Consider the following 57,671-nt stretch of genomic DNA (forward strand, 5'->3'; position numbering starts at 1 on the left):
CACGCGTTCTACCTGGACTACAAGAACGTCAAGCCCGACTACGTCAAGGCGTGGTGGAACGTGGTGAACTGGGCCGACGCCCAGGCCCGCTTCGACCGCGCCCGCACGCAGACCGTCGGGCTCATCGTCCCGTGATGCGCACCGCCTCCTGACGGGGGCACGACGAAGGGGTGGGGCCCGCGACGGGTCCCACCCCTTCGCGCGTTCAGTACAGCAGGTCGTGGTCGGAGGGCTTCCAGGCCAGGACGGCGAACACCTGCACGACGGCGGCCTGCTCCAGCAGCAGCGTCGTCGTCCCGTGCGAGTCCCCGGCGGGGAACCGGAACAGGCCCGAGGGCTGCCGCTTGGTGTCCCACACCCGCTGCGCGTAGCCGGCCGTGGCGTCGCGGTAGGTGTGCCCGCCGGTCACCGACTCCAGCAGCAGCAGGTTCTTGAACCAGATCGAGTTGAAGTACGGCGGGTGGTCGTCGACCCGTCCGCCCGCCACGAAGAACTCCAGCGACGCCCGCGCGATCCGCTGCGCCTCCCTCAGGTACCTCCGGTCGCGGGTGGCCTGGAACAGCAGCACGTTCACCCCGACGGGGACCCCCTGGTTGTACGACCACACGGTGGGGTCGGGGACGCCCTGGAGGTCCAGGTGGTCGGTGTACAGGCCGTCGTCCTGCTGCAGGTGGGTGTTCGTCCACGTGTAGTACTTGAGCGCCCGGTCCAGGTATCGGCGCTCGCGGGTGAACTGGAACAGCCGCAGCGCGAGTTCGGCGCCGGGCATGTTCGAGACGGTGTTCCGGTCGTCGCTCCACGGGGCCTGCGTCCAGAACACCCCGCCGGGCGCGGCGTGCGTGGGGTCGGTGTCCCACCCGGACTCGACGAGGTCGGAGATCTTCCGGGCCTCGGCCAGGGCCCGCCGGTCGCCGGTCATGGCGAACTGCTGGACGTCGAGCAGACCGACCCACTCGTTGTCGTCGTAGAACAGGTCCCCGCCGTTCAGGTACGGCGGCATCGGGCCGGAGGCGAAACCCGGCAGTCCCGTCGTGGACGTCGGGTTCCAGTAGTACTGTTGCGCCGCAGCTAGATCGATCAGGTCGTCGCGGTACCTGCGGCCCGCCCCGGGGATCCCGGTGAGGTCGAGGGCGGCGACGTGGGCCTGCGAGAAGGGCCACTCGTAGGAGTACTTCGGATCCCCGGCGGCGACGGGGAACTGCTCGTGCAGCAGTCCCGAACCGTCGCCGACGGCGAAGTGGTCGAGCAGGGCCTGCCAGGACAGCGCGGCGCGGCCGGCCCAGTCGTGGTGCCGGCCCGGGGAGCGTTCCCCCGTCTCGGCGTGGGCGGGTGCGGCGGTTCCGGCGACCAGGGCCGAGGCGGTCAGGCCGGTCAGGACGGTGCGGCGGGACGAGGTTCTCACGGGATCTCCAGACGTCGGCGTCATGGGTTCCTGAGAACGTTCCCACCCGAACTCACGACGGTCAACCACCTCGCCGGCGGGACCGCAGGACCCCGCGGCCGGTCCCGCTCCGCCGGCGGCGTCGGCAGCGCGCCGCCGGACCGCTTGGACACCGCGGCGCGCGGCGGCGGAGGATGGGCCGGTGCTGACCCGACCCCTGCTGCTGCTGATGGCCGTGACGACGGGACTCACCGTCGGCGGCAACTACGTCAACCAGCCGCTCCTGGACACCATCGCGCGCGACTACGGGATCGGCGACGGCCGGGCCGCCGCGCTGGTCACCGTCGCGCAGGTCTCCTACGGCCTGGGCCTGCTGCTCGTCGTCCCGCTGGGGGACCTGCTGGAACGCCGCCGCCTGCTCGTGGTCCTCGCGCTGCTCGCCGCGGCGGGGCACGCGGTGTGCGCGCTCGCCCCGACCTACCCCGTGCTCGTGGTGGGGACCGCGGTCGCGGGGTCGTTCTCCGTCGCCGCCCAGATCCTCGTCCCGTTCGCCGCCGAGCTCGCCGAACCCGGCCGCGAGGGGCGCGCGGTGGGGACCGTCATGAGCGGGCTGCTCATCGGCGCCCTGCTGGCCCGCAGCGTGTCCGGGGCCCTGGCCGCCCTCGCCGGCTGGCACGCGCCGTACGCCGTCGTCGCCGTGGGGTTGCTGCTCGTCTCCGTGGTGCTGGGCCGCCGCCTGCCGCGCAGCGAGCCGACGGCGGCCGGCGGGTACGTGGCGACCCTGCGCTCGGGGGCGAGCCTGGTGCGCGAGCTGCCGAGGCTGCGGACGCGGGCCCTGCTCGGCGGCCTGGGGTTCGCCGGGGTCTCCGTGCTCTTCGCGACCACGACCTTCCTGCTGTCGGGGCCGCGGTTCGGGCTCTCGGAGCTGCAGATCGGCCTCGTCGGGCTCGCGGGGGTGGCCGGGGCGTCGATGGCGAGCGTGGCCGGCCGCATGGCCGACGCGGGCCGGGGTCAGCTGGTCACGGGCCTGGGGGCGGCCGGGCTCGTCCTCACGTGGGGGGTGCTGGGGTTGTCGAGCTCGGTGTGGCTGACCTCGCTGCTGCTGTTCGTCCTCGGGTTCGGCCTGGCCGACATGTTCCTGCAGGCGGTGCACGTGTCGAACCAGAACGTCGTCTACCCGTTGCGGCCCGACGCCCGCTCCCGGCTCAACTCGGTCTACATGACGACGTACTTCGCCGGCGGCGCGGTGGGCTCGGCCGTCGGGTCGGCGGCCTGGGGTGCGGGCGGGTGGCCCCTGGTGACCGTCGCCGGGGCCGGGTTCGGCGTGCTCGTCGTCCTCGTGTGGCTCGTCGACGTCCGTCTCGGGCGGGCCGCGGCGCGGGGCGGCGTCAGCGACGTCGCCGCAGGTAGCCGATGACCCCGCCGATCCCGCCGACGACCACGACGACCGCGATCCCGACGCCGATGAGCGTGCTGTCGCCCTGACCCGCGACGGGGTTGGACGGGTCGACCGTGGCCGGGCTCGTGGCGGCCGAGCTCGTGCTGGACGAGGAGGGGGAGCCGGTGGCCGTGGACGGGGAGGCGCCGGACGCCGCCGCCGAGGCGGTGAAGGAGAACGTCCCCGAGACCGGGTGCCCGTCCGAGGAGGTGATCCGCCACTGCACCTCGTAGGTGCCGGCCGGCAGCGTCCCCGTCAGGGGTTCGGTGACGGTCGCGTCGACGATCTGCGGGTCGCCGGAGGAGACCACGGTCCCGTCGGGCCCCTTCACCTGGACCTGGGTGCCGAGCGCGATCGGGGTGGAGGACATCGTCAGGACGACGGCTGCGGGGGCCACGTCGACGACGGCGCCGTCGCCGGGGTTCGTGGACTCCAGCCGGTCGTGCGCCGCGGCCGGTGCGGCCGAGGCGAGCCCGGCGCCGAGCACGAGCAGGGCCCCCGCCCCGGTCCGCGCCCACCGTCGGCGACGGGTGGCGGTCGGGGTGCGGGAGGACAGCGGGGGAGTCGGCACGCACCGAAGACTACGCAGCGTCGTGGACGTCTTCCCGGACCCGTGCGCGGCGGTTGCCCGCAGCAACCCTTGACGCCACGCCCGTCACCCGATTGGCTGCACCGGGTTGTCACAGGTTCACCGACCGTCACGACCGTCGCAGGGTCAGTCGTTCACCACTCAGCACCAGCAGGAGGCCGCCATGGTCCCCCCCAGGAACCGTCGACGGCTCGCGCGGCCGCTGCTCGCGACGGGGGTGGGCCTCCTGCTCGCCGCCGTCCCGGGCCTGCCCGCCGTCGCCGTCACCCCCCCGACCACCCCCACGACCACTCCCACGGCCCCCGGGTCCGCTCTCACCGTCGTGCCCGCCGCCCAGGGGAGGCACTACGACGCGGGGAACTACGTCGTCACGCTCGCGCAGGACCCCATCGCGAAGTACGACGGGTCGCTGCCCGGCATCCCGCAGCTGAAGTCCGCCACGGGCGGCCTGGACCTGTCGCGGGCCACGACCCGGCGCTACCGCGACCTGCTGCTCGGCGCGCAGCAGAAGATCGCCGACGCGGTCGGCGTCCAGCCCGAGCAGCGGTACACCGTCGCGCTCAACGGCTTCAGCGCGAAGCTGACGTCGGCGCAGGCCGGCAAGCTCGCCGCAACCCCTGGCGTCGTCTCCGTGGTCCCCGACAGCGTGCGCCACCTGACCGGCACGACCACCGACGGCACCGGGACCCCCGGCACGAGCGGTACCGCGGCGGCGGCGACGCAGGCCACCCCGCAGGCCGCCGCGCAGGCCGCCCCCCAGGCCGCCGCGCAGACCGGCGCGGCGCGGACCACCGCCGACTACCTCGGCCTGAGCGGCGAGAACGGCGTCTGGGCCCAGCTCGGCGGCGTCGCGAAGGCCGGCAAGGGGGTCGTCGTCGCCGACCTCGACACCGGCCTGTGGCCCGAGCACCCCTCCGTCGCCGGTGCGAAGCTGCCCACCAGCGCCCCCGCGGACGACCCCTACGGCGCCTACCGCTCCGGGCAGACCATCCGGATGGCCAAGGCCGACGGGGGCACCTTCACCGGCGTCTGCGAGACCGGCCAGGGCTGGACCGCCGCGGACTGCACCACCAAGGTCGTCGGCGCCCGCGCCTTCGGCGAGGGCTTCAAGAGCGCCTACGACCTCGCGGGCACCGAGTTCGACTCCGCCCGCGACAGCGACGGGCACGGCACGCACACCGCGACGACGGCCGTCGGCCTGAACGGGGTCCCGGCCACCATCGGCGGGGTGTCCTACGGCGACGTCACGGGCATCGCCCCCGCGGCGGCCGTCGCCGTCTACAAGGTCTGCTGGACCGGTGACGACGGCGACAACTCCTGCATGACCTCCGACCTCGTCGCCGCGATCGACCAGGCCGTGGCCGACGACGTCGACGTCATCAACTACTCCATCGGCGGCGGCGCCAGCGCCGACCCGGCCGACCCGGTCAGCCTGGCGTTCCTCAGCGCCGCCTCGGCCGGCATCTTCGTGTCCGCCTCGGCGGGCAACTCCGGCCCGGGCGCCTCGACCGTCGAGAACACCTCCCCGTGGATCACCACGGTCGCCGCGGCCACCTCCGTCCTGCGCGAGGGCACCGTCGTCCTGGGCGACGGCACCAAGCTCGTCGGGGCCCGCCTGCAGCAGTCCCCGTTGCCGCGCACGCCCCTCGTCCTCGGCTCGGCCGTCGCCGCCGCCGGGCACAGCGCCGACGACGCGGCCAAGTGCTTCGCCGACTCCCTCGACCCGGCCAGGACCAAGGGCAAGGTCGTCGTCTGCCAGCGGGCCGTGACCGCGCGCGTCGACAAGTCCAAGGAGGTCGCCCGCGCCGGCGGCGCCGGGATGGTCCTCTACAACCCGACCCCGAACTCCCTCGAACCCGACGCGCACTCCGTGCCGACGGTCCACCTGGACACCGCCGCGGGCGAGCAGGTCGTGGCCTACGTCAAGGGCACGCGCAACCCCACGGTGACGTTCCAGCCGGGCAACACCACCGGGAAGGCCACGCCCGCACCGCAGATCGCGGCCTTCTCCGGGCGCGGGCCGGCGCTCGTCGACGGCGGTGACGTCCTCAAGCCCGACCTGGCGGCCCCCGGCTCGGGGGTCGTCGCCGGGTACTCGCCCGTCGCGGCGACGAACGGCGAGGACCTGTTCGCCCCCGAGTCGGGCACGTCCATGTCGGCCCCGCACGTCACGGGCCTGGCGGCCCTCTACACCGCGGCGCACCCGGAGTTCTCGCCGCTGCAGGTCAAGTCGGCGCTCATGACCACCAGCCGCAGCCCCCTGGGCCCCGACGGCAAGCCCCTGGACCACGTCTTCCCCGCCGGCGCGGGCTTCGTGGACCCGACGAAGATGCTCACGCCCGGTCTGGTCTACGACTCCACCCCGGTCGACTGGCTGCGCTTCCTCGAAGGGTCCTCCGTCGGGACGGGGACGGGCCTGACGGCGCTGGACCCGAGCGAGCTGAACCAGGCCTCCCTCGCGGTCGCCGACCTCGCCGGGACCCGCACGCTCACCCGGTCGGTGACGGCCACCACCGGCGGGCTCTACTACGCCAAGGCCTGGGTCCAGGGCTTCGACGTGAAGGTGTCGCCGAGCGTGCTGTCCCTGCAGCCCGGCCAGACCGCCCAGTTCCGGGTCACCTTCACCCGCACGACCGCGCAGCTGGGCAACTGGACGTCCGGGTTCCTGACCTGGACCGGCGGGGCGAACCTGACCGTGCGCTCGCCCATCGCCCTGCGGCCCGTCACGCTGACGGCCCCGGCCGAGCTCGACGCCCCCCTCGGGGCGACGTCGGTCACCGGGACGGTCTCCTCGGGGACCTCCGGTCGCACCGCGGTGCGCGCCACCGGGCTCGTGGCCGGGGACGACTACCAGGGCCGGCTGCCCGCCGGGTACGTCGCCGAGCTGCCCGTCACGATCGGGAAGGGCACGGTGTTCACCCGCTTCGACGTGAAGGGTGAGGCCGGCGCCGACCTCGACCTGTACCTGTTCACCGCGGACGGGGACCTCGTCGCGCAGTCGGCGACGACGTCGGCGGACGAGCGGATCGACGGGTACGTCACGCCCGGCGACTACGTCCTGCAGCTCGACGGGTACGCGGCCGCACCGGGCAAGCAGGACATCGGGTTCGACCTGAGCAGCTACGTCCTGCCGCCCGGGACCGGCGCCGGGGCGTTCACCGTGACGCCGAACCCGCTGCCCCTGACGCAGGGCCGGTCGACGACCTTCACGGCGTCCTGGAAGGGGCTGGCGCCCGGCACGCGCTACCTCGGCACGCTGGGGTACGCCGGCACCTCGGCGCGCACGGTCGTGAGCATCGGCTGACCCTCGACCGGCCGTCGGTCGGCCGTCGGTCGGCCGTCGGTCGGCGAGGCCCCCCGGGGGCGCGTGGCACAGTGGGCGCGTGCAGCAGCAGAAGGCGCAACCCACCAACACCGGCGCCCTCGGGGGGATCGTCGCCTCCGTCGCGGGGCTGGTCGTCTCCGTGGCGCTGGCCCCGTTGTCGATCGTCATGGGGCTCGTCGTCCTCGTCCTGGCCGTGCGGGCCCTGCGGTCGGGGCACCCCGACCGGGGCTGGTGGACGGCGGCCCTGGTCCTGTCGGTGCTGTGCCTGGCCGCCGGGGTCGGCGGGACGGTGCTCCCCCTGCTGTGAACGCCCTCATCGTCGCCGCCGCCTTCGACCCCGCGACGCAGCAGCGGCTGGACGAACTGCGCCGCACGTACTTCCCGCCCGAGCGCAACCGGCTGCCCGCCCACCTCACGCTGTTCCACGCCCTGCCCGGCGACGCCCTCGCGGAGGTCGTCGACGCCGTGCGGCAGGCGTGCTCGACCCCACGGCCCCGGGCCGAGGTGCGCTCCGTGCGCTCCCTCGGCCGCGGGGCCGCTCTCGTCCTCGACAGCCCCGGCCTCGCCGCCGCCCGCGGCCGCGTCGCCGCCGCCTTCCCGGGACGGCTCACGCGGCAGGACGGGCAGGGTTTCCGGCCGCACGTGACGGTGCAGAACTTCGTCGACCCGGCCGTGGCGCGCGCCACCGTCGCCGAGCTCACCGCGGGCTTCGCCCCGTGGGGCTTCGACGTGCAGGGGCTGGACGTGCACCGCTACGCGGGCGGGCCGTGGGAGTTGCTGGAGAGCGTCGCCTTCGAGGCGTGAGCGCCCGGGGCACGGGGTCGGTGGCGACGCCGTGGCAGGCCCGGACCACGGTCGCAGGGCGCGACAGACCCGCTTGATCTCCGCCTCGGCCGAGGCGGGTCAGCCGCGCGCGGCCGCCACGGCGGCCGGGAGCGCCGCCAGCACCGCGTCGACGTCCGCGTCGCCCGAACCGTGGCCCAGCGTGAACCGCACCGCGGTGCGCGCCACGTCGGCGGACAGGCCCGTGGCGAGCAGCACGTGGGAGGCGTCGTCGGAGTCGGCGGCGCACGCCGACCCGCTGGAGCACGTGATCCCCGCCGCCTCGACCTCGGCCAGCACGGTCTCGCCCCCCACGCCCGCGAACGTGAACGAGGCGTGCCCGGGCAGCCGTCGCGTGCGGTGACCCGTCAGCGCGGCTCCCTCCACGGTGGCCAGCACCCCGTCGATCAGCCGGTCGCGCAGCGCCGTCAGCCGGGGGACCTCCTGCGCCCGGGCCTGCGCCGCCAGGTGCAGCGCCACGGCCGTGCCGACGGCCGAGGCCACGTCCGTCGTCCCCGAACGCCGGCCGCGTTCCTGCCCGCCACCGTGCAGGACGGGTTCGAGGGGCACCGCGGAGCGGACCCAGAGGAACCCCGCGCCGCGCAGCCCGCCGAACTTGTGCGCCGAGGCCGACAGCGCGTCCACCCCCAGCGCGGCGACGTCGAGGTCGAGGTGCCCCGCGGCCTGCACGGCGTCGGTGTGGAAGGGCACGCCCAGGGCCCGGCAGCGGGCGGCGATCTCCGCGAGCGGCTGGACCGTGCCGATCTCGTTGTTGGCGTACATGACCGACACGAGGGTCGTGTCGGGGCGCAGGACCGCGTCGAGCGCGTCGAGGTCGAGGAGGCCGTCGGCGTCGACGCCCACGACGTCCACCGTGAAACCGTCGCGCTGCAACGCCTTCGCCGTCTCGAGCACGGCCGGGTGCTCGATCGCCGAGACCACCAGGTGCCGGCCGCGGGGGTCCGCCCGCGCGATGCCGGTGACCGCCAGGTTGTCGGCCTCGGTGCCCCCGGACGTCAGGACGACCTCGCCGGGGCGGGCCCCGAGGACGTCGGCGATGGCGGCGCGGGCCGCGTCGAGCCCGGCGCGGGCGGTGCGGCCCACCTCGTGCGCGCTGGAGGGGTTGCCCGTGACCTGCGTCAGGTACGGCCAGACCGCCTCGAGGACCTCGCGGCGCGGCGGGGACGTGGCCGCGTGGTCGAGGTAGACGCTCACGCCGAGACCGTGGTGTCCAGGCCCAGGTCGAGCGTGCGGGAGTTCTGGGTCAGCGCCCCCACCGAGATCAGGTCGACCCCCGTCCCGGCGATCGCGCGGACCGTCGAGAGGTTCACCCCTCCGCTGGCCTCCACGAGCGCGCGCGAACGTTCCCTGACGACCCGGACCCCTTCGGTGAGGTCGGCCAGGGAGAAGTTGTCGAGCATCACGACGTCCACGCCGGCGGCGAGCACCGCCTCGAGCTGGTCGAGGCGGTCGACCTCCACCTCGATGACGGTGGTGTGCGACACGCTGTCCCGCACCGACTTCAGGGCCGTCGTGACGTCCAGCCCGGCGGCCAGCAGCACGGCGAGGTGGTTGTCCTTGACGAGCACCGCGTCCGAGAGGGACCACCGGTGGTTGTGCCCGCCGCCGGCGCGGACGGCGGCGCGTTCGAGGGCGCGCAGCCCGGGCGTCGTCTTGCGGGTGTCGACGATGCGGGCGTTCGTGCCGGCCACGGCCTCGACGAACGCCGCGGTGTGCGTCGCGACGCCGGACAGGTGCTGCAGCAGGTTCAGCGCGATCCGCTCGGCGCGCAGCACGCCGCGGGCGGTGCCCCGGACGTGACCGAGGACGTCGCCGGCGGCGAACCGGGTCCCGTCCGGGGCCAGCTCGAGGAGTTCCAGCGACCCGGCGGTCAGGTGAGCGGTCTGCGTGAACGCCTCGCGGGCGGCCCCGGTGCCGGCCAGGACCCCGGGTTCGCGGGCCACGAGCTGGGCGTCGGCGACGGCGTCGGCGGGCAGCAGGGCCTCGCTCGTGACGTCGCCCCAGGGGGCGTCCTCGGCGAGGGCGAGGGTGACGACCTCGGCTGCTGGGGCGGCGGTTCTCACGGGGTCCTCCGGAAGCTGCGGCGGGTGGGGCGGTCGGGGGTGCGCGGGTGGTCGCCGCGGAAGTGCGCCCCCAGGCTCTCCTCGCGCCGGGTCGCGGCCGCGACGAGCAGGTGGGCCGCGAGCACGAGGTTGGAGTCCTCCCGCGCGCCGCGGGGCACGCCGAGGTCGTCGGGCCGGATCTCGACCGGGTCCTCCTGCGGGGTCAGGAGCTTGGTCGCGACCGCCAGCCCGGCCTCGTCGCGCACGAGCCCGGCGTGCTCCCACAGCGTCGCCTGGACGTCGCGCCGGCCCACGTGCGCGGCGACGGGCAGGGCGGGTTCGGCGACGTCGACGACCTCGTCCTCGAACCCGGCGGCGGTACCGCCGCGGGCGATGTCGGCGACGACGGCCCCGCCGATGACGAGCGCCTCCAGCAGGGAGTTCGAGGCGAGCCGGTTCGCGCCGTGCACCCCGGAGCAGGCGACCTCGCCGGCGGCCCACAACCCGGGCAGGGAGGTGCGGCCGGCGGCGTCGGTGCGGACGCCGCCCATCCAGTAGTGGGCGGCGGGGGTCACCGGGACGGGCGTGGTCTCGGGGTCGATCCCGGCGCGCGCGCACAGCTGCGCGATGCCGGGGAACCGCTGGGCGAACGTGCGGCCCAGGGCGCCCGACACCCCGGTCGCGTCGAGCAGGACGGGGGCGCCGCCGTGCTCGGCCATCGCCGTCCCGATGGCCCGCGCGACGACGTCGCGGGGGGCCAGTTCGGCGCGCGGGTCGACCGCGGGCATGAACCGGTGCCCGGCGGCGTCGAGCAGCACGGCCCCCTCCCCGCGGACGGCCTCGGAGACGAGGAACGGGTCGGCGACGGCGGCCACGGTCGGGTGGAACTGGAAGAACTCCAGGTCCGCGACGAGGGCCCCGGCGCGGAACGCGGCGGCCAGCCCGTCGGCCGTGGCGACCACCGGGTTCGTGGTGCGGCTGTACAGCTGCCCGGCGCCGCCGGTGGCCAGGACGACGGCGTCGGCGCGGACCCGCAGCAGGTGCGGGTGCTCGACCCCCTCGAGGAACTCGGCGCCGACGACCCGGCCGTGCTCGGTGAGGAGGCCGACGAGGAACGCGTCCTCGTGGACCGCCGCGTCGCTGCGCCGCACGGCCGCGGCCAGGGCCTGCGAGATCGCCGCCCCCGTGCGGTCCCCGCCCGCGTGCAGGATGCGCGAGGTGGTGTGCGCCGCCTCCAGGCCGAGGGCCCAGCCGCCGGAGCGGCCGCGGTCGAAGTCCACGCCGCGTTCGGCCAGCACCCGCACGGCGGCCGGACCGGCCGCGCACAGCGCCCGCACGGCCGCCGGGCTGGACAGGCCCGCCCCCGCGGCGAGGGTGTCGGCGACGTGGACGGGGACGTCGGCGGCGCCCGTCGCCGCCGCGATCCCGCCCTGGGCGTAGTGGGTGCTGCCGTCGCCGAGGGAGGTCTTGGTGGCCAGGACGACCCGCCCGGTCCGGGCGGCCTCCAGGGCCGCCGTCATCCCGGCGACCCCGGCCCCGACGACGAGGACGTCGGTGCGCAGCTCCACCGGCTCCGGGGACCTCACGCCCCGACCGCCAGCATCCGTTCCACCGCCGTGCGCGCGTGCCCGGCGACGACGGGGTCGACGCTGACCTGGTTCACGACGCGGCCCTCGACGAGGGACTCCAGCACCCACGCGAGGTAGGCGGGGTGGATCCGGTACATCGTGGAGCAGGGGCACACGACCGGGTCCAGGCACTCGATCGTCAGGTCCGGGCGGGTGTCGGCCAGGCGCCGGACCATGTTGATCTCGGTGCCGACCGCGAACGCCTCACCGGGCTGCGCCGCGTCGATCGCGAGCTGGATGTAGCGCGTCGAACCGGCCTCGTCGGCGGCGTCGACGACCTCCATCGGGCACTCGGGGTGCACGATGACGCGGACGTCGGGGTTCTTGGCCCGCGCCTGCGCGATCTGGTCGACGGTGAACCGCTGGTGCACCGAGCACCAGCCGCGCCACAGGACGACGCGGGCGTCGCGCAGGGACTCCTCGGAGTTCCCGCCGCGGGGTTTGCGGGGGTCCCACAACGGCATGTCGGCCACGTCGACGCCCATGGCCTTGGCGGTGTTGCGGCCCAGGTGCTGGTCGGGGAAGAACAGGACGCGCTGCCCGCGCTCGAACGCCCACTCCAGGACCTCGCGCGCGTTGGAACTGGTGCAGACGATGCCGCCGTGCTCGCCGCAGAAACCCTTGAGGTTCGCGGCGGAGTTCATGTACGTCACGGGGATGACGGGGACCCTGCCGTCGGCGTCGGGTTCGGTGCCGTAGACCGCCTCGAGCTGTTCCCAGCAGGCCTGCACGGCGTCGATGTCGGCCATGTCGGCCATCGAGCAGCCCGCCGCGAGGTTGGGCAGGATGACGGGCTGGTCGTCGGTGGTGAGCAGGTCCGCCGTCTCGGCCATGAAGTGCACGCCGCAGAACACGACGAACTCGGCCTCGGGGTGCTGCTGCGACTGCTGGGCGAGCTGGAAGGAGTCGCCCACGAAGTCGGCGTACTGGACGATCTCGTCGCGCTGGTAGGCGTGGCCGAGGATCGTGACGCGCGAGCCGAGGGTCTGCCGGGCCGTGCGGATGCGGCGGTCGAGCTCGTCGGCGGGCAGCAACCGGTACTGCGCGGGGATCTGCTGCTGCACCGGCGCGTCGGCCGGGACGGGGTCCTGCCGGGACGCGCCCGCGCCGTACGTGGGCGCCGGCAGGGGCTGCCCCGGGACGGCGTCGAACTGCCACGGCGCGGTCGGCAGGTCGGGGTCGCAGGTGCTGTCGGCTCCGCCCGGCGCGCGGGTGAGCAGGGCGATCTGCGTGGGGACGGACGCCATCGTGCAGCCTTTTCTCGAGGAGTTCCTGTGAACGTTCCCGGACCGCTCAGGCGAGCGGGCCGGCGGACTGCAGCGGGCCGGCGGATCCCTCGGGGACCACGGCTCGGTAGAGCTTGGGGGGACGGTGGCGACCGCCGGTCTGGCGCTCGCCGGTCTCCACGACCGTCCCCGACCCCTCCACCTGCCGGCGGAAGTTCGCCGGGTCGAGGTGGCGCTGGAGGACGGCCTCGTGCACCTCGCGCAGCTGCGCGAGGGAGAACTGCTCGTCGAGGAAGTGCTGGGCCACGTGCGCGTGCTGGACCTTGGTCCGCAACCGCCACAGCGCGTACTGCACGATCTCGTCGTGGTCGAAGGCCAGGCCCGTGCAGTCGTCGGCCGAGGTCCAGCGGACGTTCTCGCCCTCGACGGCGGCGGCCGCCTCGTGGTTGCGCACGAGGGCGGAGTAGACGACGGACACGACGCGCTGGCCGGGGGAGCGGTCCGGGCGGCCGAAGGTGTAGAGCTGCTCCAGGTAGCTCGGCCGCAACCCGGTCGTCTCGGCCAGGGTCCGGCGCCCGGCCCCGCTCAGGCTCTCGGACGTGCGCACCCACCCCCCGGGCAGGGCCCACTGGTCCGCGAACGGGTCCCGCGTGCGGCGCACCAGCGGGAGGTGCACGCGCACGTCGCCGCCCCGGTCGGGCAGCAGGGCGAAGATCACCGTCGAGACCGCGACGAGGATCGCCTGCTGGGAGGTGCTCATGGGAACTCAGGACCCCGGATCAGTAAGGGTGGTTCTGACAACAACTGCGTCGGCGAGCACTGTAGGGCCGAGGGGGCCGGGGCCACAAGCCGTGCCCGGGGTCGGGGGCGGGACGCCCGCCGGGGCTTCGTCGCGATCGGCGCCGAATTCGGGGTGACAAGTCCGCGGGAGCAGTCGTACCGTCGTAGGACACGGGAAGGAGGTGGTCCGAACACATGGTTTCTCATCGGACGCGTGAGGTGGCTGCCAGCTAGCAGCTGCGCGACAGGACGCGGACCGCTCTGGTCGCCCCGCGCAGCGCGGCGAATCCACGGCAGTCACCGGGTCCCCGGGCGCCGGTCTGTCCAACCGGACCGCCCCGACGGTGTGATCACCGGCGGGCGGGAAGCGCCCGGGGACTTTCCTGCGTCCCCGCCGGCCCGCGCGAGCGCCGCCGGGAAGTTCCCCCGGACAACCACCTAGGCTGAGGCCCGTGACCTCACCACCCGTCGCCCGGCGACGGTTCCTCGCCGACACCACGCCGCTGCGCGAGGTCCCCGCCTTCCGGTGGTTGTGGATCGGGCAGTCGCTGGCCGGCATCGGGACCCAGCTGACCGTCGTCACCGTCGGGTTGCAGGTCTACGCCCTGACCTCCTCGACGTTCTCCGTCGGGCTCGTCGGGGTCTTCGCCCTCGTGCCCCTCGTCGGGCTCGGGCTGTACGGCGGGGCGCTCGTCGACGCCCACGACCGCCGCCGCGTCGCCCTGCTCGCCTCCGTCGTCCTGTGGGTCGTCTCCCTGGCCATCGCCGCGCAGGCCTGGTGGCACGTGGACTCCGTCGAACTGCTCTACGGCCTCGTCGCCGTGCAGAGCGCCGCCTTCGCGGTGAACAACCCCGCGCGCTCGGCGATCGTCCCCGGGATCGTCCCCCGCCACCTGCTCCCGGCCGCGAACGCGCTGTCCGGCACGACCAACGCCATCGCCCTGACCGTGGGGCCGCTGCTGGCCGGCTTCCTCGTCGGCGGGTGGGGCTTCCAGGCCGCCTACACCGTGGACGCCGTGACCTTCGTCGCCGCGCTGGCCGGGGTGTGGCGCCTGCCCCCCATGCCGCCCGACGCTGGGGAGGAGGTGCGCCGGCCCGGGCTGCGCTCGGTCCTGGAGGGCATCGCGTTCCTCGGGACGCGGCCCAACATCCGGGCGACGTTCCTGGCCGACCTGTGCGCCATGGTGTTCGCGATGCCGCGCGTGCTGTACCCGGCCCTGGGGGCCGTCGAGCTCGGCGGCGGGGCCCGGACGGTCGGGATCCTCGGCGCGGGGTTCGCCGTGGGCTCGGTGCTGGCGGGGCTGTTCTCCGGCCGGCTGGGGGCGGTGCGCCGCCAGGGGGCCTTCGTCGTCGGGTGCGTGGTCGCCTACGGCGCGGCCGTCGCCGCCTTCGGGCTCGTGCTCGTGCTCGCCCCCGACGGGGCGGACTGGAAGCTGTGGCTGTGCGTCGTCCTGCTCGCCGCCTCGGGCGCGGCGGACGCCGTGAGCTCGATCTTCCGCGGGACCATCCTGCAGGTGGCCACCCCCGACGCCCTGCGCGGCCGGTTGCAGGGCGTGTTCATCGTCGTGGTGGCCGGCGGGCCCCGGCTCGGCGACCTCGTCCTCGGTTCGGCCGCCGACGGGATCGGCGAGGGCTTCGCGGCGCTGGCGGGGGGCGCGGCGTGCGTCGCCGGGGTCCTGGTGCTGGCGAACCGGCAGCGGGGGTTCCTGCGCTACGACGCGCGCCACCCCACGGCCTGAACGGGGGACGGCCCGCGGCGGACGCGGGCGCCGCTGCTGGGACCCGGTCACGGGTCCGCTGTGGGGATCCTGAGCCGTGGGTGAGCGCCGCCCGAGGGGTGGCGCGACCGGTTGCCGCAGTGGGGATCCCGCCCTCGTCGGCCGCGGTCCGGGTGACGTCCGGGATCGATCCCCGAATCCCCTCCGGGATCGCGGCGGAGCAGTACTGTGCGGCGTGAGCGGACGAAGTGGGGGCACGCGTGGACCGCGAGGTGGTGGGTCGTCAGGGACGGGTCACGGTCCGCATCCGCGGGGCCGGCAGGCCGGGTGAGGTGACCGTGCAGGTCCGCGGCGCCACCGAGACCTTCATCGCCTACTGCGACGGCGAGGTGCTGCTCGGCGAGGCCGTGCTGGTGGCGGCCAGCCGGGGGGACCGGGCCGTCGAGGTGTACCCCGTCAACCAGTTGCGGGTGCCGCCGCGCACCCCGCCGGCCGAGGAGGACTGACGTGTTCGGGTACCGCATCCCGCAGCCGGACGAGGCGCTGCTGATCTCCGGTCGTCGATCGCGCGACGGCGGGGAGACCCCCTTCCGCATCGTCACCGGCCACGGCGTGTTCGTCGTGCCGGTCCTGCGCCGCGCCAGCACGCTGACCCTGGCGATGCAGGAGGCCGAGGTCGACGAGGACTGCTACACGACCCAGGGGCTGGCGGTGCACGTCCGCGCGGTCATCGCCTTCAAGGTCGGCGACGACACGGACAGCATCACCAAGGCGGCCCGCAGGTTCCGCCGCGACCAGCGGCAGATGCCGGCCCTCGTGGGCCGCATCTTCTCCGGCCACCTGCGCTCCATCGTCGGCAGCATGACGGTCGAGAGCATCATCCGCGACCAGCAGGCGCTGGCGGAGAACATCGTCGGCGCCTCCAAGCCCGAGCTGGCCCGGATCGGCCTGGTCGTCGACTCCCTGCAGATCAGCCAGATCGACGACAAGGACATCGGGTACATCGCGGCCCTGGCCAAACCCCACCAGGCCGAGGTCGACAAGGCCGCGGCGGTGGCCGCGGCCCGGGCGGCGCAGCAGGCCGCGGCGGCGGAGCAGGAGAGCGCCCGCAACCAGTCCGAGTACGCCCGTCAGACCGCCATCGTCCGGGCGCAGTACCAGGCGGAGGTGGACGCCGAGCAGCGCAAGGCCGCCGCGGCCGGGCCGCTCGCGGACGCCAGGGCGCAGCAGGCCGTCATCGAGGCCCAGCAGGAGGTCGCCCGGCGCAACGCCGAACTGCGGCGCGAGCAGCTGACGGCCGAGGTCGTCCGGCCCGCGGAGGCCGAGGCCGCCCGGGTCCGCATCGCCGCCGAGGCGGAGGCCGACGCGATCCGGCGCCGCGCGGAGGCGGCGGCCAGCAGCGACCGGATCGCCCTGGAGCAGCGCTTGATCGAGCTGCTGCCCGAGATGGTCCGCGCGGCCGGTGCGGGCCTGGGGGGCGCGAACGTGACGGTCCTCAACGGGGCGACGGGGTTGAACGAGGTCGTCGCGCAGCTGGCGGGCCAGGGGTCGGCGGTCCTGCGGGCGGTGCTGGAGAACCTCGGGTCCGACGAACGGTCCGGCCCGGAGCCGGCGCGCGAGGAGGACGCCCGCCCCCGGGCCCAGCTCGAGCCCTGACCGGCGCCGGTCAGGGTTCGCACTGGGCCCGGGGGAGGGGTCAGCCCTTGACGCGGGCGTACTCGTCGAGGGCGACCCGGCGCTCCTCGGCGTGGTCGACGATGCGCTCGGGGTACCCGTGCGCGTAGCCGTCGGCCGCCTCCCAGGGCGTGTGGGCGACCTTGCCGGGCAGGTGCCGCAGCTCGGGGACGTAGCGGCGGACGTAGTCGCCGTCGGGGTCGAACTTCTGCCCCTGGGTCACGGGGTTGAAGACCCGGAAGAACGGCGAGGCGTCGGTCCCCGACCCGGCGACCCACTGCCAGCCGTGCATGTTGCTGGCCAGGTCGCCGTCGCGCAGCCAGTGCATGAACTCGCGCCCGCCGTGCTGCCACTCCACGTGCAGGTCCTTGACGAGGAAGCTGGCCACGATCATCCGGACCCGGTTGTGGACCCACCCGACCGCCCGCAGCTGCCGCATCCCGGCGTCGACGATCGGGTACCCCGTGCGGCCCTCGGCCCAGGCGCGGAACTGCTCACCGGGTTCGGCGTAGCGCAGCCCGGCCAGCTGCGGCTTGTAGTACTCGCGGGCGGTGTCGGGCCGGTTCCACAGGACGTCGGCGTAGAAGTCGCGCCAGCACAGCTCGGTGCGGAACATGTCCGCACCGGCGGACCGCTTGCGCCGCAACCCGGCCAGCAGGGTCCGCGGGTGCAGCTCGCCCCACTTCAGCGCGTGCGAGAGCTGGGAGGTGCCGTCGTGGTCGGGCCGGTTCCGCTCCTCGCCGTAGCCGGCGACGGCGTGCTCGAGGAAGTCCTCCCACCGCTCGTGGGCGGCCCGCTCGCCGGCCTCGGGCAGCTCCAGGTCGCCCAGGTCGGGTTCGGCCGGCCAGTGCGCGCCGTCGACGCCCTCGCCCTCGCCGACCCAGGTGACGCGCCCGGGGTCGTCGGCCGGTGCGGGCCAGCCGTGCTCGTTCCACGCGCGCGAGAAGGGGGTGAAGACCTGGAACGGCTTGCCGGAGCCGTTGAGGATCGTGCCCGGGCCGATGGCGTAGGGGGTGCCGGTGCGCACCAGTTCGCGCTCGTGCCCGGCCAGGGCCTGCTCCACGGCGTCGTCGCGGCGGCGGCCGTACGGACCGGCGTCGGCCGTGACGTGCACGCGGCGCGCGCCGACCCGGGCCGCCGCGCGCGCGACCACGTCGGCGGGGTCACCGCGCTCGACCACGAGCGCACCGCCCAGGTCGGCGTCGAGGGCGCGCAGCGAGCGCAGCAGGTAGGTGCGGCGGACGTCGCCCGAGGGGCCCCACAGGGCGGGGTCGACGACGAACAGGGGGAGGACGTCGCCGTCGGCCGCGGCCGCGAGCAGCGCGGGGTGGTCGCCGAGCCGCAGGTCGCGCCGGAACCACAGGACACTCGTGCTCTTCTCGCGCGCCGCCACGATCGGCGACGCTATCCGCGGTGCGTGCGCACCGCTATCGGGAGCCGTTCGCACCAGCGCGGGGCGGGCGCCCGGCCGGCGGGGTCCCGCGGCGGCGGGTCAGGGGTGCGACCACCGCCCGCGATGTCGGATGATGTGCCCCGTGAGCGATCTCATCGACACCACCGAGATGTACCTCAAGACGGTCTTCGAACTTCAAGAGGAAGGCATCGTGCCGATGCGCGCTCGCATCGCCGAGCGGCTGCACCACTCCGGCCCCACGGTCTCGCAGACCGTGGCGCGCATGGAGCGCGACGGCCTCCTGCACGTGGGGACCGACCGGCGCCTGGAGCTCACCGAGGCGGGGACGACCAAGGCCATGCGCGTCATGCGCAAGCACCGCCTGACCGAGCGTCTGCTGACCGACGTCATCGGGCTGGAGTGGAGCCTCGTGCACGAGGAGGCGTGCCGCTGGGAGCACGTCGTGTCCGAGGAGGTCGAGAAGCGGCTCGTGGCGATCCTGGACCACCCCCACTTCGACCCGTACGGCAACCCGATCCCTGGGCTGACGGAACTGGGGGAGGACGTCGACTCCGAGGCCTTCCGCTCCGGCGTCAAGCCGCTGACCGCCCCCGACGTCGAGGGCCGGCCGGTCGTCGTGCGCCGGCTGGGCGAGCCCCTGCAGACCGACGTCCCGCTGCTGGTCCGGTTCCGCGAGGCCGGTCTGGTCCCGGGCGTCGAGGTCGTGGCGAAGCCGTCGGCGACGGGGGTCGAGGTCTCGATCGGCGACGTCGTGATCGACCTCACGGCGGCCGAGGCCGGGCACATCTTCGTCGCCCCGCGCTGAGCCCGTGGACGGTCCCGGCGTGAGCACGGTGTGACCAGGATCTCCCCAGCACCACCCGCACGGCCCCCGGGCCGGGCCACGACCGGCTGGTCGTGACGCCCGGTGCGGGGGCCGTCGCTCGTCCGGCGCTCACCCAGATCGGCGTTCGGTGCCTGGTCGTCACTGTGCGTATATCACTGTCGACCACCTGTCACACGCCCGGCACCTGTTCGTCACCGGGTCGTGACATCCAGGTCGCGAACGGGTTATGGTCCACCCGCCACCACGTCAACGCACGCGGTAGCCCTCGCACGGACGCCGAGCCCTGCCACCGCGACGAGGTCCCCGAGACAGCTCATGGCAGGGGTGGGGGAACCACGTTTCCCGGGCGAGACCCGACCAGCCGGTCGAGTCGAGTCCTTGGGGTGAAGCCGGTGCGAACCGGCCGGGCGATACTCCCGCCCGAACCCGACAGCTCACCTCGCAGGCGTCGGAGAGGCCACCACCTTGACGACTCGCGTCCAGGCGCGCCACCGCGCCGCCGTCCGTCCCCTCACGCCCCTGACCGATCTGTCGGACAGCGTCGCCCGCACCGCCGGAGGAGCCGCTCGCAGCGGTGCCGTGGCGCTCGCGGCCGGTGGTCTGCTCGTCTCGATCGCCCTGCCCGCCGGCGCCGCCCCCCAGGCCGCGCCCGCCGCGGTCGACACCAGCGTCGGCACGGTCACCACCGCCGTGCCCGCCGCCTTCGGCAGCACCGCCGCCGGTGTCGTCTCCGCCCCGGCCACCGTCGCCGCCCCGGCCACGACCGTGACCTTCGCCAGCGCCCCGGTCGCCGCCGTGGTCGCCGCCCCGGTCCTGGTGCGCTCCACGCGCTCGGCCGACACCGCCCCCGCCGTCGCCTCCAGCGTCGACGAGAGCGCCATCGCCGCCGCGTCCGCTCCGGCTCCCGCCGCGCTCGCCGCCCCCGTGGCCGTGGAGGCCCCGGCTCCGGCGCCCGCCCCGGCCCCGGCGCCCGCTCCCGCCCCCCTCGGCCAGCGGATCCTCGAGGTCGCCGACGACTACGCCGGTGTCCCCTACGTCTACGGCGGCACCACGCCCTCCGGGTTCGACTGCTCCGGCTACACGAGCTACGTCTACCGCCAGATCGGCGTGAACATCCCCCGCACCGCGGCCGCCCAGAAGAACGCCGCCCAGACGATCTCGCGCGGCGCAGCCGTCCCCGGCGACCTCGTCTTCTTCTCCAGCGGGTCCGGCCGGGCCTACCACGTCGGCATCTACGCCGGCGGCAACATGATGTGGGACGCCCCCCGCACCGGCAAGCCCGTCCAGCTGCGCGCCATCTGGACCGACGCCGTCAGCTTCGGGCGCCTCGCGCCCACCGCCTGAGCGCACCCGCACCACCCGACCGCCGGTTCCCGGGGACTCCTCCCCGGGGGCCGGCGGTCGTGCGTTCCGCGGGGGCGTGCCGACTCGTCGACGGGGCCGTGGGCGGAGTCGGCCCCGGGAGGACGCTCCGGGTGCCCGACCGCCCGTGACCGCTCGTGCACGACAGGGCGGTCACGGGAAAGACCCTCGCGGCCGTCCACCGGCGACCGCTCGGACGCCGGGATGACCGTGACGTCGACCCGGTCGATCGAAGGCCGCCTCGTCGAGGTCAGGCAGTGGGTGCTTCCCGGGGGACGACGCGCTCTTGCCGCAAGGAGCTGACACGGGCGATCAGCTCGAAGTCCTTGTCCAGGTGCAGGAGCGTCAGTTCGTGCTCGATGGCCGTGGCTGCGAGCAGGAGGTCCACCGGACCTGGTGCCCGGTGCCACCCCTGGTGGGTGAGACGTTCCTGCAGGTCTTGTGCGCGGACGCTGATCTCAGTGCTGACCTCGATGACGGTCATGGCCTCGGTGACGTCGGCGATGACCTCGCGGTAGTCCTGAGGAGAACGGGCGGAGAACCCGATCTCCAGCACGCTGGGTCGGGCGATGCTCAGCAGGTCCTCGCGCAGGAGATCGTTCAGCCGGGCGGCCACGACCGGTTGGTGCCAGCGGGCGTGGGCGGACTTGTCGAGCAGGAAGCTCACGCAGCGCCTTGCGTTCGACCGTCGGTGCCCGGTGCCTCGGTGTCCTCACCGGTGGCCTCCGGGTGCTCTTGGAGGAGGGGGGCGAAGTAGCCGCTCTCACCGCGGGTGATGAGGCGTTCGGCGGCAGCGCGGCGACGTTCTTGGCGCAGGGTGGTGCGCAGGGCGGCTTCGACGGTGTCGCGCTTGGTGGTCGTCCCGGTGATGGCGGCCACCTGAGCCAGCAGGTCGTCGTCGATGTCGATGTGTGTCTTGCTCATGGCGGACCTCCTCGGTGTGTACATGTCGAGGGTAGCTGATGTACATGTGGGTGGTCGTGACTGCAGCGCTGGCCGTGGGCGTGGGGTGCTGGTGGGCGTGAGACGTGCCCGGCGCACGACCTGACCAGCGCGATGATCGTGCACCCGCGCACCGCGGGATGACCGTGAAGTCGCCAGGTGCTCGTGCCGGCCTCGAGGTCGGTGGTTCCCGGGTCTGCACGCATCGTGTGGCTTCGCCGGGCATCGTCGAGGCTGAGCCGATGACGGTCGAGGCTGTCCTGGTGCTGGTCGGGGTGGTGCTGGTGGTCATCGCGCTCTCCACCCGCGCGGTGCTGCGTCTGCGCCGACGCGCGGTCCCGATGACACCCTGCGCGCAGGCCGGGAGGAAGAGGTCGAGGGCAAGGCCGCGGCGCTGCGGTCGATGGGGCGCAACACGTGGGTGTGCGGGAGCAGCGGCGGGGTCTGAGCCTGCCGGAGATCTTCTGGCACACGCCCCTTCAGCCCGGGATGTCGAAGGCGCGCGTCAGGCGGGTCGACCGGCAGCAGGGTGGCACGACCGTTCGTCCGGACAGTTGGCTCAGGCGACGCCAGGTGATCGACCGCTCCTCGGCGAGACCGCGCCGTCGTCGAGCACACCACCCGCCGGGAGGGCCCTCCCGGCGGGACGTCCACGACCGGGACCTCCCGGAACGGGAGCCGGTGCGTCCCGCCGCCGGGGAACCTCGCCCCCGCCCCGGAGATTCACGGGAAAGTTGCTGACTCACGCACCTCGCGCGACGTACCCTCCCTCCAAGGACGACACCAGCGACCGGACGCACGGAGCGGGAGGGCCGATGACCACGAGTCCGATCGGCGCGACCCCCGGACGGGGGACAGCGATACCCCACGGCCAGTTCGCTGCGCAGGGAGTGGGGCACCACCGCGTGCACCACCACCATGTGACCGTCGTCGCTCTCAGAGGCGCCTCTCCCGTCGGGGAAGGCGCCTCTTGTCGTCTCAGGAGGTGGATGTGCGCACGCTCGTGCTGAACGCCGGCTACGAACCCCTCGCGGTGGTGTCCTTCCGCAGGGCCCTGGTCCTGGTGCTGAACGGGAAGGCGTCGGTGGTCCTGGCCGACGCCGAGGACCCCGTCGTGGGCGCCACGGTGAGCCTGGAACGGCCCTCCGTCATCCTCCTCACCCGCTACGTCCGCGTCCCGCGCGGACAGGTCGTCCCGGTGAGCCGGCGCGGGGTCCTGCGCCGCGACCACCAGCGGTGCGCCTACTGCCGCGGCCACGCCACGACCATCGACCACGTCCTGCCCCGCAGCCGCCGGGGCCCGGACACGTGGGAGAACCTCGTCGCGGCGTGCGTGCGCTGCAACAACGCCAAGGGCGACCGGACGCCGGAGGAGATGGGCTGGCACCTGCCGTTCCGTCCCGCCGCCCCCCGCGGGGCGTCCTGGGCCGTGCGGGGGGCCGAGCAGCCCGACCCGCGCTGGGACGAGTTCCTCGCCACCGCCGCCTGAGCGCGCCCGAAAACCGGGGGCACCGCACCGGTCCGCCTCGCTAGCGTCGACGGGAGCCGCGGCACACCGCCGCGGTTCCCGCCGTCCCAGGAGGACCCGTGACGAGCCCGGCCGTCCGGCCGACCCTGTCCCTGCGCCGTCTCGCCGGCCCCGTCGCGACGGGTGCGCTCGTCCTCGGGGTGCTGGCCGCCGTGGGGGAGACCCTCGGCGCCGTCGTCGTCGGCCGGCTCGCGCAGGCCCCCGGGGCCGGGCTCCTGCTCGTCCTGGCCGTCCTCATCGTGGGGGCCAGCGCCCTCGACACCCTCGGGCGCGTCGCCCTGGCCACCGCCGTCGGCCGCGCCGAGGGTGCGCTGCGCACCGACCTGCTCGCCGCGGCCTTCGCCCAGCCCCTGCCCGTCCTCGGCGAGCAGGCCGTCGGGGAGGTCATCGACCGCGTCGACGACGACCCGCGCCAGCTCGCCACCCTCGTGCGCGACGCCGTGTGGCAGCTGGGCCGCGGCACCCTGCGGTGCCTGCTCGGCTGGGTCGTCGCCGGGCTCGTCTGGTGGCCCGCCTGGATCGCGTTCCCCGTCGTCGCCGCCGTCGTCTGGCTCACCGTGCGCCGCCTCACCGCCGTCCTCGTGCGCCGCAAGGTCGCCGAGGAGGTCGCCTGGACCGACCACGCCGCCCAGCTGGAGGAGGCCGTCGCCGGCCGCGACGACGTCCGCTCCAGCCTCGGCCAGCCGCACGTCGTGCGCCGCTACGCCGCCCTGGCCGCCGAGGTCCTCGACCGCGTGCGCGCCACCACCACCGTCTCCGCGGCCGTCGCCCGGCGCACCATCGTCGTCCTCGCCCTGCTGTGCTCGGCGGTCGTCGTCGGCGGGGTCTGGCTCGTCGGCGAGGGCCGGATGTCCGTCGCGGTCCTGGTCACCGTCTGGCTGCTGTGCTCCGGCTTCGCCGGGGACGTGACCGAGATCAGCGAGCGCCTGCCCGAGGTCCAGGCCGGACTCGGTGCGGTGCAGCGCATCCGCTCGCTGCTGGCGGCCCCGGCCGAACCCGCCGGAGGAGAACCGGTCCCCGACGGACCGCTCGGCGTGCAGTTCCGCGACCTCACCTTCCACCACGGGGACCCCGACGAGGACGGCTTCCGCCTCGACGCCGTCACGTTCACCGTGCCCGCCGGCACGACCTGCGCCCTCGTCGGGCGCAGCGGGTCCGGCAAGTCGACCCTGGCGGCGCTGCTCTCCCGCGCCCTCGAGGTGCCCCGCGGGGCGCTGTTCCTCGGCGGGACCGACGTCACCGACCTCGACCTCGCCGACCTGCGCCGCACCGTCGGCGTCGTCACCCAGCGCACCGAGATCCTCACCGGCACGCTGCGGCAGAACATCACCCTCGACGCCGACGTCCCCGCCGCCCGGGTCGACCTCGCCGTCGCCACGCTCGGCCTGCGCGAGTGGGTCGACGCCCTGCCCGACGGCCTGCAGACCCGCCTCGGGCCCGGCGGCACCACCCTGTCGGCCGGGGAGGAGCAGCTCGTGGCCTTCGCCCGCCTCCTCGTGCGCGACGTGCGCGTCGTCGTCCTCGACGAGGCGACCGCGCGCATGGACCCCGTCACCGAGCACCTCGTCACCACCGCCGCGCAGCGCCTGCTCACCGGGCGCACCGGCCTGCTCATCGCCCACCGCCTCTCGACCACCGCCCGCGCCGACACCGTCGCGGTCCTCGACGGCGGACGGCTCCTGCAGCACGGACCCCGCGCCGAGCTCGCGAGCGCCCCCGGCCCGTTCGCCGACCTGCTGCGCGCCAGCGGTCACGACGACGACGGCCCGGGCCTCGACGTGCCGCACCAGGACGTGCTCGTGGCCCGGCCCCGCCGGCCCCGCGACCCCGACCCGGCCCCGCCCCCGGCCCGGCTCGCCCGCGCCGTGCGCACGGCGCTGACCCGGCACAAGGCCTGGGGGATGCTCGGCGCGGGGCTGTTCGCCCTCGTCTCCGTCATCGGGATCTACGGCGTCGTCGTCGGCTGGCTGTGGGGCCTGGTCGTCCAGACCCTGCGCGACGGCGGCACCCTCACCGACGCGTGGCTGCCCGTCACGGCCCTCGTCGTGGAGCTGCTGGCCATCCCGTACGTCCTGTCCGTCGCCCTGCGCGTCTACCCGCTGTGGTGGAACGCCGTCACCCTCGGCACCCGCCTGGCCGTCCTGCGCGGGCAGACCCGTCAGCACCGCCTCGCCCGCGTCCCCGCCGGGGAGGTCGCCGCCCGCTGCCTGGACTCCGAGCGGTTCGTCCTCTACGCCGACCGCTGCGTCGACGTCGTCATCGGGGTCTTCGTCGCCACCGTCACGGCCCTCGTCGCGCGCGACCTGACCGCCGGTGCCGTCGTGGCCGCCGTCATGGTCGGCTCCGCCGCCGTGTCCGTCGCCGGGGCCCCCGTCTCCGGGCGCCGGGGCCGGACCGCCGGGGACGCGCGCGCCGTGTTCGGCCGCGACCTCGGCTCGGCCGTCGACGCCGCCCGCACCGTCAAGCTCGCCGCCGCCGTCGGTGACGTCCTCACCCACCTGGCCCGCGTCGACGAGCGCCGTGTGCGCGCCTCCGTCGCGGAGTTCCGGGTCCGGGCCCTGCTCGAGGGCGTGCCCGGCGTCCTCGTGCAGACCGGGGTCGTCGCGACCTGGGCCCTGCACCTGGCCGGCTGGTGGACGCTGGCCGACGCCCTGCTCGTGTCCACCGCCGTCGCCGGCGCCTCCTACTACGGCACCGTCGCCGGGGCCGTCATCACCGAGGCCCCCGTCGCCCGCACCTGGCTGTCGGCGGTCACGGCGCTCGCGGGCACCGAGGACGTCGTGCGGGTGCCGGCCGGCGTCGACCTCGTCCGCGGCACCGCGCCCGCCCCGCCGCTGCCGCCCAAGCAGGGGTTGCGCCGCTTCAGTGTCACGGGGTTCAGTGCCGTGCACGACGACGGCACCGTCGGCGTCGAGGACGTCGACCTGGAGGTCGAGGCGGGCGAGCTGGTCCTGCTCACCGGCCGCGTCGGGTCGGGCAAGTCGTCGTTGCTGGCGGCGCTGGCGGGGCTCGTCGACCACGAGGGGACGGTGCGCTGGAACGGGTCCGACGTCGCCGACCCGCAGACGTTCCTGCGCCCGGGCCAGGTCAGCTACGTGGCCCAGGTGCCCCGGGTGCTGTCCGGCTCGTTCGCCGACAACGTCGCCCTCGACCACGCCCACGCCCGGGCGCTGGCCGGGTTCGCGGTGCGCGACGCCCGGCTCGAACGGGACGTCGCCGACGCCGGCGGGCACGACGCGCTCGTCGGGCACCGCGGGGTGCGTTTGTCCGGCGGCCAGGTCCAGCGCCTGGCCCTGGCACGGGCCCTGGCCACCGGGGCGGACCTGCTGGTGGCCGACGACGTGTCCTCCGCGCTCGACGCGCGCACGGAGCTGGAGCTGTGGGAGTCGCTGCGCGACCGCGGGACCACGGTCATCGGGTCCAGCTCGAAGCGCTCGGCACTGCTGGCCGCCGACCGGGTCGTCGTCCTGACCGACGGCCGGGTCGCCGCGGTCGGGCCGTGGAAGGAGCTCGAGGCGGACTGGGGGCACCTGGCGGGGTAGTCCCTCCGGCCCGGCGGGGTGCGACCGGGGGCGGACGCGGCCCGGCGTCGCGGGTGCCAGGCTTGGCCCATGACACAGGGCAGGGACGAGAACAGGTGGCAGGGCGAGTCGGTCGACTCCGTGCTGCGCAAGCTGCTGGCGCAAGGGCGGCTGGACCCGCAGGCCGAGCGGCTCGCCGAGCAGGGCATCGACCGGTTGCGGTCGTTCTTCGGCGCGGCGACGGGACCGGCGCAGGCGCCCGAGGAGGCCGAGGTCGCCGACGTCGAGGTGGCCGACGTCGAGGTGGCCGAGGCGTCGGAGGTCCCGGGGGGACGGAGCATGCTCATGCACACGATCCCGCTGGCCGACGGCACCCGCGTGGAGGTGCTGGTGCCCGAACGGCTGACCCGGGCCGAGGCCGACCGCGTCGCCGGCGTGCTGGGCGCGCTGGCGGTCGAGGAGTGAGCACGGTCGACGTCGAGGTCGACGGTACCGTCCGGCTGGGGCAGTTCCTCAAGCTGGCCGGTGCCGTCGACTCCGGGGGCCAGGCCCGCGAGGTGCTGCAGGCCGGGGAGGTCACGGTCAACTCCGAACCCGAGGACCGCCGGGGGCGTCAGCTCTCCGACGGGGACGTCGTGGCGCTGGGGGAGGGGTCCTGGCGGGTCCTGGTCAACTGACCCTCACGTGAGTACCCGCACGGGATCGCCTGCGGCCCAGGCGGTCACGTCCTCGACGGCGTCGGCGTACATGCGCTCGTAGGACGGTTCGGTGACGTACCCCAGGTGCGGGGTCAGGACGGTGCGCGGGGCGCTGCGCAGCGGGTGGCCGGCGGGCAGCGGCTCGACGTCGAACACGTCGAGGCCCGCGCCGGCGATCGTCCCGGCGTGCAGCGCCGCCACCAGGGCGTCGGTGTCGACGATCGGCCCGCGCGAGGTGTTCAGCAGGAACGCGGTGGGTTTGCACAGGGCCAGTTCGCGCGCGCCGATCAGCCCCCGGGTCCGCTCGGACAGCCGGGTGTGGATCGAGACGACGTCGCTGCGGCGCAGCAGGTCGTCCTTCCCGACGGGGTCGACGCCGAGGTCGCGGGCGTGCGCGGGGTCGAGGTGCTGCGACCACGCCAGCACGCGCATCCCGAACGCCTGCGCGATGCCGGCGACCTTCGCCCCCAGCCGCCCGAGGCCGATCGTGCCGAAGGTCAGGCCCTCCAGCGTCAGCCCCAGCCCGGTCTGCCAGCGCCCGGCGCGCAGGGCCGCGTCCTCGGCCGGGATCCGCCGCACCAGCGCGAGCAGCAGCCCGAAGGTCAGCTCGGCGGTGGGGTTGCCCACCATCCGCGTGCCGCAGACCACGACACCGTGCCCGCGGGCGGCGTCCAGGTCGATCGCGGCGTTCGCCGTCCCCGTCGTCACGAGCAGCCGCAGGTCCGGCAGGCCGGCGAACTCCGCCGCGCCGAACGCCGTCCGCTCGCGCATCGCGACGACCACCTCCACGCCGGACAGCCTGTCCCGCAGCGCCTCCGGTGCCAGGTGCTCGTGGACGAAGTCGACGTCGAGACCGGACCAGTCCGCGCAGCGGTGCGCGACGCGCTGGTAGTCGTCGAGGACGGCGACCCTCACGCGCCGCTCACCGGCCCAGCCCGTCGAGCGCGGACATCTCCTCGGCGGACAGGGCGAAGCCGTCGACGTCGCGGTTGCGCGCCTGCCGGCCCGGGTCGCCGGACTTCGGGATGGCGATCACCCCGTGCTGGACGTGCCAGCGGATGACGACCTGCTCGGCGCTGACGCCGTGCGCCCGGGCGATCCCCGTCAGGACGGGGGCGTCGAGCGGGGTCGCCTTGAACGGCGAGTAGCCCTCCAGCACGACACCGCGCTGCCGGTGGCCCTCCAGGAACGCCGCGTCGAACAGCGCCGGACCCCACCTCACCTGGTTGACGGCGGGGGTGACACCGGTGGCGGCGGTCAGCTCGTCCAGCTGGTCCAGGGAGTAGTTGCTCACCCCGACCGCCCGGACGCGGCCGGCGGCCTGCGCGGCGACGAGCTGCTCCCACACGTCCGGGCGGGCCTGCCCGCCCGGCGGCCAGTGGACGAGCCACAGGTCCAGGACGTCCACGCGCAGCAGCCGCAGGCTCCTGTCGCAGAACTCCTGCTCGCGCCCGGCGTCCTGCTGGCGCAGCTTGGTCGTGATCCGCACGTCGTCGAGCCCGGAGTCGGCGACCGCGCGGCCGACCTCGTCCTCGTTCTCGTACATCGTCGCGGTGTCCAGCAGGCGGTAGCCGGCCTCCAGGGCGCTGCGCAGCGAGCGGTAGCCGGCCTCGCCGCGCAGGCCGTACGTGCCCAGGCCCACCAGGGGCAGGTCGAGGACCCCGTCGCGGGCGCGGACGGGGGTCGTCAGGGTGCTCACCCGCACGACGCTACGGCCGCCCGTCGCGGCCCGCAGCCGCCAGCACCGCCTCACCCACCGCGTCGGCCACCGCCCCGGGGGCCAGCTCGGGGATCCAGTGACCCGTGTCGAGGTCGACGCGCCGGTACGGGCCGCGGACCAGCCCGGCGGTCCGCGCGACGGCGGTGGCCGAGTAGAACGGGTCGCGCAGGCCCCGCAGGTACGTCACGGGGACGGTGACGGGGCCCACGGGACCGGCCAGGGGCAGGGCCCGGTACCAGGCCAGGGCGCCGGTGAGGCTGCCCGGGGCGAGGTGACGCCGGGCGTACCCGTCGGCCAGCGCCGCGGGCAGCCCGCTGCGCCGCAACGCCTGCGACAGCACGGCCCCGCGGCGGGCCAGCAGCACGCGCTCGGGCAGCCGCGGCAGCAGGAAGAACCCCAGGTAGGCCGAGCGCAGCGGCTGCGTCGAGCGGGTCATCGCCGCGCCGAACGCCGCCGGGTGCGCCTGCGAGAGCACCGTCAGGGACACCAGGCGCCCGGGGTGGCGGGCCGCGAACGCCCACGCCACGACCCCGCCCCAGTCGTGGCCCACGAGGTGCGCGCGCCGCACCCCGGCCGCGTCCAGCAGCGCCAGCACGTCGGCGACCAGCTCGCCCAGGGCGTGGTCGCGGCGGTGCGGGGGACGGGCGGTGGGGCAGTAGCCGCGCTGCTCGGGGACCAGCACGCGCAGGCCCCGCGCGGTCAGCAGCGGGGTCACGGCCGCGTACGCCTCCGGTCCCTGCGGGAAGCCGTGCAGGCACACCACCACGTCACCGTCGGGCGGGCCGTCGTCGAGCACGGAGAACGTCAGGCCGTCCCGGGCGAAGCTGCGCACGGACCCAGCCTGCGGCCGGGGAGGGCCGGGGGCGCGCTCGGAGGGATTCGAACCCCCAACCAACCGGGTAGAAGCCGGTCGCTCTATCCGTTGAGCTACGAGCGCAGGGCCGGCCGGAGCCGACGCGGCCCAGCCTAGCGAGCGCGGGGCGTCCGGGCGCGCGCCGCGGGGTGCTCACCGCGGATTGGCGGGGTCCGGGGGCACCTCGACTAGGCTCCCTGCGTGGCGGAATTCATCTACGTGATGTCCAAGGCTCGCAAGGCGCACGGGGACAAGGTCATCCTCGACGACGTCTCCATGTCGTTCTTCCCCGGCGCCAAGATCGGCGTCGTCGGCCCCAACGGCGCGGGCAAGTCCAGCGTCCTGAAGATCATGGCGGGGCTGGACCAGCCCTCCAACGGTGAGGCCCGCCTCTCGCCGGGCTACAGCGTCGGCATCCTCATGCAGGAGCCGGCCCTCGACGAGACCAAGACCGTCCTGCAGAACGTCCAGGACGGCCTCGGTGAGCTCAAGGTCAAGATGGACCGCTACAACGAGATCACCGGCCTGTTCGAGGACCCCGACGCCGACTTCGACGCCCTCATGGCCGAGATGGGCACCCTGCAGGAGGAGCTCGACCACGCCAACGCGTGGGACATGGACTCCCAGCTCGAGCAGGCCATGGACGCCCTGCGCTGCCCGCCCGGCGACGCCGACGTCTCGGTCCTGTCCGGCGGGGAGAAGCGCCGCGTGGCGCTGTGCAAGCTGCTGCTGGAGGCGCCCGACCTGCTGCTGCTGGACGAGCCCACCAACCACCTCGACGCCGAGTCCGTCACGTGGCTGGAGCAGCACCTGGCCAAGTACGCCGGCGCCGTCCTGGCCGTCACCCACGACCGCTACTTCCTCGACAACGTCGCGCAGTGGATCCTCGAGCTCGACCGCGGCCGCGCCTACCCCTACGAGGGCAACTACTCCACCTACCTGGAGAAGAAGGCCGCGCGCCTGTCGGTGCAGGGCAAGAAGGACCAGAAGCTCGAGAAGCGCCTCAAGGAGGAGCTCGAGTGGGTCCGGTCCAACGCCAAGGGCCGCCAGACCAAGTCCAAGGCGCGCCTGGCCCGCTACGAGGAGATGGCCGCCGAGGCCGAGCGCACGCGCAAGCTCGACTTCGAGGAGATCCAGATCCCGGCCGGTCCGCGCCTGGGCTCGGTCGTCATCGAGGCCAAGGACCTCAAGAAGTCCTTCGGCGACCGCACCCTCATCGACGGTCTTTCGTTCTCCCTGCCGCGCAACGGCATCGTCGGCGTCATCGGCCCCAACGGCGTCGGCAAGACGACGCTGTTCAAGACGATCGTCGGCCTGGAGCAGCTCGACGGCGGCGAGCTGAAGATCGGCGAGACGGTCAAGCTGTCCTACGTCGACCAGTCCCGCGGCGGCCTGGACCAGGGCAAGACGCTGTGGGAGACCGTCTCCGACGGCCTGGACTACATCCAGGTCGGCAACCAGGAGATGCCCTCGCGCGCCTACGTCTCGGCGTTCGGGTTCAAGGGCCCGGACCAGCAGAAGCCCGCGGGCGTGCTGTCCGGTGGTGAGCGCAACCGCCTCAACCTGGCGCTGACGCTCAAGGAGGGCGGCAACGTCCTGCTCCTGGACGAGCCCACGAACGACCTCGACGTCGAGACCCTCGGGTCGCTGGAGAACGCCCTGCTGGAGTTCCCCGGCTGCGCCGTCGTCGTCAGCCACGACCGGTGGTTCCTCGACCGCGTCGCGACCCACATCCTGGCCTACGAGGGCACCGAGGAGAACCCGGCGAACTGGTACTGGTTCGAGGGCAACTTCGCCGGCTACGAGGAGAACAAGGTCGCCCGCCTCGGCCCGGACGCCGCCCGTCCGCACCGCGTGACGTACCGCAAGCTCACCCGCGACTGAGCCGTTGCGGCACGTTGTCCAGCGCTGCGCGCTGGCTCCATCCCCGGTCCCGTTCAAAGGGACCGGGGAGTCAACGTGCCGAAACCGGTCCCCTCAGCCGGCAGGCAGGTAGCGCCGGGTCGTCGTCCCGTTGAGCTCGAAGTCGCCGATCGCGCGGCGGCGGTGGATCGCCGGGTTGTGGGTGGCGATGGTGCGGGCGTTGCGCCAGTGCCGGTCCAGGCCGAGGTCCACGTCGACGGCCGAGGCGCCGCCCACCTCGAACAACCGGGCCGTCGCGTCGACGACCAGGGGCAGCACGACCTGCTGGGCCCGGTACACCTCCAGCTGCGCGCCCGCCAGCAGCGAGGAGTCCCCGCGCAGGTGCGCGTGCAGCGCCGCGTCGAGGGTCCGCGCGGCCTGCAGCACGATCGCCCGGGCCGCCGAGGCCGCGCTCGAGAGGGCACCCACCTCGGCCTGGACCAGGTGGTGCTCGCGCGGTAGCGCCTCCCCGGCGTACCCGAAGATCCGCCGCCGGCCGCGCACGTACTCGACGGTGTCGTCCAGGGCCGCGAACCCGATGCCGGCCACCACGGCCAGCAGCACGTTCTGGAAGAACCCCAGCGCGTACGTCTGCAGGTCGTCGTCGGGGTCGATGGTCCGCACGTGGCCGGGCTCGACCGCGACGTCGGTGAACGTCGTGGTGCCGCTGCCGGTCAGCCGCTGACCGAACCCCTTCCAGTCGTCGACGACCTCGACCCCGGGCGCCCTGGTCGGGACGAACACCTGCACGCTGACGTCGCCGAAGGCGGCGGAGGTGTCGATCCAGTCCGCGTAGATCGACCCGGTCGTGTAGAACTTGCGGCCGTCCAGCCGCAGCCCGGCGTCGGTCTCGCGCAGGACGGTCGACAGGTCCGAGGTGGCCGAGGCCTCCGAGACGGCGTTGCCGACGAGGTCGCCGGCCAGCACCCGGGCCCACCACGCCTCGCGCACCGCCGGGTCGGGCTCGAAGTACTGCTTCTCCACGAACGCCAGGTGCCCGCGGAAGACGTGCGCGACGTTCGCGTCCGCGCGCGCGAGCCGGATCAACCGGTCGAACAGCGTCTCCAGGTCGGCGCCCTCACCGCCGGCCGAGGCCGGGACGTGGGCGTTGGGGAAACCCGCCGCGGCCAGTTCCCGGACCAGCGCCGTGGGCAGCTCCCGGTCCCGTTCGCGCTGCGCGGCCCCGGCCCGCACCCGCGCGAGGAGGTCCTCGAAGGTCTTCTCGTCCATCGTCGGGTCGTTCGTGGTCGCAGGCACCGGGACACGGTGCCACACGGGCGCGGCGGGCCCGTCAGCTCCGGGGGACGCGGACCATGCCCTCCTGCGCCACGGTCGCGACGAGCCGGCGGTCCCGGTCGTACATCCGGCCCGTCGCCAGCCCCCGCGCCCCCGAGGCGTTCGGGCTCTCGGTGACGTACAGGACCCAGTCGTCGGCGCGGGCCGGGCGGTGCCACCACATCGCGTGGTCCAGGCTCGCCACGCTCATCCCCGGCGTCGCCCACGCCAGCCCGCCGCGGCGCAGGACCGGTTCGAGGATGCTCAGGTCACTGGCGTAGGCCAGCGCCGCGCGGTGCAGCAGGTCCGGTCCCGGCAGCGCACCCTCCAGGCGCACCCAGACCGACTGCCGCGCAGGGCGTCCAGGGTCGGGGTCGGTGTACACGGTCGGCTCGACGTGGCGCACCTCGACGTGCCGGCCCCGGCCCATCTGACGGGCCATCGGGTGCTCGGAGGCGTCCAGCACCTCCAGGTCGCTGCGCAGCTCCTCGGGGTCGGGGACGTCGGGGGCCGGTTCGGCGTGGTCCAGGCCGTCGGCGGGGGTCTGGAAGGAGACGATGCCGGACAGGATGGGCACGCCGTTCTGGGTGGCCTGCACGCGGCGGGCCGAGAACGAGCGGCCGTCGCGCAACCGCTCGACGGCGAACGCGACGGGCACCTGCGGGTCGCCCGGGCGCAGGAAGTAGGCGTGCAGGGAGTGCAGGGCGCGGTCCTCGGCGACGGTGCGCCCGGCGGCGACCGCGACCTGCCCCAGCACCTGGCCCCCGAACAGCCGGGCCCGCCAGTGGGGCAGGTTCGGCCCGGTGAACACGTCGAGCGCGTCGGCGGCCGGTTGCACGTCCAGGACGTCGAGCAGGGGCGAGACCATCACGTCCGCACCGTACCGAGCGAGGGACGCGCCGAGCGCTGGCCCCGGGGCGCCGGTAGCGTCGGCGCGTGCTCGCCGCCCGCGCCGTCCGCGCCCGTCCCGACGACCCGCTGTCCGCGCTGGAGGTCGCCGACGCCCCGGCCGCCGAGCCGCCGCCGGGGTGGGTGCGGGTCACGGTGGGCGCCGCGGCCCTGAACCGCCACGACCTGTGGAGCCTGCGCGGGGTGGGGCTGCCCGCCGAGCGGCTGCCGATGGTCCTCGGCTGCGACGCCGCGGGGACGACCGACGACGGCACCGAGGTCGTGGTCCACGCGGTCGTCTCCGACGAGGACTTCCGCGGTGACGAGACGCTGGACCCGCGCCGGACCCTGCTGTCCGAGCTGCACCCCGGCACCCTGGCCGAGCACGTGTGGGTCCCGCGCCGCAACCTCCTGCCCCGCCCCGCCGGGTGGAGCGTGGAGCGGGCGGCCTCGCTGGGCACGGCGTGGCTGACGGCGTACCGGATGCTGTTCACGCAGGCGCGCGCCGTGCCCGGGCAGACGGTGCTCGTGCAGGGCGCGGCCGGGGGCGTGGCGAACGCGCTGATCGCGCTGGGGTCGGCGGCGGGTCTGCGGGTCTGGGTCACCGGACGGTCGCCGGAGCGCCTGGAGAAGGCCCGGGCGTGGGGCGCGACGGCGACGTTCGCGACCGGTGAGCGGTTGCCCGCCCGCGTCGACGCCGTGTTCGAGACGGTCGGCAAGGCGACGTGGAAGCACTCGGTGCAGGCGCTGAAACCGGGCGGGTGCGTCGTCGTGTCGGGGGCGACCACGGGGGGCGACGCGCCGGCCATGCTGGAGAACGTGTTCTTCAAGCAGTTGCGCGTGCTGGGCTCGACGATGGGCACGCGCGAGGAGTTCGAGCGGCTGCTGCAGTTCTGCGAGACGGCCGACCTCGCCCCCGAGGTCGACTCGGTGCACGCCCTCGCCGACGCGCGGGACGCGTTCGCCCGGCTGGAGTCCGGCGAGGCCGTGGGCAAGGTGCTGGTCCGCCCCTGACCGGCTCCCGAGGGGCTCTCGCCCGTCTCGCGAGCCGTGGAGACGGGCGCCGGGCCCCCGGGAACCGGGGCGGTGCACCGCCGCCACGTCCTCCCGGCGAGCCCGGTGCCCGGAGGGACGTGACGGCGGTGGTCGGTGGGGACGGGTCAGTCGACCCGCCAGTCGAGCCAGCGCTGCGCGGTCCAGCGCTGCTCGCGCAGCCCGGCGCGGACGCGCTCGACGTCGCGGCCGATCTGCGCGGGCAGCTTGTCGCCGAACCGCGCGAAGTACGTCTCGAGCCGGTCCAGCTCGGCCGACCACGCGGCGGGGTCGACGCGGAACAGTTCCTCGAGGTCGGCGGCGGGCACGTCGAGACCGTCGAGGGTGAGCCCGTCGGCGGTCGGGACGAGGCCCAGGGGGGTCTCGTGGGCCCCGGCGGTGCCCTCGACGCGGCGGCAGATCCACTCCAGCACCCGGGAGTTCTCCCCGAACCCCGGCCACAGGAACCGGCCGTCGTCCCCGCGACGGAACCAGTTCACCCCGAACACGAGGGGCAGTTCCTCCAGGCGGTCCTGCATCGAGAGCCAGTGCCCGAAGTAGTCGGCCATGTCGTAGCCCGCGAACGGAAGCATCGCGAAGGGGTCGTGCCGCAGTTCCCCGACGGTGCCCTCGGCCGCCGCGGTCTGCTCGCTGGAGATCGAGGCGCCGAGGAACACCCCCGCCGACCAGTCGGCCGCCTGCGTCACGAGCGGGACGTTCGAGCGGCGGCGGCCGCCGAACAGGATCGCGTCGACCGGCACCCCGGCGGGGTCGTCGATGTCGTCGGCGATGCTCGGGCACTGCGAGGCGGCCACCGTGAACCGGGCGTTGGGGTGGGCCGCGGGCCGGCCGCTGTCCGGGGTCCAGTCCCGGCCCTGCCAGTCGATCAGGTGCTGCGGGGCCTGCTCGGTCATCCCCTCCCACCACACGTCACCGTCGTCGGTCAGGGCGACGTTGGTGAAGATGACGTTCTCGGACAGCATCTCCATGGCCGTCGGGTTCGTGGCCCACCCCGTCCCCGGCGCGACGCCGAAGAACCCCGCCTCGGGGTTGATGGCCCGCAGCCGGCCCTCGGGGTCCGGGCGCATCCACGCGATGTCGTCGCCGATCGTCTCGACCTGCCAGCCGGGGATCGTGGGCCGCAGCATCGCCAGGTTCGTCTTGCCGCACGCCGAGGGGAACGCCGCGGCCAGGTGGAACACCCGCTGCTCGGGGGAGGTGACCTTCAGCAGCAGCATGTGCTCGGCCAGCCACCCCTCCTGGCGGCCCATCGCCGAGGCGATCCGCAGCGCGAAGCACTTCTTGCCCAGCAACGCGTTGCCGCCGTACCCGGACCCGAAGGACCAGATCTCGCGGGACTCGGGGAAGTGGGCGATGTACTTCAGGTCGTTGCACGGCCACGGCACGTCGGGGCGCACCCGCCCGATCGCGTCGACCAGCGGGAACCCCACCGAGTGCACCGCCGGGACCCACGGCGCCCCGGCCTCGATCGCGGCCAGCGCCTGCGCCCCCATCCGCGTCATGACGCCCATGGACACCACGGCGTACGGGGAGTCGGTGACCTGGACCCCCAGCTGGGAGATCGGCCCGCCGACCGGGCCCATCGAGAACGGCACCACGTACATCGTCCGCCCGCGCATGGACCCGGCGAACACCCCGTGCAGCTCCTCGCGCAGGGCGCCCGGTTCGCGCCAGTTGTTCGTCGGGCCCGCGTCCTCGCGGCGGTGCGAGGCGATGAACGTGCGCGACTCCACCCGCGCCACGTCGGTGGGCGCCGAGCGGGCCAGGAACGAGTTCGGCCGCAGGACGGGGTCCAGCCGGATCAGCGTCCCGGTCGCCACCATCAGGTCGGTCAGCCGCTCGAACTCCGCCGGCGACCCGTCGCACCAGACCACCTCGTCGGGCTGGGTCAGCTCCGCGGTGCCCCGGACCCAGGCCAGCAGCGCGGCGTCCGTCGTCGGGGCGGCGGTCAGGCTCAGGGTGTCCGTGGCGGGACCGGTGACGTCCCGGGTCAGTTCGATGGTCACGTCGCGTGCCTCCTCTGGAGCGGCGTTCGGCTGGTTTCACCACCTTGTGCCCGCCCCAGCCCCTCCGCAACGACTCAGGAGGGTGAAGATCGGACGTTCTTCACGTACGGTGAAGCGCATGGCTCCGCTGCGCGTCGCTGCGCTCGAACCGCTGACCGACCCCGCCTCGGCCCCGCCCGCCCCCGAGACCGGCCTGGACGCGCTCATGGTGGGCCGGCGCATCCGCCACCACCGGCAGGCGAAGGGGTGGACGCTGGCCCGGCTGGGGGAGGAGGTCGGCGCGGCGCAGAGCCAGCTGTCCCAGGTCGAGAACGGCAAGCGCGAACCCCGCCTGTCGCTGATCACCGCCGTCGCCCGGGCGCTGGGCGTCCCCCCGTCCGACCTGCTCGACCCGGCCCCGCCGCCGAGCCGGCGCGCCGCCCTCGAGATCGAGCTCGACCACGCGCAGCGTTCCCCGCTGGCCCGCACGCTCGGGCTGACCGAGGTGCGCTCGAGCCGGAAACTGCCCACCGACGCCCTCGAGGCCCTCGTCGGGCTGCACCGCGAACTCGCCCGCCGGCACGACGCGTCGAACGCGACGCCGGAGGAGGCGCGCCGGGCCAACACCGAGATCCGCCACCTCATGCGCGCCTCGGACAACCACCTGCCCGAGATCGAGGAACTAGCCGAGGACCTCGTCCGCTCGGCCGGGTACACCGTGGGGGCCCTGACCCACCGGCAGGTCGCGCGGATGGCCGCCGACCTGGGGTTCAACATCATCCACGTCGACGACCTGCCGCACTCCGCGCGCACCGTCACCGACCTCGCCAACGGCCGGATCTACCTGCCGCCGGCCTCCATCCCCGGCGGTCACGGCCTGCGGTCGCTGGCGCTGCAGGCCATCGCGCACCGGGTCCTGGAGCACGAGCGTCCCGCGAGCTACACGCAGTTCCTGCGCCAGCGCCTGGAGATCAACTACTTCGCCGCGTGCTGCCTGCTGCCGCGCAGCGCCGCCGTGGAGTTCCTGTCCGCGGCCAAGGCCGACAAGGACCTCGCGGTGGAGGACTTCCGCGACGCGTTCGGCGTGACCCACGAGGCCGCCGCGCACCGCCTGACGAACCTGCTGACCTCGCACCTGGGCATCCCCGTGCACTTCCTGCGCGTCGGCGACGACGGGGCGCTGTACCGCGGGTACGAGAACGACGGCGTCCCGTTCCCCGAGGACTCCTCCGGCGCCATCGAGGGCCAGCCGGTGTGCCGGAAGTGGACCGCGCGCACGGTGTTCGACGTGCGCAACCGCACCACCGAGAACTACCAGTACACCGACACCCCGGCCGGGACGTTCTGGTGCTCCTCGCAGACGGGCACCAGCGACGACGGGGGTTTCTCCATCACCGTCGGCGTGCCCTACGCGCACGCGAAGTGGTTCCGCGGCAGGGACACCCGTGTCCGCACCGTCAGCACGTGCCCGGAGGCGGCGTGCTGCCGGCGGCCGCCGGTGGAGATGGTGGAGCGCTGGGCGGACGCGGCCTGGCCGAGCGCGCGCCTGCACGCCCAGACCCTCGCCCCGCTGCCGTCGGGACGCTTCCCCGGCGTGGACGACCTGGAGGTCTACTCGTTCCTGTCCTCGCACGCCCCGCGGGACGTCTGAGCGGCCGGACAGGGTGGTCCGGGCAGGGTGAGGGGGCGCCGTTGCGGGCCCCGCACCCGCGTGCGAGGGTGACGCCGAAGCCAGCGCGCTGGCTCCACGCCGACCCGCGGTCCCCCCAGGACCGGTCCGGACCAGGAAGGGGCCCGCACGCCGTGTCGACCACCGTGCCCACCGCTGTTCCCGCCGTCGAGACCACCGACGGACCCGTGACGCTCGACGCCGTCCGCGAGCACGTCGCCGCCCGGGCGCTGACCCCCTCGGGCACCGGTACGGTCGGCCTGGAGCTCGAACGCCACGTGGCCGACGTGCGCGCACCGGGCCGCCGCGTGCCGTGGGACCGGCTGACGTCCGTGCTCGCCGGGTTCAGCCCACCGGCCGGCTCCCGGATCACCCTCGAACCCGGCGGCCAGGTGGAGCTGTCCACCCCGCCGGGCGACCTCGCGGGCGCCGTCGCCGGGCTCGAGCGCGACGCGGCCGCCGTCGCCGACGTGCTGGCCGCCGACGGGCTCGTCCTGAACTCCACGGGCCTGGACCCGCTGCGCCCGCCGCAGCGGGTGAACCCCGCCTCGCGGTACCGGGCGATGGCCGGCCACTTCGACGCCGCCGGCCACCACGACGACGGCGCGACCATGATGTGCTCCACCGCCTCCCTGCAGGTCAACCTCGACGCCGGGCCGGCCACCGGCTGGGCCGACCGGCTCGCCCACGTGCACCGGCTGACGCCCGTCCTCGTCGCGCTGGCCGCCAGCTCACCCGTGCGCCGCGGCACCGCGACGGGCGCGGTCTGCGGCCGGCAGGGGGTGTGGGGCCGTCTGGAACCGGGGCGGTGCCGGATGCCCGGCGGGGGCGCGGACCCGGTGGGGGACTGGACGGGGTTCGCGCTGGCCGCGCCCGTCATGTTCGTCCGCTCCCGGCGCACGGGGGAGTGCGAACCGGTGCGCGCAGGCGTGGCGCTGGCCGACTGGGCCGCCGGGCGGGTGCTGCTGGACGACCGGGCGCCGACCGCGGCCGACGTCGACGCGCACCTGAGCACCCTGTGGCCCCCGGTGCGGTTGCGGGGCTTCCTGGAGCTGCGCTTCCTCGACGCGGTCCCGGCGCCGCTGCGCCCGGGCCTGGCCGCGGTCGTCGCCACCGTCGTCGACGACCCGGTCGCCGCCGACGCCGCCGCCGAGGCGGCCGCACCGGTGGCGCACCGGCAGGCCGAGGCCGTGCGCGACGGGCTGGGCGACGACGGCCTGCGCCGGGCGGCGCTGGCCGTCCTGACCGCGGCCGCCGCCCGGCTCACGCCCGCCCTCGCGGCGTCGGTGCACCCCTGGATCGACCTCGTCGAGCGCGGCCGCGGGCCGGCCGACCTGGTGCTGGAACGGTTCCACGCGGGCGGCCCGGCCGCCTGCCTGATCGCGGAGGACGCCCGGTGACCACCCTGGAGGACGCCGTCGCGGCGCTGGAAGGAGCCCGGCGGACCACGACCCGGCTCACCGAGGCCGCCGACGCGGAGCTGACCGCCCAGCACTCCCCGCTCATGAGCCCGCTGGTGTGGGACCTCGCGCACGTGGGGCAGCAGGAGGAGCTGTGGCTGCTGCAGCACGGCCCGGGCCGGGCCCCGGATCGCACCCCGGTCTTCCACCCCACCATCGCCTGCCTGTACGACGCCGCCGAGCACCCGCGGGCCGCGCGCACGCAGCTGCCCCTGCTGGACCCGCGCGCCTCCCGGCGCGCGATCGCCGACGTCCGCCGGCAGGTCCTGGACCGGCTGGCCGGGCCCGGGGGCGGCGCTCCCGGGGCGGTGTTCGCGGCGGCGATGGTGGCCCAGCACGAGCACCAGCACGACGAGACGATGTTCGCCACGCACGACCTGCGCGCGGGCGACCCGCTGCTGGCCGCCGAGCCCACCCCGCCGGGGCGGCTGGTCCCGGCCGAGCCGGTGCTCGTGCCGGCCGGTGAGTTCCTGCTGGGCGTCGACCCCGCCGAGGAACCCTGGGCGCTGGACAACGAGCACCCGCAGCACCGCGTCCACGTCCCGGCGTTCCGCATCGGCCGGGTGCCGGTGACCAACGGGGAGTGGGCGCAGTTCGTCGCCGACGGCGGCTACGACGACCCCCGCCACTGGAGCGCCGAGGGCTGGGCGCACCGCACGGCCGAGGACGTGCGGGTGCCGCTGGGCTGGAGCGCGGACGGGGCCGGGGGGTGGACGCGGCGCAGCTTCGGCGTCGAGGCCGCCGTGGACCCCGCCGAACCCGTGCAGCACGTGGACTTCCACGAAGCCGCCGCGTACGCCCGCTGGGCCGGGGCCCGGCTGCCGACCGAGGTGGAGTGGGAGAAGGCCGCGGCCTGGGACCCCGTGCTGGGCCGGCGGCGGCGCTGGCCGTGGGGGTCGGACGCCCCGACGGCGCGGCACGCCAACCTCGGTGGCCGGGCGCTGGGCCCCGCGCAGGTCGGGGCGTACCCGGCGGGGGCCAGCGCCTACGGCGTGGAGCAGCTGATGGGCGACGTGTGGGAGTGGACGTCCTCGGAGTTCGCGCCGTGGCCGGGGTTCTCCCCGATGCTCTACGACACGTACTCCGCGCCCTGGTTCGGCGGCGGCTACCGGGTGCTGCGCGGCGGGTCGTGGGCCAGCGACGCCGTCGCCGTGCGCCCCTCGTTCCGCAACTGGGACTGGCCGGTGCGGCGGCAGATCTTCACCGGGCTGCGCCTGGCCTGGGACGTCTGAGGGGGTTCGCGGGTGTGTCGTCACACGGCCTGGCTGGGGCAGCCCCGGACGCTGGCCGGGTTGCTGCTGGAGCAGCCGTCGGGGTTGCTGCAGCAGAGCTGGGCCCCGCGCCGGCAGGCGCACGGGACGGTGAACGCCGACGGCTGGGGCACGGCCTGGTGGAGCGCGGCGCGGGCCGAACCCGCCCGCTGGCGCAGCCCGGGCCCGGTGTGGTCCGACGCGTCGCTGGCCTCGGTCGCCCCGCACGTCAGCGCCGGGTGCGTCCTGGCCGCGGTGCGCGACGCCACGACCGGGATGCCGGCCGACGAGACGGCCTGCGCGCCCTTCGTGCGGGGCCGCTGGGCGTTGTCCCACAACGGGGTCGTCGACCGCGCGGTGCTGCCCGCCCGGGCGTGGCCGGCGGCGGAGTCGGTGTGCGACTCCGCCGTCCTGGCCGCGTGGCTGCTGGCCGCGCCCGAGGAGATCGGCCCGCGCGTGCGGGACGTGGCCGCCGCCGATCCGGGGGCGCGCCTGAACGTGCTGGCCGCGGACGGTTCCCGCCTGGTCGCGACCGCCTGGGGCGACACCCTCAGCGTCCTGCGGACCGCCGAGGGGGTCGTCGTCGCCAGCGAACCGCACGACGACGACCCGCGCTGGGAGGACGTCCCCGACCGCTCCCTCGTCGAGGTCGACGCGGCCGGGGTGCGGGTCAGCCCGCTGGGCTGACCCGCCGGACCGGTGCGGCGGACCGGGTCAGGCGAAGCGGACGACGTCCTCGTGCGGCAGGCGGGGCAGGCGCGGGCGGAAGGCGTCGGGGCCGGGGTGGCCGATGTTCACGACGAGGCTGGAGCGCCACGACGTGCCCGCGAAGAACTCCGCGTCCACGCCCGCCTTGTCGAAGCCGGCCATGGGCCCGGCGGCCAGGCCGAGGGAGCGGACGGCGAGGATGAAGTACCCGGCCTGCAGGGCCGCGCTGTAGGAGCCCATCTCCGCGCGGACCGCGGCGTTCTCGTCGAGGAAGCCCTGGCGGGGGACCATGAACGGCGCCACCGTCGGGATGGTGTCGTGGAAGCGGTCGTCGACGGCGAGGACGGCCGTGACGGGTGCGCTGGCCGCGCGGTCGCGGTTGGTGTCGGCCAGCAGGGGCAGCAGGCGCTGCTTGCCCTCCTCGGAGCGCACGAACAGCACGCGCAGCGGCTGCAAGTTGGCCCCCGTGGGCGCCCAGCGGGTCAGTTCCCAGATCTGCGTGAGCTCTTCGTCGCGCACGGGCGTGGCGGCGAAGGTGTTGGCGGTGTGGGCCTCGCTGAACAGGGCCGCGCGGGCGGCCTCGTCGAGACCGGCGGGGCGTTCGTCCAGGGTGGTCATGAGCTGTTCTCCTCGCATCGACTAGCTGTGGCGGTGCTGCTTCGAAAAACAGAGTAGCACCAGAGCTTGAAGTGTCAAGGAGTACAGTGGGGCCCGTGAGCGAGCAGACGCAGCACGACGCCCGGGCGTGCGACGGTGCGCTCGCCCGCGCCTTCGGGTTCCTCGGCAAGCGCTGGAACGGCATCCTGCTCGCGACGCTGGCCAACGGTCCGGCGGGGTTCTCCGACCTGCGCCGCAGCGTCGCCGGCATCAGCGACTCGGTGCTCTCCGACCGCCTCGGCGAGCTCGCCCGCGCGGGCCTGGTGACCCGGACCGTCCACCCCGGCCCGCCCGTCGCGGTGGTCTACGAGCTCACCGGCTCCGGACGCGCGCTGGCCCCCGCGCTGGCCGAGCTGACGACGTGGGCGCGCGAGAACCTGCCGGCGCAGGAGTGCGCGCGCGAGGGAGAGCGCCAGGAGGCGTGATCAGTCCTCGAAGGTGTTGAGCATGCTGTGGGCGGCGCGGTCCAGGTAGTCCCACAGGACGCTCTCCTGCGCGGGCGCGAGCCCGAGGGACTCCACCGCCGCCCGCATGTGCCCGAGCCAGCGGTCGCGGGCGTCCGGGTTGACCTTGAAGGGTGCGTGCCGCATCCGCAGCCGCGGGTGCCCCCGCTCCTCGGAGTACGTCGTCGGCCCGCCCCAGTACTGCTCCAGGAACATCAGCATGCGGCGTTCGGCGGGGCCCAGGTCGGCCTCGGGGTACATGGGGCGCAGCACCTCGTCGGCCGCCACGCCCTCGTAGAACCGGGCGACGAGCCGCACGAACGTCTCGTGACCGCCGACCTCGTCGTAGAACGTGCCCGCCCCGCCGTCCGGCCCGGACGGCTGACGGCCCAGGAGGTTCTGCGGGCGGACGAACGGCAGGTCGGGGCTCACCGCACCAGTGTCGCCCCCGCGCGGACGTCGACCGGCTCCGGGGCGCCGGCGGCCGGGCCCTCACCGCGCGCCGCGGCCTCCGCCGCCTCCTTGACGTTCTTCTGCATCCCGCCGAACACCACGTCGTGGAACGGGCTGATCGCGGCCCAGTACGCCTGCCCCGCCAGGCCCTTCGGGTGGAACAGGGCCCGCTGGTGGAACAACGTGCGCCCCACCGCGTCCGTCTCGACCCGCAGGTCCAGCCAGGCCAGCCCCGGCAGCTTCATCTCCGCGCGCAGGCGCAGCAGCTCGTCCTGCTGGCGGTCCTCCACCCGCCACCAGTCCACGGCGTCGCCGATGATCAGGTGCTTGGGGTCGCGCCGGCCCCGACGCAGCCCCGGGCCCCCGGAGAACCGGTCCATGACGCCGCGCACCGCCCACGCCATGGGCCAGGAGTACCAGCCCTGCTCCCCGCCGATGCCCTCCAGCACCCGCCACAGCACGTGCGGCGGGGCGTCGACGACCGTCGTCCGGTCGTCGACGTAGAGGTTGCCGCCGGCCCAGTCCGGGTCGCTGGGCAGCGGGTCGCTCGGTGCCCCCGGCACCGACGCCGAGCTCCAGCGCGTCGTGACGTTCGCCTCCTGGATGCGCTGCAGCGCCAGCTGCACGGCCCGGCGGAACGGGGTGAGCCCCTCCGGCGGGTCGGGCACGTACTTCTCGACGTCCTTCTCCTTGCAGACCACCTCGTGCACCAGGGACTCCACCAGCGGTCGCGCGATCGAGCCCGGCACGGGGGTGATCGTCCCGACCCAGTGGCTGGACAGCTTGGGGGACATGACCTTCACGGGCAGGACGTGGCGCTTGGGCAGCCCGGCGACCTCGGCGTACCCGCGCATCATGTCCAGGTACGTCATGACGTCCGGACCGCCGATGTCGAAGGTGCGGTTCACGTCGGCCGGCATGGAGGCCGACCCGACGAGGTAGCGCAGCACGTCGCGCACGGCGATGGGCTGGATGCGGTTGTTCACCCACGCCGGGCAGACCATGACGGGCAGCCGCTCGGTGAGGTAGCGCATCATCTCGAAGCTCGCCGACCCTGACCCGAGGATCACCGCGGCCTGCAGGACCGTCGCCGGCACGGGGGAGTCGAGCAGGATCTCCCCGACCTCCCGGCGCGACTCCAGGTGGGTCGACAGCTCCTCGCCCTCGGGGTGCAGACCCCCCAGGTAGACGATGCGGCCCACCCCGCGCTCGGCCGCGGCCCGGGCGAACGTGCGGGCCGTGCGCCGGTCCTTGGAGGAGAACGACCCCCCGGCGCTCATGGCGTGGATGAGGTAGTAGGCCACGTCGACGCCCTCCAGCGCCGCGCGCACCTGGTCGGGCTCGGAGGCGTCGGCCTGCACGACCTCGACGTCGCCGACCCACGGCCGGTCCCGCAGCGACTCCGGGCGCCGGGCCATGGCCCGCACCCGGAACCCGGCCTCCAGCAGCTCCGGGACCAGCCGGCCGCCGATGTAGCCGGTCACCCCGGTCACCAGCGCCAGCCGTCCGTCCCCCGCCGCGATCTCGCTCATGGGACCAGTGTCGGAGCGCCCGCCCCCGCGCGCGAGCCGGCGCGACCCCCGCGGGGCACCCCGCGGGCGACCGCGGGCCGGACGTCGCGCACGCGTGACGTTCGGCCCTGGCGTGTCGCCGCCGGGGCGGGCGAGGGTGGTCCCGTGGTCCTCGAGACGATCCCCGAACCCCTGTCCACGGAAGAACTCGCCACCGTCGACGCCTGGTGGCGGGCCGCGAACTACCTGACCATCGGCCAGATCTACCTGCAGGACAACGCGTTGCTGCGCCGGCCGCTGGAACCGGCCGACGTCAAGCCCCGGTTGCTGGGCCACTGGGGCACCAGCACGGGGCTGTCCTTCGTCTACGCGCACGTGTCGCGGCTGATCCGGCGCACCGGCCAGGAGACGGTCTACCTGGCCGGTCCCGGGCACGGCGGACCCGCGCTGGTGGCCGCCGGCTGGCTCGAGGGGACGTACACCGAGTCCTTCCCCGCCGTCACCCGGGACGGCGACGGGATGCACCGGTTGTTCCGGCAGTTCTCCTCCCCGGGCGGCATCCCCTCGCACGCCTCGGTGACCACCCCCGGTTCGATCCACGAGGGCGGTGAACTCGGCTACGTCCTCGTCCACGCGTTCGGCGCCGTGATGGACAACCCCGACCTGCTCGCCGTCGCCGTCGTGGGGGACGGGGAGGCCGAGACCTCGCCGCTGGAGGGCGCCTGGAAGGGGATCTCGTTCCTCAACCCCGCCCGCGACGGGGCGGTGCTGCCCGTCCTGGACCTCAACGGGTACAAGATCTCCGGCCCGACCGTCCTGGCCCGCAAGGACCCCGCCCTGGTCCGGTCCCTGCTGGAGGGGCACGGCTACCACGTGCTCGAGGTCACCGGTGAGGACCTGCCGGGCATGCACCACCGGTTCGCCGGGGCGCTCGCCGAGGCCCACCACCGGATCCGCGCCATCCAGCACGCCGCCCGCACCGGGCAGGCCCCCGACGGGGTCCCCGCCTGGCCCGTCGTCGTGCTGCGCTCGCCCAAGGGCTGGACCGGGCCCTCCGTCGTCGACGGGGAGCAGGTCGAGGGGACGTGGCGCGCCCACCAGGTCCCGCTGTCGGGCGTGAAGGAGAACCCCGAGCACCTGCGGCTGCTCGAGGCGTGGATGCGGTCCTACCGGCCCGGGGAGCTGTTCGACGCCGACGGCCGGCCCACGGAGCTGGTGCATGCCAACGACCCCGCGGGGGACCTGCGGATGTCGGCCACCCCGCACGCCAACGGCGGCCTGCTGACGCGCGACCTCGTCCTGCCGCCCGTCGCCGACCACGCGCTGCAGGTCGACCGGCCCGGGACGACGCGGGCGGAGTCGACGCGCCGCCTCGGGGAGTACCTGCGCGAGGTCTACCGCGCCAACCCCACGACCTTCCGGCTGTTCTGCCCCGACGAGACGAACAGCAACCGGCTCGGGGCGGTGTTCGAGGTCAGCGACCGGACGTGGATGGAGCGGGTCGTGCCCGGGGACGTGTCGCTATCGGCCTCGGGCCGGGTCGTCGAGGTCCTCTCCGAGCACAACTGCCACGGCTGGCTCGAGGGGTACACGCTCACCGGCCGGCACGGGGTGTTCGCCACGTACGAGGCGTTCGCGATGGTCAGCGCGTCGCAGACCGTGCAGCACGGCAAGTGGCTGGAGGAGGCCGAGCACCTGCCCTGGCGCGCACCCGTCCCCAGCCTGAACGTCCTGCTCACCTCGACGGCCTGGCGCAACGACCACAACGGGTTCAGCCACCAGGGGCCCGGGCTGATCCAGACCGCCCTGACCCAGCGCGCCGCCGTGTCCCGCATCTACCTGCCGCCGGACGCCAACTGCCTGCTGGAGGTGGCCGACCACTGCCTGCGGACCCGCTCGCGGATCAACCTGGTCGTCATCGACAAGCAGCCGCAGCTGCAGTACCTGGCGCCGGCCGCGGCCGCCGAGCACGTCCGCCGGGGCGCGGGCGTGTGGGACTGGGCCGGGACCGACGACGGCACCCAGGACCCCGACGTCGTGCTGGCCTGCGCCGGTGACGTCGTGACGATGGAGACCGTCGCGGCCGCCGCCGTCCTGCGCGAGAGGCTGCCGCAGCTGCGGGTGCGGGTCGTGAACGTCGTCGACCTGATGCGCCTGCGCCGGCCCGCCGACCACCCGCACGGCGTGGACGAGTTCACCTTCCGGGAACTGTTCACCGACCACGTCGACGTCGTCTTCGCCTTCCACGGCTTCCCGGGCGCCGTCCACCAGCTCGTGCACGGCCGCCCGCACGCCGACCGCTTCCACGTGCGGGGGTTCATCGAGGAGGGGACGACGACCACCCCCTTCGACATGACGGTGCGCAACCGGGTGTCCCGCTACGACCTCGTCCTGGACGCGCTGAACAACGCCTCCCGGCTGCCCGTCGGGGCGGGGGACCTGCGGGCCTGGTGCCAGGGGCAGCTCGAGCGCCACCGCGCCTACGTCGTGGAGCACCTCGAGGACATGCCCGAGGTGCGCGACTGGACGCTGCCCGTCGGCTGACCCCTCAGGACCGGGCGCGGGCCTGCTCGGTGAGGGGGGTGAACAGGTTCACCAGGTTGTCGTCGGGGTCGCGGAACAGCGCCGACCGGTTCCCCCACGGCATCGTGGTCGGTCCCTGCACCACCTCGGCGGGGTCGAGGCGCGCGAACTCCGCGTCGACGTCCTCGACGCGGAACTCCAGCAGCACCGACCGGTTCGCCGCCGCCTGCGCGGCGGGGACGGTCGAGGCGTCCGCCACGGCCAGGGTCGTGGACCCGGGGTGGCGGATCTCGGCGAACACGGGCGCGAGCCGGTCGGCCGTGCGGCCGGTGAGGCGTTCGTAGAAGGCGACGAGCGTGTCGACGTCGCGGGTCAGGAGCCGGATCGAGGTGAGCACGCGCCGACGGTAGGACGGCAAGCGGACAGGAACCGCCCGGATTTAACGTGACCTCGTGAAGACGTCGTGACCCGGCCCACCGCGCGGGTGCTGGCCCTGCTGGAACTCCTGCAGTCCGGCGGCCTGCGCACCGTCGGCGAGCTCGCCGACCGCCTCGGCGTCGACGACCGGACCGTCCGCCGGTACGTGGACCACCTGCGCGACCTCGACCTGCCCGTGGAGTCGGTGCGCGGCCGCCACGGCGGGTACCGGCTGGCCCGCAGCCACCGGCTGCCCCCGCTGATGCTCACCGACGACGAGGCGCTCGCCGTCGCCCTCGCGCTACGCGCTGCGACCGGCACCGCGGGGGCCGCGGCCGCCGCGAAGGTGCGCCGGGTGCTGCCCGCACCCCTGGCCCGGCGGCTCGAGCAGGTGCTCGACGCCACCACGACCACCGGGCCGCCCGGGCAGGGCGCCGCACCCGACGCGGACGTCCTGCTGCCGCTGGCCGACGCTGTCGAGCACGCCCGGCCCGTCACGTTCACCTACGCCGGCGGGCAGGGCCCGTCCGAACGGGTCGTGCACCCCCACGCCCTCGTCGAGCACCGCGGCCGCTGGTACCTGCGCGCCGCCGACCAGGGGCGCTCGGGACAGGAGCGCACGTTCCGGCTCGAGCGCACCACGCGGGTCCGGACGCTGCCCGGGCGCTTCGAGCGGCCCGCGGCGCCCACCGGCGAGGACTTCCTCGACACCCTGGCCCGGGCCCCGCGCCGGTACGCCGTGCGGGTGCGCGTGCAGGCCGACCCGGCGCACGTGCACCGGTACCTGCCCGCCTCCGTGGCCGTCGTCGGGGACGCCGACGAGCAGGGGTGGCGACCCGTCGACGTGCAGGCCGAGGACCTCGGCTGGCTGCCGCCGCTCCTGCTGGCCCTGGGCCGGCCCTTCACCGTCGAACGCCCCGCCGCCCTGCACGCCGAACTGGCCGCCGCCGCGGCCCGCCTGGTGGCGGCCGGCCCGGGTGGGGACGGCTGAGGTCACAACCCCCGGTCGGTGCGCGCGGGGTCGGCCGCCGCGGCGTCCTGGGCGGCCACGTCGGCCTCGCTGGGCGGCGGCGGCTGCGGGGTGACCGCCGCGGCCGGGTCCGGCAGCCGGTGGGCCTGGCGCGGGCCGTCGTCGTGGCGCAGGAAGACCGTGCGCTGGGCCAGCGGGAACTCGATGCCCTCGGCGTCGAACACGCCCTTCACCCGGCGCTTGAGCTCGCGCTGCACCGCCCACTGCTGCATGGGCGCCGTCTTGACGACCAGCCGCAGGACGATCCCGTCCGTCGTCATCTGCTCCACGCCCCACACCTCCGGCGCGTCCAGGACGAGGGGTTTCCAGTCGTCCTCGGCGACCAGGCCGTCGGCGATGCGCTGCAGCACCTGCTGGGCCCGCGTGAGGTCCTCGCCGTAGGCCACCGAGACGTCCACGACGGCCCGGGCCCAGCCCTGGCTCATGTTCCCGACCCGCAGGATCTCGCCGTTGCGCACGTACCAGACGGTGCCCTTGACGTCGCGCAGGCGCGTGACGCGCAAGCCCACCGCCTCCACCGTTCCTGAGGCGTCGCCGAGGTCGACCGAGTCGCCCACGCCGTACTGGTCCTCGGCCAGCATGAAGATCCCCGACAGGAAGTCCTTCACGAGCGCCTGCGCCCCGAAACCCAGTGCCACCCCGGCGATCCCCGCCGAGGCCAGGAACGGGGCGATGGCGATGCCGACGGTGTCGAGCACCACGAGGACCGCGAGGATCCCCAGCACGAACGTCACCGTGCTCTTCAGGACCGAGGCCAGGGTCTCGGCCCGCTGCTGACGGCGTTCGTTGAGCAACGGCGAGGAGTCCAGCAGACCGTTCCTGCGGCCGCCGCCGAGCTTGCCCGCACCCGTCGCGATCCCCGCGGCGACGCGGCCGATGAGCCGCATGAGCACGAAGCGCGCGACCCAGCACACGAGCAGGACGACGACGATCTTCAGGGGTTTGTCGAGCAGGAACGAGGCGACGTCGTGGGCCCCCGCCGTGGCGTCGGCGGTGTCGACCGCCTCCAGGGTGCGCGAGATCGAGTTCAGCAACGAGGGGTCCTCAGTCCTTCAGTTCCAGTCCGGTGGCCCGCGCGGCGAACGCGAGGGTGTCGCGCACGAGCCCGGCGCTGCGCGAGACCGAGCGCGCGCCGTGCCCCACGTCCTTCTCCCGGCGCAGCAGCACGGGGCGCACCGCCGGGTCCGAGCTCGTCGCGTGCTGCAGCGCCGCGCACAACTTCCTGGCGTGCAACGGGTCGACGCGACTGTCGGAGTCGAACACCGTGAACAGCACCGCCGGGTACGCCGTCCCCTCCACGGTGCGGTGGTAGGGGGAGTACGCGTGCAGCCAGCCGAACTCCTCGGCGACCGCGGCGCTGCCGTACTCCTCGCTCCACGTCGCCCCGAGGCCGTGCAGCTCGTAGCGGACCATGTCCAGCAGCGGGGCCGAGCAGACCACCCCCGCGAACAGCGCGGGTTCCTGCGTCAGCGCCGCCCCGACGAGCAGTCCCCCGTTCGACCCGCCGTGCACGCACAACTGCTGCGGGGTGGTGAAACCCCGCGCGATCAGGAACCGGGCCGCGGCGTGGAAGTCGTCGAACACGTTCTGCTTGTGCCCGCGCATCCCCGCGCGGTGCCAGTCCTCGCCCTCCTCACCGCCGCCGCGCAGGTTCGCGACGGCGTACACGCCGCCGGCCTCGACCCAGGCCAGGGCGTCGGGGGCGTAGTGCGGGGACAGGCTGATCCCGAAACCCCCGTAGCCGTAGAGGATCGTCGGTGCGCTCCGGCGCGGGACCCCGTCGGCGTCCAGCAGGTCGGCCCGGGCGGTGACCTGCAACCGCACGACCGTCCCGTCCAGGCTGGGGTACTCCAGCAACCGGCTCACGACGGCCGGGACCTGCACGGCCCCCGGCGGGGCGGACTCCACCGCGAGTTCCCGCGTGCGGCCGTCGAGGTGCCACACGTGCGCCGGGGTCGTGGTGTCGCTGTAGGAGAACCACAGGTCGTGCCCGCCCTCGGGACGGCCGACCAGACCCCCGATCGACCCCGTCCCGGGCAGTTCGACGCGACCCGCGGCCCCTTCCAGCCGGGTTCCCGTCGCGAGGTCGTGCACGGTCACCGAACTCACCGCGTGCTCGGTCCAGCCGACCACCAGCAGGGGTTCGGGCAGGTCCGGGCCGTCGAGGACCGCGACGTCGTCGAGCAGGGCCGGTCCCTGGGGCACGAGGTCGCTCCAGTTCTCCACCTGCGGCGCGTGCGGGTCCGCCACCGCGAGCCGGCCCCGCGGCGCGTCGAGATCGGTGAACACGTACAACCGGCCGTCGCGGCCGACCCACGCGCTCGTGTTCGCGTCGCGCCCCTCGACGACCGTGCGGAACTCCGGCCGCGCCGGGTCGCCCGCCGACAGGTCCGCGATCCACACGTCGTTGCGCGGGGCCGTCCCGTCCGAGCTCGTCACGACCAGCCAGCGCCCGTCGCGCGAGGTCCACACGCCGTAGTAGTTCGTCATCGACCGCCCGTCGCCGAAGACCTCGACGTCGGTGTCCGGGTCCGTGCCGACGACGTGCAGGTACACCCGGCGGTGGTACTGGCGCTCGTGCTCGGGCAGCCGCTCGGGTGGCAGCCGGCGCACGTAGTAGAACGCCTTCACCCCGGCGCGCTCGGGCAGCCAGGCGACGGGGGAGTACCGGGCCCGGTCGATCGGGCCGTCGACGACCTCACCGGTCGTGGCGTCCAGGACCCGCAGGACGCTCTCCTCGCTGCCGCCCTCGGACAGCTGGTAGGCGACCAGGTCCCCCTCCACGTCGGGGCGCCACGCGTCGAGGGTCGTCGTGCCGGACGGGTCCAGGGCGACGGGGTCCACCAGGACCCGCGACCCGTCCCCGTCGCTCACCAGCAGCACCCCGTGCTCGGCCGTCGGCTCGCGCCGCGTGCGGAACTCGCGGGCGCCGCGGTGCACGGGGGTCCCCACCGACCCGGTCGCCATGAGCTCGCGCACCCGCCGCTCGAGCCGAGCCCGGCCCGGCAGGGTCGCCGCCCACGCCGCCCACGCCTCGTCCTGGGCCGCCGACCACGCCACCGTGCGCTCGTCGCCGGCGTCCTCCAGCCAGCGGTAGGGGTCCGGGACGGCCACGCCGTGCAGCTCGTCCACGACGTCCTCGCGCGGCGCGGCCGGCCGCTGCTGGGGGGTGCTCATGGCCGACCACCCTAGGTCGGGTGCCGTGCGTCTCGCCGGGGACCCGTGCCGGACCCGGCGGGGGTTCCGGGACCGCGGACGGGCAGTGGCCGACCACCTCTGGCAGAGTCGCCGGGTGGCCACCGACGTGCCGAGCGCCGAACTGCGCGCCGACCTCATCGACCTCGCGACCGCCTGCGGGGTCGCCACCACCTTCGACGACTGGCAGGGACGGAAGACCACCGTCCCCGCCGCGACGATCACCGCGGTGCTCACCGCGATGGGACTGGACGTCTCCACGCCCCTCGCGACGCGCGAGGCGCTGCACGAGGTCAAGCTCCGGCCGTGGCGGCGCGTCCTGCCGCCCGTCGTCGTGGCCCGCGAGGGGCGGCTGCACCAGGTGCCCGTCCACGTCCCCCACGGCGACCCCGTCGACGTCGTCGTCGAGCTCGAGGGGGGCGACTGGGCCCCGCTGCGCCAGGTCGACCGCTGGGTGGACCCCGTCCACGTCGACGGCGTCCTGACGGGCCGGGCGACGTTCGAGCTGCCCGACGACCTGCCGCTGGGGTGGCACGTGCTGCGCGCCCGCACCCCCGCGGGGGTCAGCGAGTGCCCCTGCGTCGTCACCCCCGACGTCCTGGACCTGCCGCTCACGCTGCAGACCGGCCGCAGCTGGGGGTACCAGACCCAGCTGTACTCCGTGCGGTCCTCACGGTCCTGGGGCGTCGGCGACCTCGCCGACCTCGCCGAGCTGAGCGCCGTCGCGGCCGGGCAGGGCGCGGGGTGGATCCTCGTGAACCCGCTCGCCGCGGCGCAGCCGGTCCCGCCCATGGAGGCCTCGCCCTACCTGCCGACGACCCGCCGCTTCGTGAACCCGCTCTACCTGCGCGTCGAGGACGTCCGCGAGGTCGCCTACCTGACGCCGGGGGACCGGGCGCTCGTGGAGCGCCTCGCCGAGCGGGTCCGGCCCGCCGACCACGACCCGGGGCAGATCGACCGCGACGCGGCCTGGGCCGCGAAGAAGCAGGCCCTCGAGGTGGTCTTCGCCCACGGCCGCACCCCCGCCCGCGAGGCCGCCTTCCGGCGCTACGTCGCCGCCGAGGACCCCGGGCTCACCGGGTTCGCCACCTGGTGCGCCCTGGCCGAGCGGTTCGGGCTGCCGGCCGCCGACTGGCCGGCCGAGGCCGCCTCCCCGGCCGCCGCCGAGGCCTCCGGCCTGAGCGCCGAGCTCGCCGAGCGCGTCGAGTTCCACCGCTGGCTGCAGTGGCAGTGCGACGAGCAGCTGCGCACCGCCCAGGACGCCGCCACCGCACCCGGCACCGGGCCGGGCATCGTCCACGACCTCGCCGTCGGCGTGCACCCCGACGGCGCCGACGTGTGGTCCCTCGGGGACGCCCTCGCGCACGGCGTGACGGTCGGCGCGCCGCCGGACGCCTTCAACCAGCAGGGGCAGGACTGGAGCCAGCCGCCGTGGCGTCCCGACCGCCTCGCCGAGCTTGCCTACGTGCCCTTCCGCGACATGGTCCGCACGATCCTGCGCCACGCCGGCGGGTTGCGCGTCGACCACGTCATCGGCCTGTTCCGGCTGTGGTGGATCCCGCAGGACGCCTCCCCGGCCGCGGGCACCTACGTGCGCTTCGACCACGAGGCGCTCATCGGCATCCTCGCCCTGGAGGCCCAGCGGGCCGGGGCGGTGCTCGTGGGGGAGGACCTCGGGACGGTCGAGCCGTGGGTGCGCGACTACCTCGCCGACCGCGGGATCCTCGGCAGCGCCGTCCTGTGGTTCGAGTACGACGGCGAGCGCCCCAAGGCGCCGGAGGCCTACCGCGAGCTCGCCCTGGCCAGCGTCACCGTCCACGACCTGCCGCCCACGGCGGGCTACCTCGCCCAGGAGCACGTGGCGCTGCGCGACCGCCTCGGTCTGCTCACCCGGCCCGTGGAGCAGGAGCGGGCGCAGGACGCCGCCGAGCAGGAACGGATCCTCGGCCTGGTCCGCGACCGCGGGCTGCTCGCCGAGGACGCCGACGAGCAGGCGACCGTCGAGGCCCTGCACCGCTACCTGGCGCTGTCGCCGTCGCTGCTCGTGGGGGTCTCCCTCGTCGACGCCGTCGGGGACCGGCGCACGCAGAACCAGCCCGGGACCTCCCTGGAGTACCCGAACTGGCGGATGCCGCTGACCGGCCCCGACGGCGAGGTCGTCCTGCTCGACGACCTCGCGTCCAACCCCCGGGCGCGGTCGCTGGCCCGGGCGGTGGACGAGGCGCTGCGGGACTGATCCCGCCCCCGCGCCCCGTCCCCGCTGCCGTGGCCGGGACGTCCTCCCGGACCGTCCCGACCTCCCCTCCTGCGCTGCCCACCGTGCCGGGCCCGCCTTGCGGTCGGCTTGCCGACGGCTGCCATCCGGCGGCGTGCGGAGTTCGGACCGTTGACGCGACGGTACGAACCTTCCGCACCGCCGCGTCAACGGTCCGGAGCCGTCCTCCGGGAACACGCCCCGGAACGAGACCGCGCTGGCTACGGTGTGCCGCGTGGGCGGGCGCACGACAGCCGGACGCGAGCGCGGGGACGACCTCCGGGACGGTCCCGGGCCCGCGCCCGAGGACGTGGAGGTCCGCGTCCTGGGCACCGTCGACGTGCTCGTCGGCGGCCGTCCCGTGCCGCTCAGCCCCTCCCAGCGCACCCTGCTCGCCGCCCTCACCCTCGACGCCGGCCGCGTCGTCGACGTCGACGTGCTGACCGACCGGCTCTGGGGCCCGGACGGGCCGCGGCCCGCGGCCTCCACGATGCACAGCTCCGTCTCGCGCCTGCGCCGGGCGATGGCCCCGGCAGGAGCCCGGGTCCTGCGCACCCGCGCGCCCGGCTACCAGCTCGACCTGACCGGCGGGTCCGACGCCGCCGGCTTCGAGCGCGACTTGGCCCGCGCCCACGCCGACCCCGACCCCGCCGGCGCGCACCGGGCCGTCACCGCCGCGCTGGCCCGCTGGCGCGGACCGGCCTACGCCGACGTCGGCGCCGACTTCGCCCGCGACGAGGCGCGGCGCCTGGAGGGACGGCGGCTGGAGGCCCTCGAACTGCGCGCCCGGCTCGACCTGGCCGTCGGCCGGCACCGCGAGGTCCTGGCCGACCTCGCCGACCTCGTCGCCCAGCACCCCCTGCACGAGGACCTGCGCGCCTCCCTGGCCCTGGCCCTCTACCGCAGCTCCCGGCAGGCCGAGGCGCTCGCGGTCCTCGACGCCGGCCGGCGCGTGCTGGCCGAGGAGCTGGGCATCGACCCCGGTCCGTCGCTGCGCCGGCTGCGCGAGCAGGTGCTGCGGCAGGACCACGCCCTGGACGCCCCCGCCGCTGCCCCCGCCGCTGCCCCCGCCGCTGCCCCCGCCGCTGCCCCCGCCGCCGTTCCCGTCCCCGCGGCCGGTGGGGTCCCCGACGCCCGCACGTCCCTGGTCGGTCGCGACGCCGAGGTCGCCGCCCTCGGCGCCGTCGTCCGCTCGGCGCGGCTCGTGACGCTGACCGGCACGGGCGGGGTGGGCAAGACCCGCCTCGCGGGCGCTGTGCTGGAGACGCTGCGAGCGCACCACGACGGGGCGTGGTTCGTCCCGCTGGCGACCCTGACGCACCCCGGCGCCGTGCTGCCCGCCGTCGCCCGCGCCGTCGGGCTGCCGACGGCCACCGACGCCGACGGGCTCGACGACGTCGTGGACCGGCTCGCCCAGGGCCGGAACCTGCTGGTGCTGGACAACTGCGAGCACCTGCTGGGAGCGGCCACCCGGATCGCCGAGCTGGTGGACCGCTGCCCGCAGCTGTCGGTGGTGGTGACCTCCCGGGCGCCCCTGCGCGTCGGCGGGGAGGTCGAGCACCGCGTCGACCCGCTGCCGCCCGCTGCGGCGCGGGAGCTGTTCGTCACCCGCGCCGCAGCCGTCGCGCCCGGGTTCGTCCTCGACGAGCGGACCACCCCGGCCGTCGACGCCGTCTGCCGGGCCGTCTCGGGGATCCCGCTGGCCCTCGAGCTGGCCGCCGCGCGGGTCCGCGTGCTGGACGTCGAGGACCTCCTGCAGCGCCTCGACCAGGCCCTGGCCGACGGCCCGCGCGACCTGCCCGAGCGCCAGCGCAGCGTCCGCGCCACGCTGGAGTGGAGCTACGGCCTCCTCGACGCCGACAGCCGGGGCCTGTTCCGCCGGCTGGGCGTCTTCACCGGCGGGTGGACCCTCGACGTGCTCGAGGACGTCGAGGGTCCCGACGTCCTGACCCCGCTGCAGCGCCTCGTCGAGCACTCGCTGGTCACGGTGGACTTCTCCGGCGTCGCGCAGGGGCTGCCGGCGCGCTACGGCGTGCTCGAGCCGACGCTGCAGCACGCCCGCCGGCTGCTGGCCCACCCCGAGCACGCGGCCGAGCGCGAGGCCGCCGCCCGCGCGCACGCGCAGGCCCTCACCCGGCTCGCCGAACGGGCCGCCACCGCCTACCGGGGCGCGGACCAGGTCCGGTGGCTGGCTCGCATGGACCTCGAGCACCCCAACGTCCTCGCCGCGCTGGAGTGGGCGCGCGCGGCGGGCGAGGCCGACCTCGGCGGGCGGCTGGTGTGGGCCAGCTGGCTCCACTGGTGGCTGCGGGGGCAGCTGCGCACCGGGCGGCGCTGGGCGGAGGCGCTGGCCGCACCGGCCGGAGCGACCCCGACGCTCGCGACGGTGCACGCCCGGCTGGCGGCCGCTGCCATGGCGTTCGCGCAGGGGGACGAGGCCGCGTCCCGGGCCGGCTGGCGGGAGGCCCTGGACGGGATCGAGCGGGTGCGCGGGTGCTCGGACCTGGAACGGCAGGAGGTGCGGGCCCAGGGCGAGGCCGGGCTGGGGATCACCGCCCTGGTCGAGGGGGACACCGCCACCGCGGCCCGTCAGCACCGCCGGGCCGTCGAGCTGGCGGCGCCGCTGCCCGCGGACACCTGGGGGCCGTGGATCGTGCGGCTGAACCTCGTCTGGGGCGCGACCGCGGCCTGGCGCGAGGGCCGGTCGAGCGAGGCCCGAACCGACCTGGAGGCCGCGCTCGGCCTGGCGCGCGGCGTCGGCGACCGGCTCGCGACCTACATGGCCCTGTACAACCTGGCCCTCGTCGAGCGCGACGTCGACCCGGGCCGCGCCGCCCGGACCCTCCTGGAGGGGGTGCGGCTGTCCGAGCAGATGCGGGACCTGGCCAACCTGTCGTACTTCCTGGAGTCCCTCGTCGTGCTGCTGGCGCCCGGCGGCGACGTCGCCGCGGCCCGGGCGCTGGCGACCCTCGCCGCCGTGGCCGGGGCCGCCCGCGAAACGGTGGGCTTCGAGGTGTACCGCTACTACCCGCGGGACGCGGCGGCCGCCCGCGCGGCCGTCGAGTCGGTGCGGGCGAGGCTGACCGCGCACCAGCTGCAGCAGGCCACCGCCCGCGGGGAGGCGGCGTCGCTGGCCGAGGCGGTGGCGCTGGCGACGGAGGTCGTCGCCTCGACGCTCACGCCGGGGCCGCCAGCTGCGCCCACTGCGACCAGCTGACGTCCACGCCCACGTACCGGGGCCGGCGGAACGGCCACTCCCGGGCCACCCAGCCGGGCAGCACGCTGCGCAGCTCCTCCTCCAGCGCCGTCCCGGCCGGTGCGGTGACCGTCCACCAGGACACGTCGACGTCGGCGGCACCCGTCCCGCCCCGCGGGGGGTCCAGGTAGACGCAGCCGACCAGGGTGTCCTCCGGCTCGTCGAGCACGCCGTAGGTGAACGAGACGTGCTCAGCGGTCTCGCGCTCCTGGCGTTCGAGGTCCCGGCGGTCGG

The 57,671-nt window shown here is 75.1% G+C and carries 48 protein-coding genes, 1 tRNA gene and 1 riboswitch (1 of these 50 running past the window's edge); of the genes, 25 read left to right on the plus strand and 24 right to left on the minus strand.

The features are described 5' to 3' along the window. Positions 1–135, plus strand: a 135-nt coding sequence (locus CLV37_RS04300; RefSeq protein WP_342762232.1) for a Fe-Mn family superoxide dismutase, incomplete at its 5' end; no start/stop codon positions are given. 70 nt (positions 136–205) lie between these two features. Here CLV37_RS04300 and CLV37_RS04305 read toward each other — a convergent pair. After that, the gene (locus CLV37_RS04305; RefSeq protein WP_211298386.1) at positions 206–1,402 is read right to left on the minus strand and encodes a glycoside hydrolase family 76 protein; all 1,197 of its coding nucleotides are present in this window, start codon (positions 1,400–1,402) and stop codon (positions 206–208) included. A gap of 181 nt (positions 1,403–1,583) precedes the next feature. Between CLV37_RS04305 and CLV37_RS04310 the strand changes: the two genes are divergently transcribed. Further along, entirely contained in the window at positions 1,584–2,798 is a 1,215-nt protein-coding gene (locus CLV37_RS04310; protein WP_211298387.1) for an MFS transporter, read from the plus strand. Here CLV37_RS04310 and CLV37_RS04315 read toward each other — a convergent pair. Next, complete coding sequence (locus CLV37_RS04315) at positions 2,770–3,390, minus strand: copper resistance CopC family protein (RefSeq protein WP_170127059.1); 621 nt, start codon at positions 3,388–3,390, stop codon at positions 2,770–2,772. The genes CLV37_RS04310 and CLV37_RS04315 overlap by 29 nt on opposite strands. A 181-nt stretch (positions 3,391–3,571) precedes the next feature. Between CLV37_RS04315 and CLV37_RS04320 the strand changes: the two genes are divergently transcribed. The 3 genes from CLV37_RS04320 (at position 3,572) to CLV37_RS04330 (ending at position 7,537) form a co-directional block, all read left to right on the plus strand. Beyond that, a complete protein-coding gene (locus CLV37_RS04320; RefSeq protein ID WP_106207535.1) occupies positions 3,572–6,712 on the plus strand; it encodes a S8 family serine peptidase in 3,141 nt (1,046 codons plus the stop codon). Positions 6,713–6,791: 79 nt separating this feature from the next. Further along, on the plus strand, positions 6,792–7,040 hold the full coding sequence (locus CLV37_RS04325; protein ID WP_106207537.1) for a hypothetical protein: 249 nt from the start codon (positions 6,792–6,794) through the stop codon (positions 7,038–7,040). Further along, complete coding sequence (locus CLV37_RS04330; protein WP_106207539.1) at positions 7,037–7,537, plus strand: 2'-5' RNA ligase family protein; 501 nt, start codon at positions 7,037–7,039, stop codon at positions 7,535–7,537. Before CLV37_RS04325 ends, CLV37_RS04330 begins: the two co-directional genes overlap by 4 nt. A 99-nt stretch (positions 7,538–7,636) precedes the next feature. Here the strand turns inward: CLV37_RS04330 and CLV37_RS04335 are convergent, their stop codons facing one another. Genes CLV37_RS04335 through CLV37_RS04355 form a run of 5 tightly spaced genes read right to left on the minus strand, consistent with a single transcriptional unit; the run spans position 7,637 to position 13,232 of the window. Beyond that, a complete protein-coding gene (locus CLV37_RS04335) occupies positions 7,637–8,770 on the minus strand; it encodes a cysteine desulfurase family protein (RefSeq protein WP_106207541.1) in 1,134 nt (377 codons plus the stop codon). Then, positions 8,767–9,639, minus strand: coding sequence for a carboxylating nicotinate-nucleotide diphosphorylase (gene nadC / locus CLV37_RS04340; protein ID WP_106207543.1), 873 nt, complete (start codon positions 9,637–9,639; stop codon positions 8,767–8,769). Before nadC ends, CLV37_RS04335 begins: the two co-directional genes overlap by 4 nt. Then, complete coding sequence (nadB, locus tag CLV37_RS04345; RefSeq protein ID WP_211298388.1) at positions 9,636–11,204, minus strand: L-aspartate oxidase; 1,569 nt, start codon at positions 11,202–11,204, stop codon at positions 9,636–9,638. The genes nadC and nadB overlap by 4 nt, the downstream gene beginning before the upstream one ends. Beyond that, positions 11,201–12,493 (minus strand): quinolinate synthase NadA, encoded by a 1,293-nt coding sequence (nadA, locus tag CLV37_RS04350; protein ID WP_106207545.1) that lies wholly within the window; start codon positions 12,491–12,493, stop codon positions 11,201–11,203. Before nadA ends, nadB begins: the two co-directional genes overlap by 4 nt. Positions 12,494–12,539: 46 nt before the next feature. Beyond that, positions 12,540–13,232: an NUDIX hydrolase gene (locus CLV37_RS04355; protein ID WP_106207547.1), complete on the minus strand. Its 693-nt coding sequence runs from the start codon at positions 13,230–13,232 to the stop codon at positions 12,540–12,542. Positions 13,233–13,704: 472 nt separating this feature from the next. Here CLV37_RS04355 and CLV37_RS04360 point away from each other — a divergent pair, with 472 nt between their 5' ends. The 3 genes from CLV37_RS04360 to CLV37_RS04370 all read left to right on the plus strand — a co-directional run bounded on the left by CLV37_RS04360 (position 13,705) and on the right by CLV37_RS04370 (position 16,626). Continuing rightward, positions 13,705–14,991: an MFS transporter gene (locus CLV37_RS04360; RefSeq protein WP_106207549.1), complete on the plus strand. Its 1,287-nt coding sequence runs from the start codon at positions 13,705–13,707 to the stop codon at positions 14,989–14,991. Positions 14,992–15,230: 239 nt separating this feature from the next. Beyond that, positions 15,231–15,476, plus strand: coding sequence for a hypothetical protein (locus CLV37_RS04365; protein WP_106207551.1), 246 nt, complete (start codon positions 15,231–15,233; stop codon positions 15,474–15,476). Position 15,477: 1 nt separating this feature from the next. Then, the gene (locus CLV37_RS04370; protein WP_106207553.1) at positions 15,478–16,626 is read left to right on the plus strand and encodes a flotillin family protein; all 1,149 of its coding nucleotides are present in this window, start codon (positions 15,478–15,480) and stop codon (positions 16,624–16,626) included. A gap of 40 nt (positions 16,627–16,666) precedes the next feature. Here CLV37_RS04370 and CLV37_RS04375 read toward each other — a convergent pair whose 3' ends face one another. Then, entirely contained in the window at positions 16,667–18,037 is a 1,371-nt protein-coding gene (locus CLV37_RS04375; protein ID WP_106207555.1) for a cryptochrome/photolyase family protein, read from the minus strand. A 142-nt stretch (positions 18,038–18,179) separates the two neighbouring features. Here CLV37_RS04375 and CLV37_RS04380 point away from each other — a divergent pair, with 142 nt between their 5' ends. Further along, positions 18,180–18,863, plus strand: a complete 684-nt coding sequence (locus tag CLV37_RS04380; protein ID WP_106207557.1) for an iron-dependent transcriptional repressor DtxR — start codon at positions 18,180–18,182, stop codon at positions 18,861–18,863. A gap of 321 nt (positions 18,864–19,184) precedes the next feature. Next, positions 19,185–19,347: riboswitch (cyclic di-AMP (ydaO/yuaA leader) on the plus strand. Positions 19,348–19,349: 2 nt separating this feature from the next. Then, positions 19,350–20,228, plus strand: a complete 879-nt coding sequence (locus tag CLV37_RS28790; RefSeq protein ID WP_106207559.1) for a C40 family peptidase — start codon at positions 19,350–19,352, stop codon at positions 20,226–20,228. Between the two features lie 268 nt (positions 20,229–20,496). On the opposite strand, the gene CLV37_RS04390 is transcribed toward CLV37_RS28790, so the two are convergent. Then, the gene (locus CLV37_RS04390) at positions 20,497–20,913 is read right to left on the minus strand and encodes a PIN domain-containing protein (protein WP_106207561.1); all 417 of its coding nucleotides are present in this window, start codon (positions 20,911–20,913) and stop codon (positions 20,497–20,499) included. Beyond that, positions 20,910–21,170, minus strand: coding sequence for a type II toxin-antitoxin system VapB family antitoxin (locus CLV37_RS04395; RefSeq protein WP_106207565.1), 261 nt, complete (start codon positions 21,168–21,170; stop codon positions 20,910–20,912). Before CLV37_RS04395 ends, CLV37_RS04390 begins: the two co-directional genes overlap by 4 nt. 1,009 nt (positions 21,171–22,179) lie before the next feature. Between CLV37_RS04395 and CLV37_RS04400 the strand changes: the two genes are divergently transcribed. The 4 genes from CLV37_RS04400 (at position 22,180) to CLV37_RS04415 (ending at position 26,914) form a co-directional block, all read left to right on the plus strand. Continuing rightward, positions 22,180–22,677, plus strand: coding sequence for an HNH endonuclease (locus tag CLV37_RS04400; RefSeq protein WP_106207567.1), 498 nt, complete (start codon positions 22,180–22,182; stop codon positions 22,675–22,677). Between the two features lie 98 nt (positions 22,678–22,775). Further along, entirely contained in the window at positions 22,776–26,258 is a 3,483-nt protein-coding gene (locus CLV37_RS04405) for an ATP-binding cassette domain-containing protein (protein ID WP_106207569.1), read from the plus strand. A gap of 69 nt (positions 26,259–26,327) precedes the next feature. Then, positions 26,328–26,702, plus strand: coding sequence for a hypothetical protein (locus tag CLV37_RS04410; RefSeq protein ID WP_146149293.1), 375 nt, complete (start codon positions 26,328–26,330; stop codon positions 26,700–26,702). After that, the gene (locus CLV37_RS04415; protein WP_106207573.1) at positions 26,699–26,914 is read left to right on the plus strand and encodes an RNA-binding S4 domain-containing protein; all 216 of its coding nucleotides are present in this window, start codon (positions 26,699–26,701) and stop codon (positions 26,912–26,914) included. The genes CLV37_RS04410 and CLV37_RS04415 overlap by 4 nt, the downstream gene beginning before the upstream one ends. Positions 26,915–26,917: 3 nt before the next feature. Here the strand turns inward: CLV37_RS04415 and CLV37_RS04420 are convergent, their stop codons facing one another. The 4 genes from CLV37_RS04420 to CLV37_RS04435 form a co-directional block, all read right to left on the minus strand. Beyond that, complete coding sequence (locus tag CLV37_RS04420; RefSeq protein WP_106207575.1) at positions 26,918–27,850, minus strand: D-2-hydroxyacid dehydrogenase family protein; 933 nt, start codon at positions 27,848–27,850, stop codon at positions 26,918–26,920. A 7-nt stretch (positions 27,851–27,857) separates the two neighbouring features. Continuing rightward, the gene (locus CLV37_RS04425; RefSeq protein ID WP_211298390.1) at positions 27,858–28,634 is read right to left on the minus strand and encodes an aldo/keto reductase; all 777 of its coding nucleotides are present in this window, start codon (positions 28,632–28,634) and stop codon (positions 27,858–27,860) included. Between the two features lie 10 nt (positions 28,635–28,644). Next, the gene (locus CLV37_RS04430) at positions 28,645–29,487 is read right to left on the minus strand and encodes an alpha/beta fold hydrolase (protein WP_106207577.1); all 843 of its coding nucleotides are present in this window, start codon (positions 29,485–29,487) and stop codon (positions 28,645–28,647) included. A gap of 32 nt (positions 29,488–29,519) precedes the next feature. Further along, positions 29,520–29,592, minus strand: a tRNA-Arg gene (locus CLV37_RS04435). Positions 29,593–29,709: 117 nt separating this feature from the next. Here CLV37_RS04435 and ettA point away from each other — a divergent pair. Continuing rightward, on the plus strand, positions 29,710–31,392 hold the full coding sequence (ettA, locus tag CLV37_RS04440; protein WP_106207579.1) for an energy-dependent translational throttle protein EttA: 1,683 nt from the start codon (positions 29,710–29,712) through the stop codon (positions 31,390–31,392). Between the two features lie 93 nt (positions 31,393–31,485). Here ettA and CLV37_RS04445 read toward each other — a convergent pair whose 3' ends face one another. Further along, on the minus strand, positions 31,486–32,667 hold the full coding sequence (locus CLV37_RS04445; protein ID WP_146149294.1) for an acyl-CoA dehydrogenase family protein: 1,182 nt from the start codon (positions 32,665–32,667) through the stop codon (positions 31,486–31,488). Between the two features lie 34 nt (positions 32,668–32,701). Further along, the gene (locus tag CLV37_RS04450) at positions 32,702–33,553 is read right to left on the minus strand and encodes an acyl-CoA thioesterase (protein WP_106207584.1); all 852 of its coding nucleotides are present in this window, start codon (positions 33,551–33,553) and stop codon (positions 32,702–32,704) included. Between the two features lie 68 nt (positions 33,554–33,621). Here CLV37_RS04450 and CLV37_RS04455 point away from each other — a divergent pair, with 68 nt between their 5' ends. Then, positions 33,622–34,587 carry a zinc-binding dehydrogenase gene (locus CLV37_RS04455; protein ID WP_106207586.1) on the plus strand — a complete coding sequence of 322 codons (966 nt, stop codon included), beginning with the start codon at positions 33,622–33,624 and terminating at the stop codon, positions 34,585–34,587. Positions 34,588–34,733: 146 nt separating this feature from the next. Here CLV37_RS04455 and CLV37_RS04460 read toward each other — a convergent pair whose 3' ends face one another. After that, positions 34,734–36,626 (minus strand): phosphoenolpyruvate carboxykinase (GTP), encoded by a 1,893-nt coding sequence (locus CLV37_RS04460; protein WP_425433605.1) that lies wholly within the window; start codon positions 36,624–36,626, stop codon positions 34,734–34,736. A gap of 124 nt (positions 36,627–36,750) precedes the next feature. On the opposite strand from CLV37_RS04460, the gene CLV37_RS04465 reads away from it, so the two are divergent. The 4 genes from CLV37_RS04465 (at position 36,751) to egtC (ending at position 41,677) form a co-directional block, all read left to right on the plus strand. Then, positions 36,751–38,262 (plus strand): XRE family transcriptional regulator, encoded by a 1,512-nt coding sequence (locus CLV37_RS04465; protein WP_106208485.1) that lies wholly within the window; start codon positions 36,751–36,753, stop codon positions 38,260–38,262. 152 nt (positions 38,263–38,414) lie between these two features. Next, a complete protein-coding gene (locus CLV37_RS04470) occupies positions 38,415–39,680 on the plus strand; it encodes a glutamate-cysteine ligase family protein (protein ID WP_211298393.1) in 1,266 nt (421 codons plus the stop codon). Further along, positions 39,677–40,972: an ergothioneine biosynthesis protein EgtB gene (gene egtB / locus CLV37_RS04475; RefSeq protein ID WP_106207590.1), complete on the plus strand. Its 1,296-nt coding sequence runs from the start codon at positions 39,677–39,679 to the stop codon at positions 40,970–40,972. The genes CLV37_RS04470 and egtB overlap by 4 nt, the downstream gene beginning before the upstream one ends. A 12-nt stretch (positions 40,973–40,984) precedes the next feature. Then, on the plus strand, positions 40,985–41,677 hold the full coding sequence (gene egtC / locus CLV37_RS04480; protein WP_106207592.1) for an ergothioneine biosynthesis protein EgtC: 693 nt from the start codon (positions 40,985–40,987) through the stop codon (positions 41,675–41,677). A gap of 27 nt (positions 41,678–41,704) precedes the next feature. Here egtC and CLV37_RS04485 read toward each other — a convergent pair whose 3' ends face one another. Next, positions 41,705–42,316, minus strand: coding sequence for a malonic semialdehyde reductase (locus tag CLV37_RS04485; RefSeq protein ID WP_106207594.1), 612 nt, complete (start codon positions 42,314–42,316; stop codon positions 41,705–41,707). Between the two features lie 95 nt (positions 42,317–42,411). Between CLV37_RS04485 and CLV37_RS04490 the strand changes: the two genes are divergently transcribed. Then, the gene (locus CLV37_RS04490) at positions 42,412–42,780 is read left to right on the plus strand and encodes a winged helix-turn-helix transcriptional regulator (RefSeq protein WP_106207596.1); all 369 of its coding nucleotides are present in this window, start codon (positions 42,412–42,414) and stop codon (positions 42,778–42,780) included. On the opposite strand, the gene CLV37_RS04495 is transcribed toward CLV37_RS04490, so the two are convergent. Both CLV37_RS04495 and CLV37_RS04500 read right to left on the minus strand, forming a co-directional pair. Then, the gene (locus CLV37_RS04495; RefSeq protein ID WP_106208491.1) at positions 42,781–43,191 is read right to left on the minus strand and encodes a globin; all 411 of its coding nucleotides are present in this window, start codon (positions 43,189–43,191) and stop codon (positions 42,781–42,783) included. A gap of 35 nt (positions 43,192–43,226) precedes the next feature. After that, complete coding sequence (locus CLV37_RS04500; RefSeq protein WP_106207598.1) at positions 43,227–44,783, minus strand: SDR family oxidoreductase; 1,557 nt, start codon at positions 44,781–44,783, stop codon at positions 43,227–43,229. Positions 44,784–44,927: 144 nt separating this feature from the next. Between CLV37_RS04500 and CLV37_RS04505 the strand changes: the two genes are divergently transcribed. Continuing rightward, the gene (locus tag CLV37_RS04505; protein WP_106207600.1) at positions 44,928–47,306 is read left to right on the plus strand and encodes a phosphoketolase family protein; all 2,379 of its coding nucleotides are present in this window, start codon (positions 44,928–44,930) and stop codon (positions 47,304–47,306) included. A 4-nt stretch (positions 47,307–47,310) separates the two neighbouring features. Here the strand turns inward: CLV37_RS04505 and CLV37_RS04510 are convergent, their stop codons facing one another. After that, a complete protein-coding gene (locus CLV37_RS04510) occupies positions 47,311–47,682 on the minus strand; it encodes a VOC family protein (protein ID WP_106207602.1) in 372 nt (123 codons plus the stop codon). 66 nt (positions 47,683–47,748) lie between these two features. Here CLV37_RS04510 and CLV37_RS04515 point away from each other — a divergent pair, with 66 nt between their 5' ends. Further along, complete coding sequence (locus CLV37_RS04515; RefSeq protein WP_106207604.1) at positions 47,749–48,693, plus strand: helix-turn-helix transcriptional regulator; 945 nt, start codon at positions 47,749–47,751, stop codon at positions 48,691–48,693. Between the two features lie 2 nt (positions 48,694–48,695). Here the strand turns inward: CLV37_RS04515 and CLV37_RS04520 are convergent, their stop codons facing one another. Together CLV37_RS04520 and CLV37_RS04525 are read right to left on the minus strand one after the other, a co-directional pair. Next, entirely contained in the window at positions 48,696–49,766 is a 1,071-nt protein-coding gene (locus CLV37_RS04520) for a mechanosensitive ion channel family protein (protein ID WP_106207606.1), read from the minus strand. A gap of 10 nt (positions 49,767–49,776) precedes the next feature. Next, complete coding sequence (locus tag CLV37_RS04525) at positions 49,777–51,909, minus strand: prolyl oligopeptidase family serine peptidase (RefSeq protein WP_106207608.1); 2,133 nt, start codon at positions 51,907–51,909, stop codon at positions 49,777–49,779. 115 nt (positions 51,910–52,024) lie between these two features. Here CLV37_RS04525 and malQ point away from each other — a divergent pair, with 115 nt between their 5' ends. Together malQ and CLV37_RS04535 are read left to right on the plus strand one after the other, a co-directional pair. Then, positions 52,025–54,163, plus strand: a complete 2,139-nt coding sequence (gene malQ / locus CLV37_RS04530) for a 4-alpha-glucanotransferase (RefSeq protein ID WP_245885248.1) — start codon at positions 52,025–52,027, stop codon at positions 54,161–54,163. Positions 54,164–54,416: 253 nt separating this feature from the next. Next, entirely contained in the window at positions 54,417–57,398 is a 2,982-nt protein-coding gene (locus CLV37_RS04535) for an AfsR/SARP family transcriptional regulator (protein WP_146149295.1), read from the plus strand. Here the strand turns inward: CLV37_RS04535 and CLV37_RS04540 are convergent. Then, positions 57,358–57,671: the 3' portion of a GNAT family N-acetyltransferase gene (locus tag CLV37_RS04540; protein WP_106207614.1), read on the minus strand. 208 nt of this gene lie beyond the right edge of the window; 314 of the gene's 522 nt are visible here — the last part of the coding sequence; its start codon lies off the right edge, out of view; the stop codon is at positions 57,358–57,360. The two genes, CLV37_RS04535 and CLV37_RS04540, sit on opposite strands and share 41 nt — an antisense overlap.

This window comes from Kineococcus rhizosphaerae (assembly GCF_003002055.1).
Taxonomy (GTDB): domain Bacteria; phylum Actinomycetota; class Actinomycetes; order Actinomycetales; family Kineococcaceae; genus Kineococcus; species Kineococcus rhizosphaerae.

Excerpts from the sequence above, each read along its gene's own strand:
- CLV37_RS04500 (WP_106207598.1), bottom strand. The coding sequence starts at position 44,783 with ATGAGCGAGATCGCGGCGGGGGACGGACGGCTGGCGCTGGTGACCGGG.
- nadA (WP_106207545.1), bottom strand. The coding sequence starts at position 12,493 with ATGGCGTCCGTCCCCACGCAGATCGCCCTGCTCACCCGCGCGCCGGGC.
- CLV37_RS04465 (WP_106208485.1), top strand. The coding sequence starts at position 36,751 with ATGGCTCCGCTGCGCGTCGCTGCGCTCGAACCGCTGACCGACCCCGCC.
- CLV37_RS04320 (WP_106207535.1), top strand. The coding sequence starts at position 3,572 with ATGGTCCCCCCCAGGAACCGTCGACGGCTCGCGCGGCCGCTGCTCGCG.
- CLV37_RS04450 (WP_106207584.1), bottom strand. The coding sequence starts at position 33,553 with ATGGTCTCGCCCCTGCTCGACGTCCTGGACGTGCAACCGGCCGCCGAC.
- CLV37_RS04355 (WP_106207547.1), bottom strand. The coding sequence starts at position 13,232 with ATGAGCACCTCCCAGCAGGCGATCCTCGTCGCGGTCTCGACGGTGATC.
- CLV37_RS04525 (WP_106207608.1), bottom strand. The coding sequence starts at position 51,909 with ATGAGCACCCCCCAGCAGCGGCCGGCCGCGCCGCGCGAGGACGTCGTG.
- CLV37_RS04485 (WP_106207594.1), bottom strand. The coding sequence starts at position 42,316 with ATGACCACCCTGGACGAACGCCCCGCCGGTCTCGACGAGGCCGCCCGC.
- CLV37_RS04395 (WP_106207565.1), bottom strand. The coding sequence starts at position 21,170 with ATGAGCAAGACACACATCGACATCGACGACGACCTGCTGGCTCAGGTG.
- CLV37_RS04410 (WP_146149293.1), top strand. The coding sequence starts at position 26,328 with ATGACACAGGGCAGGGACGAGAACAGGTGGCAGGGCGAGTCGGTCGAC.